Raw genomic sequence first — 57,671 nt, 5'->3', positions numbered from 1 at the left:
CCCGAGCTGAACTGCCAGCGGCCGTTGAAGATGTAGCCACCGTCGACGGGCTTGGCCACCCCCTGCGGTGCGTACGGCGAGGCCATCCACGTGTCGACGTCGTCGGCCCAGATTTCGGCCGCGACCTTCGGGTCGGCGTACGCCAACTGATAGGGGTGCACACCGACAACGCCGACGATCCAGCCGGCCGCCGGGTCCAGCGCCGCGGTCGCCATCGTCGTCTCGGCGAACTCGCGGGGGTGGACCTCGAACCCTTGGTACTGCTTGGTCTGCAGTAGCCGGATCAGGCCGGCGCCCTTCATCAGCTTGACCGTGTCGTCGGTGAGTCGGCCGATCCGCTCGGCCTCGGGGGCCTGGTCGCGCAACTGATCCGCCATCGCCACGACCCGGTCGAGTACCCGTTCGCTCATGTTGGTGTCCTTACGTCTGGAGGCTTAGTAATGGTCTACCGCAGTTCGTGCCGCAGCCGAAGCCGTTCCCGATGAGCGGAAGCAAAAGCGCTCAGAATTCAACTGACGATGCGCCGCTCACCGGCCGGGTCTGCACATGGGAACCGGGCCGTCCAGCCGGCTCCAGGTTGCCGTGCGCGCCGACGAGCGGCCGATGGCCGGGACAACGTCACCGCAGTGTCCGGTCACCGGGATCCGGCCCCGGCGGTCGAGGTGGCAGGACATACCGTCGGCGCCTGTGAATAGCGCGGAGCTGGTCGACGTTGTCGTGGTCGGCGCCGGGTTCGCCGGCCTCTACGCCCTGCACAAGCTCCGCAGTCAGGGATTGTCCGTGCGGGTCCTGGAGGCGGCGCCAGAGCTGGGAGGCACCTGGTACTACAACCGATACCCGGGGGCGCGCTGTGACGTCGAAAGCGTCGATTACTGCTATTCGTTCTCCGATGAACTGCAGCAAGAGTGGAACTGGACCGAGAAGTACGCCACCCAGGCGGAGATTCTCGCCTACCTGAACTGGGTGGCCGACAATCTCGACCTGCGCCGCGACATCACATTCCGCGCCCGCGTCGTGTCCGCGGCGCTCGACGAAACTACGCTGCGCTGGCTGGTCACCACCGACGGCGATGACGTGCTGTCCGCCCGGTTCTGCCTGATGGCGACCGGTCCGCTGTCAGCCGCGTTGACCCCGAACTTCCACGGCCTCGATTCGTTCGCGGGCGAGATCTATCACACCGCCGCGTGGCCACAGCATCCCGTCGATTTCACCGGAAAGCGGGTCGCCGTTATCGGCACCGGTTCGTCTGGCATTCAATCGATTCCGATCATCGCCGAACACGCCAAGCATCTCTTTGTCTTCCAGCGCACGCCCAACTACAGTGTCCCGGCCGGCAACAAGCCGTTGAGCGAACGGGAACTCGATGACATCAAGGCGAACTACGCAGAACGGCGGCGGCTCTCGTGGCGCAGCAGCGGCGGGTCACCACACATCACGGCGCCGAAGCCGACGATGGAATTCACGCCGGAGGAACGTCGGGTGGCGTTCGACAAGCGTTGGCAGCTGGGCGGTGTGCTGTTCTCGAAGACGTTCCCCGACCAGATGACCGACTTGACCGCCAACGACGAGGCCCGAAAGTTCTACGAGGAGAAGGTGCGCGCGGTCATCGACGACCCCGCGCTGGCGGACTTGCTTATCCCCAACGATCACCCGATCGGCACGAAACGGATCTGCACCGACAGCAACTACTTCAGCACCTTCAACCGGCCGAACGTGTCACTCATCAGTGTCCGCGACACACCGATCGAATGCGTGGACACCGCTGGGATCAGAACCGTCGACGCGCACTACGACGTCGACATGATCGTGCTGGCAACGGGTTTCGACGCTCTCACCGGTGCGCTGGCCAAGATCGACATCATCGGACGCGGCGGTCGTCGGTTGCGGGACGACTGGGCACAGGGGCCGCGCACCTACCTGGGGCTGAGCGTCGACGGATTTCCCAACCTGTTCCTGATCTCCGGTCCCGGGGCGCCCGCCGTGCTGGCGAACATGGTGCTGCACGCCGAGGCGCAGGTGAATTGGATCGCCGCAACCATTGTCTACCTCGATGGCCACGGGTTGGCCGCGATCGAGGCGACCCGCGATGCCGTCGACGGCTGGGGGGCCGAATGCGCCCGCCTCGCCGAGGCCACGCTGTTCACCAAGGCGGAGTCCTGGTACATGGGCGCCAACGTGCCCGGAAAGCCAAAGGGATTCATGTTGTTCGTCGGTGGCTTCGCAACATATAACGACATCTGCGACGAGGTGGCTAAGGCCGGTTACCCGGGCTTCGATCTGGTTAAGATGCCGCGATGAAGAGACTGCTTGGCAAGGTAGTGCTGGTCACCGGCGCGGCCAGGGGCACGGGACGGGTGCATTGTCAACGCTTCGCCGACGAGGGCGCAGATGTGATCGCGCTCGATGCCACCGCGGCGAGCGACGAGTTGCTTGACACCGCAAGGGATGTCGAAAACCGCGGGCGACGCTGCGTGACGGGTGTTGCCGACGTGAGTCATTTGGAGGCTGTAACGGGCGCCGTAGCCAACGGCGTCGCGGGACTGGGACGCCTCGACATCGTCGTCGCGAATGCCGGAATTCACCTTGCCGGTGGCCGGACATGGGAACTCGACCCCCGGGACTGGCAGCGCACGCTCGACATCAACCTGACCGGCGTATGGCACACGGTCAAGGCCGGTGTACCGCACATGGGCGAAGGCGGCGCCATCGTGATCATCAGTTCGACCAATGGTCTTCGCGGGACGCCCAATACCGCGCATTACACGGCGAGCAAACACGCGGTGGTGGGTTTGGCGCGCACCCTGGCGAACGAGCTCGGGCCGTCGAGCATCCGGGTCAACACTGTTCATCCCGGGCCGGTCGCGACTCCGATGGTGCTCAACGACAAGATGTTTCGGCGCTTACGCCCGGATCTCGAAAACCCGACCGCCGCGGACGCCGCGGAAGTGCTGCGGGCGCGCAACCTGCTGCCGGTGCCGTGGGTAGAGCCCGTCGACATCGCCAATGTGGCGGTGTTCCTGGCCTCCGAGGAGGCCCGCTACATCACGGGCACGCAGCTCGTCGTGGACGCCGGCCTCTCGCAGAAGGCGACATGAGCGGCGGACCGGATGAGCGGTCTCCATGCTCGTGGGGGTGGCGCGATCATCCGTGCTCGCCAAAACCGCACGCTTCGCGCAGCAAGGGCTGGCAGGGATGAAGGGCAACGATGACAGCGGCGCACCGGCGTATGAAGCGCTCACCCAGTCCGTTCGCCGGCTGATCGACGCGACCATCCGCACCGAGGCCGACACCGGTACCGTTGCGGCCGCGAAGACGCACATCGATTGCGCGATAGAGCAATTGAGCGAAAGCCTGATGCCGGGATCGTTCGGTGTTCGCCATCCGTTCGACGGCCAACCCGTGGCTTCCGGCAACGTCGTGATCGGCGTACGCAACCCGATCGCACCTCCGCTGGTGATTCACCGCGACGCCGGTGGCGCCGTGTGGACCGAGATCACCCTCGGCGCCGCCTACGAAGGACCTCCGGGACATGTCCATGGCGGAGTGTGCGCGTTGGTCCTCGACCACGTCCTGGGCGCGACCGCGCACGAACCCGGCCGACCGGCCTACACCGGCACGCTCACGCTGCGCTATGTGCGGGGGACCCCGTTGGGTCTGGTGCGGGCAGAAGCGTGGGTCGAGCGCGTCGAGGGCGTGAAGACCTTCGCGAAGGGGCAGATCACCGATAGCCAAGGGCTCACGGTCGGCGCGGAAGGTGTGTTCATCAAGCCGCGCGGTGCCCACGACTGATGGACTCACGGGCTATCGGTGACGGCCTCCGCCGAAATCCGATGCTGGTGTCGGTCCACCAACTTCAGTGCACGGGCGGCCTTGGCGGGAGCCGCGAGGACCGCGGTATGCGGCGCCCGGGATGCGTTGTGCCGCGGTGCTGGTGGGGCGGACTGGGCGGGCTCGGCGAGTTCCGGGTCATCGGTCAGTGGTGACTCCTCGTCCCCGCGACCCGGCCGCAACCGATTCGTGGCGGCGACGGCGAGCACGGCGGCCGCCGCGGTGCCCAGCCCCTGCGCCCAGCCCACCGGACCGACCGGTGTGCAGCCCAGCAGTTGGCTGATCCCCGGGGTGCTGATCATCGCGGTGAATGCGGCGAACGAGCCGGCTGCGGTGAGGAGCACCAGGGGCGCGTGCGAGTCGACCACGGTCTGACCAAGCTCGACGGCGACCAACGAGATCAGCGCGACGGTGGAGGCGCGCTGGGGCAGGCCGGTGACCGACGCCATCACCCAGGCCGTCGTGGCGGCGGTGGCGGTGAGCGTCCCCCGCGCGACAACGGTTCGCCGAAGCGCGCGTTCGTCGATGCCGCGGCCGACTCGTTGCACCGGCCCGGCGGGCGTGCTGACGGCGACCGCGGTCGCGGGCAACGCGTCGGTGAGCATGTTGATCAGCAGCAGCTGCCTGGTGTTCAGCGGCGAAGTGCCGGTGAGGGCCGTCCCGAGGACCGAGAAAATCACCTCGCCGGCGTTGCCGCCTAGCAGGCCGGCCACGGCCGCCTGGACGCCGCGCCACAGTCGGCGTCCCTCGTCGATGGCGGCCACCAGCGTCTCGATGCGCCCGTCGGTCAGGACGAGGTCGGCGGTCGTGTGGGCGGAGTCGCTGCCGCGGGCGACCACACCGACGCCGACGCTTGCGGCCCGGATCGCCGCGGCGTCGTTGGCGCCGTCGCCGACCATGGCGCACACCCGCCCGGCGCGCTCGAGCGTCTGGACGACCTGCACCTTGTTCTCCGGTGACATCCTGGCGAAGATCACCCGCTCGGAGACCGCGCGCTGCTGATCGTGGCGCGACAGCGCGTTCCATTCGGACCCCGTGATCGCCTGGTCGGCGCTCACCGCGACCCCCAGTTCGCGGGCGATGGCCGTGGCGGTGACGGGGTGGTCGCCGGTGATCAGCCGGATTGCCACGCCCCGCTTGGCCAGGTCCGCCAGCAACCGTGGCGCCTGGGGGCGAGGCGTGTCCGACAGGCCCAGGAATCCGGTGAGCGTCAATCCCGTCTCGCACAATCCGGTGATGCTGTCGGGGTCCTTCCGCAACGATCGCGCCTGCGCCGCGGTCAGGCGGCGTTGGGCCACCGCAATCGTTCGCAGCCCGGCCGTCGTCAGGGCCGTCACCGCGTCCTCCGCCTCCGGGCCCGCTTGCCGGCACGCCGCCAAGACCACTTCCGGTGCGCCCTTGATGGTCAACTGCGTGCCCGTCACCGAGGCCGAGAACGCCCTGCCGGACCGGAACGGCAGGTGCGCGTCGGGCTCGGGTCGTGAACCGGACCCCGCCACCGCCTCCGCCGCCTTGATGATGGCTTCGTCGGTGGCATGGACGTGGGGATTGCCATCGTCCGCCGGCGCGGCCTGGGCGGCGCACCGCAGGATGTCATCGTGGGAATGGCCCGCCACCGGGTGCACCTCGGCGACGCGAAGACGGTTCTCGCTCAGCGTTCCGGTCTTGTCGAAGCAGACCACCTCGACGCGACCGAGCGCCTCGGCCGCGCGCGGGACCCGCACCAGCGCCCCGCATTCGCCCAGCCGCTGGGCCGACGCGGATTGGGCGAGGGTGGCCATCAGTGGCATGCCCTCGGGGACGGCCGCCACGGCGACCGCGATGGCGCTGCCGAGGGCTTGGCGCAGACCGCCGGCGCGCAGCAGGCCGAGCGCGCCGACCAGGACGCCGCCGCCCGCGCTGAACGGGAACGCGCGGCTCATCAGGTGGCTGAGTTGATGGTGCAGGCCGACCGTCGGCAGTTCACCGGACGCCAGTTCGGCCGCGCGGCGGCTCTGGGTGTCGGCCCCGACGGCGGTGACCAGCGCGACCGCGGTGCCGGCCACCACGGTGGTTCCGGCGTAGATCATGCAGCGGCGCTCGGCCAGTTCGGCCCCGGGCGTGGGCTCGACCTGCTTCTGGACTGACAGGGATTCACCGGTCAGCGACGATTCGTCGACCTCGAGGTCGTGTGCCTCGATGACCCGTGCGTCGGCGGGCACCACCTCGTCGCTGCGTACCTCGATCACGTCGCCTGGCCGCAGCTGTTCGACGACGACTTCGCGGTAGCCGCGTGGGGCGTCGGGCCCCTGGGTGAGGACGCGGGCCGGCGGGGTCTGCTGAGCGAGCAGGCGGTTCAGCCGGTTCTCGGCGCGAAGCTGTTGGGCCGTCGAGAGCAGCGCGTTCCCGGTCAGCACGGTGCCGACCAGCACCGCGTCGGTCGGTGACCCCAGCACCGCGGTGGCCGCCGAACACAATCCGAGGATTGGCGTCAACGGGTCGCCGGTCAACTCGGCGACGGCGGCCCTGGCGAACTCCCACGCGGCGGCGGGCAACCCCGCGCCGTCTTGTGCGGAATCCGTTGCGGCCGAGGGTTCTCCGGGGTCGCGCAGCGCCGCCAGCACTTCGCGGGCCCGCTCGGCCGACATCGCGTGCCACTCGAACGCCGGCGCCGGCCTGGGTACGGGCGTGCGAATCGTGCCGAGCGCCAACAGGTATCCCGACAGCAGCCCCGCGACCGCGCCGACGGTCACCGGGCCGGGCCCGCGCAACCGGCGCACCCCGGGCACCATGAACAACGCGCCCAGCGCCGATGCGCCCACCGAGATCGCGATGCCCTGCTGGCTCGCCCTCCTGGCCGCCGGTAGCGCGTGCAGCACCCGCCACGCTCCGGCCAGGTCGTCGAGCATCAGGTCGGCAGTCCAGGGCGGAGCAGCATCCGCGTCCGGCCTGATCCCCAGCGCCACGTCGGCGCCCGAAAGGGCTTGCGCACCAGAACAGGACAGCACCGCGACGGTGTGGCCGTCGCGTTGCAGTGCGGACACCGCATCGGCGAGCGCGCCGTCGATGTCGCCGTCGCCGACAGGGTGGACGTCGTCGAACGCGGGACGCAGGTCACCGAGCAAGTCGGTGTCAACGGACACCAGGCGCGCGCCGGAGTCGCGCGCGCGGGTGATCAACGCCGACGCGAGAGGGTGTGGGGCCGGGGCGATGAGCGCCTCGACCGCGCCGCCGCCATCGTCGTCGTTGGGAGATGCGGGAATCCCGTGCCAGCCCGGGGCCGGGGCGTCGTCGAGCAGATCCTGCGCGCGGGTCCAGGCGGTCAGTAAGTCGTCGTCGCGGGCGCCGCGGACGCGAACCACCCGCATCGAAGCGTCACACAGCACGCGCGGATCGACCAGCAGAGCGTCGACCTTGTCGAGCCTGCGCAGGCTTTCCGGCCGCAGCGGAAGCACCGCGTGGTGGTCCGCCAAACCTCGCCCGAGTGTGGCCGCGAACGCCTCATGGGTGGTGCGCATCGCCTTCGGCGAGGCCGCGAGCGCGGCGTTCGACGCCATCGTGACGTTGCGCGTGAGGGCCCCGGTCAGACCGACGCCGATCATCTGCACCCACGCCACGCGCTGCCCATGACGGTCGATCGGACCGGCCGGTGGGGGAACCGGGCGCAGGGAGCGGTGCACTTCCGGCTCGTCGGCATGCCGGGCCAACTCCGGCTCATAACGGGCCCATGCCCGCGCCGCGGCCCGGCACTCGGCGGCCTTGAACGCCTGCATCGCCAAGTCGACCGAGAGCTTCGCCGGTGACAGCGTGACCACATGCGCGGCCGTGCCGAACACCGACAACGCGGTGTCCGTCGCGCCGGGGCCGATCCCGCCCTCGAGCACACGACGCAGCCACGGTTGGTAATTCGCGATCGCGGACGCCGCCTCGACGGCTATGGGGGCCGCCGGCAACCGCAACGCGCGGCCCGCAACGGCGACCGCGAACCCGGCGGCGTTGACGGCCACCATCGCGCTGCGATGGGCCAACAACAGCCCGTCGCCGGGCAAGCTTTCGGCACGCGTGGAATGGCTTACGCCGCCGGCATTTTCGGCGGAATCGAGCGCGGAGCAGAGTGCGTCGAGCGACGCCCCGGCGTCGATGTCGACAACCACCCTCGACAGCGGACGGTTCAGCCTGACCTGCGTGACGCCGGGTTGCGCCCGCAGCGCATCAACCGCAGCGCGGCCACGTGCCGCACCGCCCGTGCCGTCGAGGCCGCGCACCTCGATCCACACGCGACCGTCGCCGCGCCCGCACCGCCGCGTCAGCGTGGAGTGGGAGATCTCACCCGAGAGCACCCTCGCGCCCACCCGGACCGGCAGCGCGACAACGTCGAGGCCGGCGGTCGCCAGCCTGCCGACCGCTTCGCCAAGTCCCGCGGCGGCGCCGAGCCCTGTCGACATCACCCGCAGCGGCGAAAGCTGTCGCACGCGCAACCCCTTTCCCGCACATGACGAATGGTGGCTTCGCGGTTTTCCGCGACGAGGCCGCCGACCGACGCTGGCCGCGACTGCAAACCCGACCAACCTAACCCGAGGTCAAGGACCCAGCAACTTGAGATTGCCGCGCGTAAACAACATGTAAAAAGTGATCGCGCCTGTTAGGAGGCCTCGATCAAAATGTTCGGGTTGGCCGATTTATGGATTGAGCAAACCAAAATGGGCCGTTGTGGTTACGCGGGATCGAGACCGGTCGGCCCTTGAAGCGCATGCCGTCCGTCCTAACGTGTTGGGATCGATAGTGGTCCGCTGCCGCGATCCCGACGATGAGGAGCAATTATGAGCGACATCGACGAGTTGGCGACTCGGCTGCGCCGGCTCGAGGACGAACGCGATATCGCGCGGCTGATCGCCTCCTATGGCCCGGCGGTCGACGCGGGGGATCCCGATGCGGCCGCGCGGTTGTGGGCACACGACGGAATCTACGACGTCGACGGCTGGCGCATGGAGGGCCGGGCGGAGGTGCACGCCATGGTGAGCTCGTCGGCCCATCAGAACCTGGTGGCGAAGGGATGCGGGCATTTCCTTGGGCCCTGCGTCGTCACGGTCACCGGCGAATCGGCGGTGGCGGTGTGCGGGTCCTTGGTCCTGGTCCGCGACGGCGATGGATATCGCGTATGGCGTTGCGCCGCAAACCACTTCACACTGCGACGGATCGACGGCCAGTGGCGGATCGAGGTCCGTACCACCCGTGTCCTGGACGGCAATCCCGACGCGCACGACCTGTTGAGCAGAGGCCTGGCCGGGTCGGTTTAGCCTCGATGGCGGCGACCCGCTTCGCCCGGCTGCGCCGCGCTCGCGATCGCCGCTAGCGGGACAGGAACGCCAGCACCGTGCTCTCGAACGCCTCGCGGGCTTCGATCATCGCCCAGTGGCCGGAGTTGGGGAAGATGTGCAGCTCCGCGTTGGGGATGGTGCGCATCGGGATGAGCGCCATGTCCGGCGGGCTCACCCGATCGTCGCGTCCCCAGGTCAGCAGGGTGGGCGCGGTCAACTTGTGCATGACGGCCCACGGCAGCGGGCGGTCGGAGGCGGCCATCGCGGCGTTCATGGCACTGAAGGCCGCTTTCCCGTACATGCGGCGCGCGGCGGCCAGCGTGTCCGGGTCGGTGGCCAGCTCCCAGCGTTCCTCGATCAGTTCCTCGGTGATCAGCGCCTGGTCGTAGACCATCGACTTGAGCCAGTCGACCAGCCGCTGCCGGGTGGGGTCCTCGACGAACTCCTGCAGCAGCCGGATGCCCTCGCTGGGGCTCGGGCTGAAAATGTTGGTCCCGATGCCGCCGATGGTGACCAACCGGTGGACGCGGTCCGGGTTTCCGGTGGCGAAGTTGATGCCGACGCCGCCGCCCATCGAGTTTCCGACGACGTGCACCCGCTCGACGCCGAGCGCGTCCAGGAAGGGCGCCACGGTGCCGAACGCGGTCACCATCGGGTGACCGCCGAAGTCGTCGCTGACGCCGAACCCGGGGAACTCCAGGATCAGGCAACGGAACCGCTCGGCGAACGCGGGCAGTATGCCGCGGAAGTTCCGCCAGCCGGTGACACCCGGTCCCGAGCCGTGCAGGAACAGCAACACCGGAGCTGATTCCGGGCCGCAGTCGTAGTAGCGCAAAGCTCCCTTGGGAGTGCTGATTTCGCTCAGGTCCTGCTGCGTAACGGTGTCTGTCACGGGTGCCACCTTGCCATGCCGTGGCGGTCAGCTCCGCTGGTGGCTCGATTCGCTGCAATTCAGCAGCTCTTTGAGCGCCGCGGGAAACGCGTCGGCGAGGTCCCAGAGATCGGCAACCAGGTCGGGGCAGGAGATGAGGCCGACGCCGAGTCGGCCATTGAGCGACATGACGGTGATGTTGAGTCCGGCACCGGCGATGATCGGGCCGAGCGGATAAATCGCATCGACCCGGCAGCCCATGAAGTACAGCTGTTCCTGCGGCCCGGGCACGTTGGACAGCACCAGGTTGTGCGGCGGCTTCTCGGGCAGCGGGATACGGGGCAGCAGCTTCATCGCGGCGCCGAACATGGTCTGACCGGTCACCTGCGTCCAGTCCTGCAGCAGGCTGGAACCCATTGCGGCGGCGTGGTCCTTGGCCGCGGCGTTGCCCTGCGCGATGCCGCTCAGTCGTTCCGCCGGGTCGTCGATGTGGGTTTCGAGGCGGCAGAGCATCCAGGTGGTCTGGTTGCGGCCCGGCCGGTCGGATTTGCCCCGCACCGAGACCGGCACGCTGGCCACCATCGGGCTGTCCGAAAGTTCGTTGCGGTCCAAGAAGAACTGTCGCAGGGCGCCCGCGCACAGCGCCGTCACCACATCGTTGATGGTGACTCCGAACCTGTTCTTGACCTTCTTGACGTCCTCGAGGTCAAGCGACGTGAACGCGACGTTGCGGCGCCGGGTGAAGGGGCCGTTGAACGCCGTCGGCGGCGCAGCGAACGGGGCGGCCATCGTGGGTCTGCCGCCGCGGGCGCGCAACAGCGTCTGCGCGAGCGTCAGCGCGGTTGCCGGCACCACCTTGGCCAGGCGCCACGGCCGCAACGCGGCGCCGATGAGTCCGGACGCGGCGATCTGTAGGGGATTCGCCCCACCGGAGCGGGCGGCGGGCTCCGGGGCTGGGGCGTCCTGCGCGGTGCTGCACAACTGGGCCAGCAGGTTGGCCCCGCCGATCCCGTCGACCACCGCGTGGTGGGCCTTGAGGACGACCGACAGCGCGCGGCCGTGCAGGCCCTCGATCACCCACATTTCCCACAGCGGGCGATCGCGGTCCAGCGCCAGCCCGGCGATGTGCCCGCAGATCTCCGCTAATTCCCGGGATCCCCCGGGCGCCGGCAGGGCAACCCGGTGGAGATGCCGCGCGAGGTCGAAAAGTTCGTCGTCCACCCAGACCGGGTGGTCGAAGTTCAGCTGGTTGTCGGCCAGCTTGAGGCGGAATTCCGGCACCGCGTCCACTTGCGCCGACAGCGCCCCGCGAAATTGCTCGAAGGTGTAGCCCTCGGGCAACTCAGCGGGGTCCAACTCCAGCACGCAGCAAACATTCAACGGCTGCGTCGGGGATTCCAGGTACAGAAAGAACGCGTCTAATCCACTCAGTCGTTGCATTTTCGCTCGTCTCGATTGTGTGGCCATGACCGCTGGTCACGTGACCTGCGGTCAGCCCCGGGCCCCACCGGGGAACGCAATCACGGTTGACTGCAATCTCAAGGTCTGATCCCTATCTGTAGCCGTTGAACGGTCTGCGGCAAACATTTGAGCGAGAGATTCAACGAAATTGCCACCGACGTTCATCTCGGCGCAGGACTCAGTCGCCGCGCGACCGCCTTGCCATCGTCGACCCGCGCGCCGCCCAGTCGGTCGACACCTTGCGATGCTTGATCAGCCAGGCGTCACCGTCGGGCACCAGGGTGTCGCGATAACGGCCGAAATGGTCGAGGCCGATGTCGGTGAGCACGGTGAAGTAAGACGAGACCTGCGCCTGATCGGCATCCAGTGCGGTGAACACCACGTTGGTGACGTTGTGCCGGACGACGGGCTTCACGCGGGCGCCGGCGGCGACGGTCCCGGTGATGCCGCCGAGGAAGGTGACGATCGCGGATCGACCGCGCAGCGGCTCGAAGCCTCGTATCTCGAGGACACCGTCTGGGCAGAACGTCTCCGCGAGACCCTCGAGGCGGCCCGCGTCACCGGACCAGTTGTATCTCGCCAACGTCTCGCGGATTCGTTCACGGGCGACCAGTTCCCAAGTCTCCACCGTCGTGACTCCTCGCCAGGAGCGCTCTCGCGCTGCGTATCGCCGGGTCTTTGTGTTGGATGACTAGCGTAGGCAGGTGGCGAGCAAGCAGGGGGCAGTCATTACAACAGGCGATCTCAAACGTGTCGTCGGCACCGACATCGAAGTCGAGGTGACGGCGCCGACGACCCTGGAATTCCAGGTCACCGTTGCCCAGCAGCCGGGTGTCGACGTCAGCGAATCGCTGGCGATCACCTTGGACGGTAAGCCAATTGAGCCGCGTGAGATCGTCGGTGAGCACGGCACCCGGATCCATTCCATCGAGGCGGAAGCCGGGATCGTCACGCTTTCGTACTCGGCAACGGTGGCCGGACAAGCTGAGCCCCCGCCCGTGCGCGACATCGACTTGATCACTTATCTGCGCCCGAGCCGGTACGCGGAGGCCGACAAATTCTTCGGCTTCGCCGCCACGGAGTTCCAGCAGTATGCGACCTCGGAGAGGCTGCTCGAGAGGGTCTCGTCGTGGGTGGGCACGCGGCTGAATTACGTTCCCGGCTCCAGTGATCCGATCGACGGCGCCACCGACACGTTGCTGGCGGGCGCCGGTGTGTGCCGTGACTACGCCCACCTGGTGATCGCATTGCTGCGCGCTTTGAACGTCCCCGCCCGGCTGGTGGCGGTCTACGCGCCGGGATGCCAGCCGATGGATTTCCACGCGGTGGCCGAGGCATTCGTCGACGGCGTCTGGCGTGTGGTCGACGCGACGTGCCTGTCGCCGCGGCAGTCGATGGTGCGGATCGCCACCGGTCGTGATGCCGCCGACACGGCGTTCCTGGACAACCACAAAGGCTCCGTCACGCTGAACAACGCGACGGTCACCGCGGTGGTGGACGGGGAGCTACCCAAGGATTCGGTCGATCAACTGGTGAGCCTGTGGTAGCGGCTCTGCGAAGTCACCGCACGATGTGAGGCCGGAAGCCTCGTGGGGCGGCCGGCGTCACGCCGTTCAGATCGAAGACGGCGATCAGGGCGCGCAGCAGGGCGGGGGACCAGTCCTCGAACGGTTGCGCGTCCAGTCGGCTGAGGACTTCATCTCGCAGATAATCGATGCCCGACGGGTGCCGTGGTTCGCTCAACGCGCCAGCTCCCTTCCCGAAGATCTACTGCGTCGAAGCTAGGGCCGGGGCGTCGCGCTTGTACAGCCGACTGGTCGAACTCAAATGTGTTTCAAAAGCCGCCCTGCCCACCATCAACCCGCCATCCGTCCATGCTTATTCCGGACACGGGAATGAATCCCGGCCCCCGGCAGTCACATCAGGCATGAAGCTGAACGACGCCGCCCGCGACCTGATCGGCAAGGGCGCCGATGCCACCCTGGTCACCCTCAACCCCGACGGCAGCCCCCAGGTCAGCCTGGTCTGGGTCGCTCTGCAGTCGACGCCCGACGGAGACGAACTCGTCACCGCGCACCTCGCCGCCCACAAGAAGGTTCGCAATGTCCGTAACGACCCGCGGGTGGCCGTCACCGTCGTGTCGCTCGACGAGCCGAGCACGGGGATGCGGCCGTACCTCTCCATCACCGGCACGGCGCGAATCGTCGAGGGCGGCGCTCCCGAGCTTCTCGAGGAGCTCAACCCGATCCTCGGGGACCCGAACACGAAATTCCCGCCGGACGGCGCGCCGCCCGGATTCCTGACCCGGATTCGCATCGAAAAGGCCGGCGGCATCGGCCCCTGGGCGTCCTGACCCGGATTGCCACTTCCGCGACGGTGAGTAGCGGAATACAGTGAGTGGGTGACGACGTGCCAAGACGGCAGGCATCTGCGCACCTGCCCCCTGTGTGAAGCCATGTGCGGCTTGGAGATTCAGGTCGACGGCGGCAGGGTCACCAGCATCCGGGGAAACCGCGACGACGTGTGGAGCCGCGGACACATCTGCCCCAAGGGCGTCTCACTTGCGGCGCTCCACGACGACCCGGACCGCATCCGCCGGCCCATGATCAAGGTAGACGGCCAGTGGCAGGAGGTCAGCTGGGACGCGGCCTTCCGCCGCTGCACCGAATTGCTGACGCCGGTGATCGAGAAGTATGGAATCGGGGCGGTCACCGCCTACACCGGTAACCCGCTGGCGCACTCGTTTTCACTGGCCCGGTACGCGGGTGTGCTGATGGGCATGTCCGGCATGCCGATCACGTATTCACCGGGGACGGTCGACCAGTGGCCCAAAAACCTGTCGTCGCACCTGATGTACGGCCTTTGGTGGAACTTCCCGGTGCCCGACATCGAACGCACCGACCTGATGGTGATCATGGGCGCCAACCCCGCCGCGTCGCAGGGGTCCTTGCTGGCGGCGCCCGATGTGATGGGTCTGATCGACCGGATCCGCCAGCGCGGCAAGGTGATCGTGATCGACCCGGTGCGCACGCAGACCGCGGCGCGCGCCGACGAGTGGCTTCCCATCGTGCCCGGGACGGACGCCGCGCTGCTGCTGGCCGTGGCGCACACGCTGTTTGACGAGGGCCTGATCGATCCCGGACCACACGTCGACGGGGTTGACACGATGCGCCGGGTCGCCGCGGAGTGGCCGCCGGAACGGGTCAGCGCCGTTACCGGCATCGACGAGGACCGCATCCGGCTCTTGGCCCGCGAGCTCGCCGGCACCGAAAAGTCGGTGGTGTACGGCCGAATCGGTCTGTGCAATCAGGAGTTTGGCAGCCTCGCCAGCTGGCTGGTCGACGTCATCAACATCTTGACCGGCCATTTCGACGTTCCCGGGGGAGCGATGTTCCCCAAGCCGGCGGCCTGGTCGATCACCACGCAACCGCTGCCCGGCCTGGAAGGTGGCCTCCCGGAATTCGGCCGCTGGCGCACCCGCGTGCGCGGGGCGAAGGAAGTGCTCGGCCAGGCGCCGGTGTCCTGCATGGCCGAAGAGATCGCCACCCCGGGCGAGGGACAGCTCAAGGCCCTCATCACGGTCGCCGGCAACCCGGTGTTGTCCACTCCCGGCGGCGACAAGCTCGACGAAGTCCTGCCGATGCTGGAAGCGATGATCTCCGTTGATCTTTGGCTCAACGAGACGACGCGGCACGCCGATGTGATCCTGCCCGGCCTATCCCCGCTCGAACAACCCCACCACGATGACCTGATCCTGCTCTTTGCGATCCACAGCATCGCGAATTACTCGGCGCCGGTGTTCGATCCGGGGGACCGCCCGCACGAATGGGAGATCCTGATCCGGCTGACCGGCCTGTGCACGGGCACGCCGGCCGAAGATGTCGACGTCACGGCGATCGACGACGGCTTCTTCGATTACCTGGCCTTCACCCGCCGCGTCGACGGCGCTCAGATCCGCAAGCTCTACGATCAGGGCGGTCCCGAGCGCATGCTTGACCTCACGCTGCGAACCGGGCCCTTCGGGGATCAGTACGGGAAAAACCCGGGCGGGCTGACGCTGGACCTATTGAAGGCCAACCCGAACGGCATCGACTTCGGCCCGATGGTCCCGCAGCTGCCGGACATCCTCGGCACCCCCGACAAGAAGATCCGGCTCGCCCCGCAATACCTGCTCGACGACCTGCCCAGGCTGGCCGCCCGGATGGAACGACCGGCCGAGCCGCTCGTTCTGGTGAGCCGCCGACACCTGCGCTCGAACAACACCTGGCTGCACAACGTGCCGGCGCTGATGAAGGGAAAGGACCGGTGCACGTTGCTGATTCACCCCGACGACGCGGCCCGCTGCGGCATCGAGGACGGCGATGTCGTCACCGTGAAATCGGACGCCGGGGAAATCAAAGTGCCGGCCGAGGTCACCGACGCGATCAAAACCGGCGTGGTGTCGATGCCGCACGGCTGGGGGCATGGCAAGCCGGGCACCCGCATGGCGGTGGCCAACAGCTCGCCGGGCGCAAACACGAATGTGCTCTCCCTGCCGACGTTTATCGACGAGCCGTCCGGCAACGGCGCGCTCAACGGCATCCCGGTGACGATCATCGACGATCAAGCCCGATTCCGGTCCGCGCAAACAATCTGATCGCGTTGGCCCGCTGCCCCCGGCATACCCCCTCGCTTGGTTAACGCTTAGCGCAGGACTGTGGTTCATCTCACCAGGATGACCCTCCGATGAACCGTTGAGCGGAACCCGTCGTCGGCTTAGGCATGACTGCAACATCGCATCTCACATCCACATCGCGGGCCGTCCAGCGTGGCAGCGGCGCGCCGCACATCGTCGGCGCCGCGGTGGCCTTCACTACGCACCGCTACAACCAGGACGAAGTCGCCCGCGAGCTAACCGAATTCACCGACCCGCGGTTTCTGCGCTTCGCGCAGACGACGGGGGTGGACCAGCGCAGCCTCGCGCTGCCGCTGTCGCGTTACCCGCGGTTGAGCGGCTTCACCGAAGCGAACGACGCCTATCTCGAGGTCGCCGTCGACCTCGGCGAGCGGGCGATACGGTCGGCGCTGGCCGACGCGGGCATAGAACCACACGAGGTGGACACCATCGTGATGGTATCCAGCACCGGGATCGCGGTGCCCACCATCGACGCACGGCTGATGGCCCGAATCGGATTGCGGCCCAATATCAAACGTGTCCCGCTGTTCGGTCTGGGCTGTGTCGCCGGCGCCGCCGGGATGGCGCGCGTGCACGACTACCTGCATGGCTACCCGGGGGATGTGGCCGTGCTCCTGTCGGTCGAGTTGTGTTCCCTCACGCTGCAGCGCGACGACACCTCGGTTCCCGCCCTCATCGGTGTGTCGCTGTTCGGTGACGGCGCCGCCGCGGTGGTAGCCACGGGCGCCGATCGAATCCCTCGGGGCCGCAGGGATCGTCGGGCGCCCCGAATCCTCGGGACCCGCAGCTGCGTCGTGCCCGAGACCGTCGACGTCATGGGCTGGAACGTCGGTTCCAGCGGTTTTCAACTCGTGATGTCGCGCGACGTGCCGAAGATGGCCGACGCCCATCTGCGCAAAGAGGTTGACGGATTCCTGGCCGACCACGGCCTGTCCCTGCCGGACGTCTCGACGTGGGTGTGTCACCCCGGCGGACCCAAAGTCCTCGACTCGATTGAGGACGCACTCGGACTACCGGCGGAGGCGTTGATCCACAGCCGGAACTCCATGCGCGACAACGGCAATATCTCTTCGGCATCCGTGCTCGACGTGCTGCGCCGAACGGTGGCGGAGCCGCCGGCCGAAGGGAGCTTCGGGGTCATGCTGGCGATGGGTCCGGGCTTCAGCTTCGAGCTGCTGCTGCTGCAGTGGTGAGGGGCGAGGCCGTGTACTACTACCTGTTGATTCTGGCGATCGGCGGCGAACGCCTGGTCGAGCTGGCGGTCGCGCAGCGAAACACCAAATGGTCATTCGCGCACGGGGGCAAGGAGTTCGGCCGCGACCATTACCCGGCGATGGTCAGCATGCATGCTTTGCTGCTGGTTTCGTGCGTCGTGGAAACCTGGGCGCTTCACCGGCCGTTCATTCCGTGGCTGGGCTGGCCCATGCTCGCGGTCGTGGTGCTCAGCACGATCGTGCGGTGGCGCTGCGTGAGCGTCCTCGGCAGGCGCTGGAACCCAAGGCTAATCGTGATCCCGGATGCTCCGCTGGTTAGCGACGGGCTGTATCGGTGGGTGCGCCACCCCAATTACACGGCGGTCGCGGCGGAGGTGGCGGCGTTGCCGCTGGTTCACTCGGCGTGGCTGACGGCGACCGTGTTCACCATCGCGAACGCGCTCGTGCTCAGGGTGCGCATCCGCGCGGAGAACGCCGCGTTGGGCCTGGCCTGAGGGCTGTCCGCGTGATCAGGGCGCGATGGGGCGATTCGTCCACTCGCGGTCGGGCCGGCGCGACGAGCGGAACCAACCGCCCGCCGCGCCGGTACCGCCGTCGGTCGGGATGGTGTGGCCGGTGACGAAGGCCGAAAAGTCGGAAGCCAGAAACAGGATGACGTGGGCCTGATCCTCGGGCACGCCCATCCGGCCGAGCGGCACCCACTGCGGCCACTGGGTCTGCTCGTCGGCCGACAGCCACTGCGAGTAGGGCACCTGGAGGGATTCGGTGACGTCGGGGGCGATCGCGTTGACTCGCACCCCATGCACGCCCACCTGCACCGCAAGGCTGCGGGTGAACTGGATGACGGCGGCCTTGAATGCGGCATAGACCGGGTCCTCCGGGTAGCCGCGCAGGCCCTCGACGGAGGAGACGTTGACGATCGCGCCGGCCCGCCGGGCCACCATCTCCGGCAGGAACGCGTGGGTGACCAGGAAGACGTGGTGCAGGTTGATCCGGTACAGCTCGTCCCAGAACTGGGTGTCGGTGTCGACGAAATCTCCCGGATGGCGCAGCCAGTGGCCCACGTTGTTGACCAGAACGTCCACCCGGCCGTAGCGGTCCAACACCGATCGCGCCAGGTCGTCCACCGCATCCGCATCACGGACGTCGGTAACCACCGCCACGGCCGATCCACCCGAGGCCGCGATGTCATCGACGGTGCCCGCGGCAAGTCCGCCGTCGATATCGACGATGACCACGTGTGCGCCGTGCTGAGCGAAGACCCGGGCGGTGGCCGCGCCGATGCCGCCGCCACCGCCCGTCACCACCGCCACCCGGCCGCCGAGCAGCGGCTCAGCGCGCGTTTCGTCGCTCATCGCTCATATCTTGGCGTAGTGGGCGGATATCGGCCGGAAATCGGCCAAGGCCAAGGCGCGGCAAGCCGCGGAAAGTTCCCTTGTACCCATCCGCCCGCGCCGATAAACCGTGATGTAGCCAACATTCATGCGACCTTAACTCGCAGTTTTTCCCAGCCGTTGCGGGGTATTCCCTGCCCACTTAGGAGGGATTGCATGGTTAGCACCACCGATCCGCGTCGCGTATTGCCAAGTCTCGCAATGAAGCGGCGAATCCACCATCGCCACAGCCCGCAATCGGTCGCGGTCTCGTTGGCCAGCCGCCTGATTGTGAAGAACACCGTGCGCGCGTGGGCATTCAGCCCGAACCTGCACTGGCCATTCGAATACGTCGACGGGCTCGCGGGATTGGCGCCGCGCCTCGGCATTCCGGCGGATATCGAACCGGTGCAGCTGGAAAACTGTGCCGCCGAGTGGGTTTGCGCCCCCGGCGCGTCGACCGATCGGGCCATCCTCTATCTGCACGGCGGTGCCTTCCTGACCTGCGGGCTGAACACCCATCGCTCGGTGGTGACGCGTCTTTCGAAAGCCGCGGACGCCGCCGTGCTCACGGTCGGATACCGAAAGCTGCCCACGCATCAGATAACCGACGCGATCGACGATGGGCTGAGCGGCCTACGCTGGCTGCAGGATCGCGGCTTCGACGGCGACCAGGTAGTAGTGGCCGGCGATTCCGCCGGCGGATATCTCGCGTTCATGACCACGCTGCTGGCCATCAGCAGTGAGCTGATGAGGCCCGCGGGGATTGCGGCGATCTCACCGTTCACCGACGCCGACCCGGCACGAAAGCTGAAGCACCGCAACGCGCGCAAATGCTCGATGTTCACCCGTGGGGCTTTGTCGATGTTCGCCCAATACCTCAGCAGGGCACAGCTTTTGGAGGGGCGCGGCGATTCCACCGTCGCCTCACCCGTCGACGCCGATCTCTCGTCGTTGCCGCCGGTGACCATCCATGCCAGCTCCGACGAGTTGCTGCTTCCGGATGCCGAATTCATGGCAAAGCGCTTGGAAGCCAGCGGAATCCCGTGCGATCTGCACCTATGGGACGGACAGATCCACGACTTCCCGCTGGCGGCGGACATCCTGCCCGAGGGCCGACGGGCCATTCGCTACATCGGGGATTTCATCAAGGACGTCACCGCAGCGCGCGAGTCGTGGCGCTATAGTTTGCACGCCACCGCAGCCGCGGGGTAGCAGAACCCCCGGAAGTGCCTGCAGCCCGAGCTGATTCGACAATGACGAGCCGGGTCACCTACTGGTCGACATCCTCGGATTCGTGGTCCATCAGACTGCTCCTGCCAGTCGGGCGGGGCGTCTGGAGCGACCCGGCACTCGCGGGGCCGTCGCCGGGCGGAACGTCGGCGGTGGCGCGCAGGGAGACGTCGGCGACGGAACGCTCCTCCCATGCACGGCGGGTTCCCCACCCATACGGCAAACCCGGGGCCCAACGCGTCGCGTCCTAGCTGGTGGCGAGGTCCGGCCGAAATTCGGCGTCCCGATTCTTGCGGCTGCCGATACAGTTGGTCCTGATGAGCCGACCAGCCCCGCCCGTGTTGACCGTGCGGTACGAGGGATCCGAGCGCACGTTCGCCGCAGGCAATGATGTTGCGATCGGGCGTGACCTGCGGGCCGACGTACGCGTGGCGCATCCCCTGATCTCCCGCACCCACCTCATCGTCCGATTCGACCAGGGCCGATGGATCGCCGTCGACAACGGCAGCCTGAACGGGCTGTTCGTCAACCATCATCGCGTGCCCATGGTCGACATCCAGGACGGCACGCGCGTCAACATCGGCAATCCGGACGGCCCGGCGCTTACCTTCGAGGTCGGCCGCCACCAGGGCTCGGCCGGGCGCCCCCCGCTGACGACCTCGATACCGATCGTCAACCCGGCCAGCATGGCGAACCCTCAGGTGCCCCAGACCCAGCCGCCCGGCGCGCACTGGCCCGGCCAGCCCCAGCAGTCACCGTCGGCCGCTTTCCGGCAGCCCAGCGGACCGCAGCCCGTCCACCCGCCGAGCGGATCGATGCCGAGCTACCCGTCGGCCCCCCAGCCCCGATACCCGACCGGTGGCCATCCCGCGGCACCGCCCAGCGGACCACAACAGGCACCGCACATCTACCGCTCGTCGCCGGTGAATGTTCCCCCGACCCACGCCCAGCCCCCGACGGGGCTGGAGACCGGCCGCGTCGGCGCTGATGCGTCGAACCTCGCGACATCGATGCTGAAGATCCTGCGGCCCGGCAAAGCCGCGGCGGAGTCCGCGCCTGGCGCGATCAAAATCGGCCGGGCCAACGACAACGACATCGTCATTCCCGAAGTGCTGGCGTCCCGCCACCACGCCACCCTGATTCCGACGCCACACGGCACCGAGATCCACGACAACCGCAGCATCAACGGCACCTTCGTCAACGGCGCCCGGGTCGACTCGGCGGTGCTGCACGACGGCGACGTCGTCACGATCGGCAACATCGACCTCGTCTTCGCCGGCGGCACGCTGGCCCGCCGCGACGAGAGCGCGACCGCCACCCCCACGGGCGGCCTGGACGTGCGCGGGGTGACCTGGACGATCGAGAACAACAAGACGCTGCTGGACGACATCTCGCTGGGAGCGCAGCCCGGAACGCTGACGGCCGTCATCGGCCCCTCGGGTGCGGGCAAGTCGACGTTCGCCCGGTTGGTCGCGGGATACACGCACCCGACCAGGGGCACGGTCGCGTTCGAGGGCCACAACGTGCACGCCGAGTACGCCTCGCTGCGCAGCAGGATCGGCATGGTCCCCCAGGACGACGTGGTGCACGGACAGCTGACGGTGCAGCAGGCGTTGATGTACGCCGCCGAGCTGAGGCTGCCCCCGGACACCACGAAGGACGACCGGGCTCAGGTGGTGGCCCGGGTCCTCGAGGAACTTGAGATGACCCAGCACCTGCACACCCGGGTCGACAAGCTCTCCGGCGGCCAGCGCAAGCGCGCCTCGGTCGCCCTCGAGCTGCTGACCGGGCCGTCGCTGCTGATCCTGGACGAGCCGACCTCGGGGCTGGACCCGGCGCTGGACCGCCAGGTGATGACGATGCTGCGGCAGCTGGCGGACGCCGGACGTGTCGTGCTCGTGGTCACCCACTCGCTGACGTACCTGGACGTCTGCGATCAGGTCCTACTGCTGGCGCCCGGAGGCAAGACCGCCTTCTGCGGGCCGCCTGGCCAGATCGGGCCGGCCATGGGCACGACGAATTGGGCCGACATCTTCAGCTCGGTCGCGGGCGACCCGGATGGGGCGAAGGCGCGGTACCTGGCGCGCACGGGTCCGCCGCCGCCACCACCCCCGGCGCAGCAGCCCGCCGACCTGGGCGACCCGTCGCACACGAGCCTGTTCCGGCAGTTCTCCACGATCGCCAGGCGGCAGGTCCGGTTGATCTTCTCCGACCGCGGCTACTTCGTCTTCCTGGCGGTGCTGCCGTTCATCATGGGTTCGCTGTCCATGTCGGTGCCCGGCGACGTCGGGTTCGGCATCCCCAATCCCATGGGCGCCGCACCCAACGAGCCCGGCCAGATCCTGGTGTTGCTCAACGTGGGCGCGGTGTTCATGGGGACCGCGCTGACCATCCGCGACCTGATCGGTGAACGCCCGATCTTCCTGCGCGAACAGGCGGTCGGCCTGTCGACCAGTGCCTATCTGATGGCGAAGGTCTGCGTCTACACGATTTTCGCGGTCATCCAATCGGCGATCGTGACCATCATCGTGCTGCTCGGCAAGGGCGGTCCGTCTCAGGGGGCGGTGGCGCTGGGCCGGCCGGGTCTCGAGCTGTTCGTCGACGTCGCGTTGACGTGCGTGGCCTCGGCGATGCTCGGGCTCGCGCTGTCGGCCATCGCCAAGTCGAACGAACAGATCATGCCGCTCCTGGTGGTGGCGGTCATGTCGCAGCTGGTGTTCTCCGGCGGCATGATCCCGGTAACCGGGCGGCTCGGACTGGACCAGATGTCCTGGGCGACGCCGGCGCGCTGGGGGTTCGCGGCGTCGGCCTCCACCGCCGACCTGACCAAATTGGTGCCCGGTCCGCTCAGCCCGAAGGATGCCCACTGGCATCACACGCCGGGCGCATGGTGGTTCGACATCGCCATGCTGGTGGTTATCAGCGTGTTCTACCTGAGCTTCGTCCGCTGGAAGATCCGGCTCAAGGGCGGCTGAGCTCGCGCCGGGTCAGGCCCCCTTGCGGATTACCTGCTCCGCGGCCGTCCGCATGCGGTCGGACAATTCCAGGAGCGCATGCTCGCCAACGCCCAGCGGCAGGGTGTACGCCAGCTGGCGCAACTCGACGGCATAGTTGCGCATGTCTTCGCGGAGGCGGGTCTCAAGAGTGGGCATGACTTCTCCCTCAGGCTGCGGCTGGGCAGAGTGCCTGGTCAGCATCGACCGGCCGATGTAAAAAGCTTGGCAGCCCGACCGCGCATCTGCGAGAGCGCCGACGCGAATTAACGGGAGTTTGACAGCGCCTTTACAGTCGGAGCGATCAGATGGCGCCCCGCGCCGAGGGTGACGTCACGACGAAATCCCTGGCGTGATCTCACCGTGGCGTTACGCTGGCGCTGCTTGGTGATAAGCCTTTCAGAAAGGCTGCAGAAAGGCAGAGCCACCCCAATGGATTTCGAACTCGACGCCGGGCAGCGCGCCTGGCTCACCGAGATCCGCGAGTTCCTCCACGACAACGTCACCGCGGAGCTGCGGGCCGAACTCGCCGAGCACGATCTGGAGTTTCCCGACGGCGAGGTCGCCCGGTTCCGTCGCAGGATCGGGGAGAAGGGCTGGTTCGGCCTGAACTGGCCATCCGAGTACGGCGGACTGGGCCTGGGTGCCATCCACCTGCATCTGCTCATGAGCGAGTTCGAGTACTGGGGCGTCCCCGGGCCCGACCTGACCGTCACGTCCGTGGCGCCGATGATCATGCGGCACGGCACCGAACGGAACAAATCCGAATGGCTGCCGCTGATCGCCAAGGGCGAAATGATCTGCGCCGTAGGCTATTCCGAACCCGACGCCGGCACCGACCTGGCCAGTCTGCGCACCAGTGCTGTCCGCCACGGCGACGAATGGGTGATCAACGGCACCAAGACCTGGAACAGCGGCGCACAGCGCGCCACCCACGAGTGGCTTTGCGTGCGTACCGACCCCAACGGCGTCCGGCATCGGGGCATTTCGGTCATCATCGTGCCGATCGACAGTCCCGGCGTGACGATCCGCCCCCTCTACGCGTGGTCGGGGTATCGCACCAACGAGGTGCACTTCCGCGACGTCCGGGTGCCGGTCACCAACCTGGTGGGCGAGGTCAACCGCGGCTGGACGTACATCACCGGCGCGCTGGACCTGGAACGCGGCGCGCTGACCAACGCCGGCGACCTACGCCGCGCCGTCGATGAGCTGCGCGAGCTGGCGCGAACGCCGCGCCGTGACGGCACGGTGCCCGCCGACACCCCGTCGCTGCGGCACCGGCTCGCGCAGGCGGAAGCCGACGTGGCGGTGGCCACCCTGATGGGCTACGAGGCCGCGTCGATCCTCGACAGCGGCGTCATCCCTTCGGTGGAGGTCAGCATCGAGAAAATCTTCACCAGTGAACTGCGCCAACGCATCGCGGTGCTCGCGCTCGACCTGCTCGGCCCGGACGGTTTGTTGGCGCACCGCAGCCAAGAGGCGCCGCTGGGCGGCAAGTTCGAGCGGCTCTATCGGGCTGCGCCCCTGATGCGTTTCGGCGGCGGCACCAACGAGGTGCTCCGCGACATCATCGCCCAGCGCGGGCACAAGATGCCCAGCTATGGGCGCTGACGCATGAAAGCGATACCCACCGCTGAGCGGCGCGAGTTCGCCGCGACGCTGCGCGCACTGTTGGCGGCCGAGAGCCCCGTGCCGTTGGTGCGCGCGCTGAACGAACCGGACGCGGACCGTCGCACCCCGGCGCTGTGGAAGGCGCTGACCGACGCGGGCATCCTAGGGCTGGCCATCGCCGAGGAATACGGTGGCTCCGGCGGCTCGCTCGACGATCTCGCCGTCTTCTACACCGAGGCGGGGCGCGCGCTATGCCCGACGACGATTCACAGCAGCATTCAAGCCGCGCTCGCGGTCGACCAGCTCGGCTCCCCGAATGCCAAGGGCACCTGGCTGCCGCCGCTGGCCCGCGGCACCGTTCGCGGCACCACGGCGCTGTGCAGCGCACGCGACGCCGCCGTGGTGTCGGCGGCACTCCGCGCCGACCCGGTGTCGGGGCAATGGCGGCTGAACGGCATCGCGGACTACGTCGCCGACGCCGACGTCGCCGACATCATCGTGATTTCGGCTGCGGCGCAAGAACATACGTTCGCTTTCGTCGTCGAGACCAAAGCAACCGGGGTAGCCACGGAACCGCTCGCGATGGCCGGCGGGAACCGGGCGTTCACCGTGCGCTTCGACGACGTTGTGGTCCCCGCCGACGCGCTGCTCGGTGACGTCTCCGCCTTGCAATTGCGCCGAGTGGCCAATTCGGCGGTGGCATTGGGATCGCTGGACCTGGCGGGAGTCGGGCAGGCGGTCCTCGACCGCACCGTCGACTACACCACGCTGCGTCACCAATTCGGCCGGCCCATCGCGTCGTTCCAGGCCGCCCAGCACCTGGTCGCCGACATGCACATCGCCGTGGCGGCGGCGCGGCTGGCCGCCCACGCGGCGGTCTTCTGGATCGCACGCGGCCGCACGGCGACCCGGGAAACCGCCATCGCGCGGATGCACGCGGCCGGCGCGGCCAGGCTGGTCACGCTAAATGCCCACCAATTGCACGGCGGCATGGGGTATGTCACCGAAACCGACCTGCATTTGTGGACGGAGCGGGCACGGCTGGGCTCGACGTGGGGTGGCGGGGCGGACGTAGCCGCATCGTGGCTGGAGGAGACGCTGGACTCGGAGGAGCCTGGATGAGCTCGAATGAACATGACAGCTTGATCGATGCCGAATCCGCGTCGCGCGTCGGCACCGTCGCCGCCACGGCGACAGGCGAAATGAACCGGCGCGACTGGCAACGCTGGGCGGCGGCGATCGGTGACCACAACCCGTTGTGGTTCGACCCGGACTACGCCAGGGCCAGCGGCTTTCGTGACATCATCTGCCCTCCGCTTTACCTGCAGTACGCGGTGCTCGGTGTTACGCACCTCGAGGCACTGCGGCCCGACGGTTCCTCCGGCGCGATCTCGGGCAGCCTCGCGTTCCCGCGCGCGCCGAAGCGGATGGCCGGCGGCGAGAGTTTCACCTTCCACCTGCCGGCCTATCACCGCGACGACATCGAAATGGTGCGCAGCGTCGAGTCCATCGTCGAAAAGCAGGGCCGCTCCGGCAGATTCGTGTTGGTCACCTGGCGCACGGTGTACCGCAACCAGCACCGAGAGCTGCTCGCCGAAGCATCGACTTCGATGATCGCCCGTCCCTAGGAGCGTCATGGCCGACCAAGTCTTTTATGAGGACGTCGAGGTGGGTGACGCGATGCCCGACCTCACCGTCACCGTCGACGAGACGCAGTTGTTCTTTTTCAGCGCCGCCACCTACAACGGCCACCGCATCCATTACGACAAGGACTGGGCGCGCACGGTCGAGGGCTACGATGACGTGCTGGTGCACGGCCCGCTGCAGGCCGCGCTGCTCGGCCGGGCCATCGGGGACTGGATCGGCGCCCGTGGCCGGCTGGTGTCCTTCTCCGTCCAGAACCGCGCGGTCGCTCACCCCGGCCAGCCGTTGAGCTTCGGCGGCACGGTCACCGGCAAACGCCTCTCCGACCGGGGCGCCGGGCTGGTGGACCTCGACATCGCCGGTCGCCGCGAGGCGACGGTGCTGATGCCCGGCACGGCGACGATCGAACTACCCCGCCGCCGAACGCCTCGGGGAGCCGATCGGTGACCGGCCTGCGGGGTGAGGCCGCGATCGTCGGCATCGCCGAGTTGCCGGCGCAGCGGCGTCCCACCCGCCCGCCGCTGTTCACCCTCGACCAGTACGCGCTGCTGGCCAAGATGGTGATCGAGGACGCCGGCGTCGATGCCGCGTGCGTCAACGGCCTGCTGACCCACGGCATCGCCGAGTCGGCGATGTTCGCACCTGCCACCCTGTGCGAATACCTCGGCCTGCCACTCGATTTCGGTGAGCGCGTCGACCTGGGCGGCGCCACGGCGGCGGGCATGATCTGGCGGGCCGCGGCCGCCGTGGAGCTCGGCATCTGCGACGCGGCCCTCGCCGTGGTTCCGGGATCGGCTTCGCAGCCGCAGTCCGAGAAGCGGCCACCGCCGGCCGCCAATTGGTATGGGGCGTCGTCGAACAACTATGGGTCGCCGCAAGCGGAATTCGAGATCCCATATGGCAACGTCGGCCAGAACGCACCCTACGCGCAGATCGCGCAGCGCTATGCGGCCGAGTTCGGCTACGACCCTGCGGCGGTGGCCAAGATCGCCGTCGACCAGCGCACCAACGCGTGCGCCCATCCGGGCGCGGTCTTCCACGGGACCCCGATCACGGTCGACGACGTTCTCGCCAGCCCGATGATCGCCGACCCCATCCACATGCTGGAGACCGTGATGCGGGTGCACGGGGGAGCGGGCGTGCTGATCGCCAACGCCGACATCGCCCGGCGCGGCCGCCACCGCCCGGTGTGGATCAAGGGCTTTGGCGAACACATCGCCTTCAAGACCCCGACGTACGCCGAGGACTTGCTGCGCACCCCGATCGCCCGCGCCGCCGACCGGGCGTTCGCGATGGCCGGCCTGAACCGGTCCGAGGTGGACATGGCGTCGATCTACGACTGCTACACCATCACCGTGCTGATGAGCCTCGAGGACGCCGGGTTCTCCGGGAAGGGCGAGGGGATGTCCTGGATCGCCGGCCACGACCTGACCTACCGCGGTGACTTTCCACTCAACACCGCCGGCGGACAACTGTCCTTCGGCCAGGCCGGCATGGCCGGTGGCATGCACCACGTCGTCGACGGTGCCCGGCAGGTGATGGGCCGGGCCGGCGATGCGCAGGTGCGCGACTGCCACACCGCTTTCGTCACCGGCAACGGCGGCATCATGAGCGAGCAGGTCGCGCTGCTGATGCGGGGGGACTAGCGGTGAGCATCCCGGTTCCCGAGCCGACGCCGGTGTCGCGGCCCTTCTGGGACGCCCTGGCCCAGCACCGCATCCTGGTGCAGTACTCACCCTCGCTGGGGCGCTACGTGTTCTACCCGCGCACCCTTGCCCCGGGAACATTGGCCGACGATCTGGAATGGCGCGAAATCGACGGCGCGGGAACGCTGTACACGTTCACGATCGCCCGCAGGCCCACCGGCCCGCCCTGGGCCGGCTCGCTACCGCAGCTGCCGGCCGTCGTGCAGTGGGACGCGGGACCGAAATTCAGCACCGAGCTGGTGGACGTCGACCCTGGCGACGTCGGAATCGGCATGCGGGTCGAGCCGGTATTCTACGATCTGCCCGAAGACGAAATCACCCTATTGAAGTACCGGCCGGCGTGACCGACTCAACGAGGAGTTCGGGAGGTGTACATGGACGATCCGTTTGACGGCGTCCAGGCGATGCTGCGCGAGTTGGACGCGGGATTCCCGCGCGTCGAGGCCATGACCGCCGCGCAGGCCCGCGCCGCCGTCGCCCAGCGGCGCCAGCCCGTCGACAACATCGACGACGTCCACCGCACCGAAGACCGGTCGATCCCGAGGCCCGGCGGCACCATCCCCGCGCGGGTCTATTACCCGCACGGCGAGCCGCAGGACGACCGCGCCGCGGTCGTGTTCTGCCACGGTGGCGGATTCGTGTTGTGCGACATCGACTCCCACGATGGCTTCTGCCGCGCCCTGGCCCGCGGCACCCAGGCCGTCGTCGTGTCGGTCGGCTACCGTCTCGCGCCCGAACACCCGGCCCCCGCGGCCGCCATGGACGCCTTTGCGGCGTTCTCCTGGGTTGTCGGCCACGCGTCCGAACTCGGCATCGACCCGGCGCGGACCGCCATCGCCGGCGACAGCGCCGGCGGCAACCTCGCCGCGGTCACCGCCATCCTGTGCCGTGAACGTGCCGTCGCCGGGCCGGCCGCGCAGCTCCTGATCTATCCGGCCATCGATCCGTCTTTTGACACCGAAAGCTATCAACGCTGCGCCACCGGCCACTTCCTCACCAGCGCTGCCATGCAGTGGTACTGGCGGCAATATCTCGGCGCCCAAACGCTTCCGGAGCAGGCCCACCTGGTGGCACCGGCGCGCGCGGGGTCGCACGCCGACCTGCCGCCCGCGGTGATCGTCACCGCCGGCCTCGATCCGTTGCACAGCGAGGGCTGCGGCTATGCGCGCCGGTTGCGCGAGGCGGGCGTGCGCGTGGTGCACCGCGACTTTCCGGACCTGTTCCACGGCTTCCTGACCATTCCGTCGTTTCCACCGGCGGCCTCGGCGCGTGACCTGATCTGTTCCGACCTGCGGGAGTTACTGCAGCCCACCCTCTGCGAGTCGGCATGACGCAAGCCGACGTGATCGTCATCGGCGCGGGGTTCGCCGGGCTCTACGCCGTGCACCGGGCGGCGGCGGCGGGCCTGTCGGTGCTCGGCCTCGAGGCGGCGCCCGACGTGGGCGGCACGTGGTACTGGAACCGGTACCCGGGCGCCCGGTGCGACGTCGAAAGTGTCGACTACTCCTACTCATTCGACGAGGAACTGCAGCAGAGCTGGACGTGGACCGAACGCTTCGCCGCCCAGCCGGAGATCCTGGCCTACCTGCGCCACGTCGCCGACCGGTTCGATCTGCGCCGCCACTACCGATTCGGCGTCGACGTCGACGGCGCCGCGTTCGAGCAAGGCCAATGGCGGGTCCGTGCGCGCGATGGTCAGGCCTACGCCGCGCAGTTCCTGATCTGCGCGACGGGCTGCCTGTCGGCGGTCAACCGCCCTGACATTCCCGGCGTAGACGATTTCGCGGGCGAGGTGTACTTCACCGCCGCGTGGCCGCGCGAAGATCCCGACTTCCGCGGCAAGCGCGTGGGCCTGATCGGCACGGGATCGTCTGGCATCCAAGCGGTTCCGATCGTCGCCGCGCAGGCGGATCGGCTGGTGGTATTCCAGCGGTCCGCGAACTACAGCATCCCGATGCCCAACCGCCCCTGGACTCCGGAGGAGCAGCAACAGATCCGGGAGCAGTATCCCGAGCGCCGCCGCGCCTCGGCCTACGCGGCCGCGGGCACCCCGCACGGCACGTACCACAAGAACGCGGTCGACACCGAACCGCAGGAACGCGCCGAGGCACTCTGGCGGCGCTGGCGCGAGGGTGGGGTGCTGTTCGCGAAGACGTTCCCCGATCAGAACTCCGACCTCGCCGCCAACCACATCGCCCGGGAGTTCGCCGAAGAGCGGATCCGCGAAATCGTCGCGGATCCGGTCGTGGCCACCGACCTCATACCCGTCGACCACCCGATAGGGACGAAGCGAATCTGCACCGACGGCGGTTATTACGCCGCGTTCAACCGCGACAACGTGTCGCTGGTGAACCTGCGCCGCGAGCCGATCGAGGCGGTCACCGCCGGCGGCGTGCGAACCAGCGCGGCGACCTATCCCTGCGACGTGCTGATCTTCGCCACCGGCTTCGACGCGCTGACCGGCGCGCTGACCGGCATCGACCCGGTGGGGCCCGGGGGAGTGCGACTGCGCGACGTCTGGGCCGACGGCCCCCTGACCTTCCTCGGGCTGATGGTGCCCGGCCTGCCGAACCTGTTCACCATCAGCGGACCCGGCAGCCCGTCGGTGCTCGCCAACATGGTGCTGCACGCCGAGGTGCAGGTCGACTGGGTCATCGGGCTGGTGTTGACCACCCGCCGCCTCGGGGTGACGGAGGTGGAGCCGCGCCGCGACGCCGCCGAGGCCTGGACCGACCACGTCGCGCAGGCGGCCGAGCGGACACTCTTCCCCAAAGCGGCCTCGTCGTGGTACCTGGGCGCCAATATCGAAGGCAAGAAACGGATTTTCATGCCGTACGCCGGTGGGTTCGGCACCTATCGTCACCACTGCGACGATGTGGCGCGTCGCCACTACGCCGGGCTGGTGCTGACCACCCGATGATCGAGACGGTTCAGCAGCTGCTGCGGCAACGCCGCGACGACGACGCCCCGGCCCTCGCCTCCGGCGAGCGCACCTGGACGTGGCGCGAACACCTCGCCGAGGCGGAGGCGGAGGCCGCCGCGCTGATCGGGATCGCCGACCCGGCGCGTCCGCTGCACGTCGGGGCCCTGCTGCCCAACTCCCCGGCGATGCTGCGCGCCATGGCCGCCGCCGCGCTGGGCGGCTACGTGCTGTGCGGGATCAACACCACGCGGCGCGGGGCGGGGCTGCTGGCCGACATCCGGCGGTCCGACTGCCAGCTGCTACTCGTCGACCCGGAACACCGCGAACTGTTGGATCACCTGGACCTCAACGGGATTCAGGTGCTGGACGTGACGGGTCGGCGCTACGCCGAACTGGTGGCCGCCGCGCCGCCCCTGGTTCCGCACCGCGAGGTCACCGGCGGGGACACGCTGATGATGATCTTCACCTCGGGGACCAGTGGTGATCCGAAGGTCGTCCGGCTCGCCCACGCGATGGCGGTCATGTGCGGTGCCAGCCTGATCTTCCAGTACGACGTCACCGCCGACGATGTCTGCTACCTGTCGATGCCGCTCTTTCACTCCAACGGCATTGCCGCCGGATGGGCGGTCGCGATCGGTGCCGGCGCCACCATGGTCCCGGCCCGGTTCTCGCCGTCACGCTTCCTCGACGACGTGCGCCGCCACCGCGTGACGTACCTCAACTACGTCGGCAAGCCCCTCGCATTGGTCCTGTCCACTCCCGAGCGGCCGGACGACGCCGACAACACGCTGCGGGTGGCTTTCGGCAACGAGGCGACCGACCGCGACATCGCCGAATTCGCAAGGCGTTTCGGTTGCCGCGTGGTGGACAGCTTCGGTTCCAGCGAGTTCGCGGTGATCGTCGTCCGCGAGGACGGCACCCCGCCCGGATCGATCGGCAAACCATACGCGGGAGTCGGCATCTACAACCCGTCGACGCTCACCGAGTGCGCCGTCGCGGAATTCGACGAACACGGGGCGCTGACGAACTTCGACGACGCGGTCGGCGAGCTCGTGAACACCCAGGGCGCGGGCCCGTTCGTCGGCTACTACAACGATCCGGCCGCTACCGCGCAGCGGATGCGGCACGGCATGTACTGGTCGGGCGATCTGGCCTACCGCGACTCCGACGGCTGGATCTACCTGGCCGGCCGCACCGCGGATTGGATGCGGGTGGACGGCGAGAACCTGGCGGCGGGGCCGATCGAGCGGATCCTGGAACGCCTGCCGGAGGTGAGCCAGGTCGCGGTCTACGCGGTGCCCGACGAGCGGGTCGGCGACCAGGTGATGGCCGCCCTGGTATTGCGAGACGGGGCGCGGCTGGGGCCCGACGACTTCGCGAGCTTCCTCGCCGCGCAACCGGACCTGTCGCCCAAGGCCTGGCCGCGGTATGTGCGCATCAATGCCGAGCTGCCGACGACGGCGACCAACAAGATCCTCAAGCGCGCGCTGACGGCCGCCGGCGTCAGCGCCGAGGGTGGCGTGTTGTGGACCCGGCCGGCCCGCGGGACGGCCTACCGTCAGCTGACGGCTTCGTCGGCCTGAGCCGATTCGGCAACCTCCTGCGGCGCTTCCCCGAACCGCGCCAGCACGAGTGTCGCCGACACCGCCACCACAAAGCCCGCGATGACCAGCCAGCCAAGCCCGTCGCGTGCGCTGTCGCCCAGCCACACCACTCCGACGAACGCGGGCGCGATGGTTTCACCGACGACCATCCCGGCGACGGCCGTGGTCACGGACCCACGGTGCAGGGCGGAGGTCAGCAGCAGGAAACCCGCGGCCCCGCCGGCGGCCGCCGCGTACAGCGCCGGATTGGTGTAGAAGGCGCGTTTGGTCGGATCGATCACCTCGATCAACCGCACGCCGACCTCGATGACCCCGAAGCCCGTCCCCGCCGCCAGCCCCAGCGCCAGCGCGCGCGGCCGGTCGGGGAGTCGGCCCGTCACCGCACCGGCGATGAATATCGCGGCCACCACGCCCAGCAGAGCCCACCCGAGACCGGCCGGGGCGTGCCGGAAGTGCCCGGGCCCGGCCGCGAGCGCGAGGATCACCAGGCTCGCGCAGACCACACCCACCGCGGTCCATTCGGACGGAGACAGCCGCGCCGACAGCAGCCAGGCGGATGCGATGCCGGTGACGGCGATCGAGGCGGCCAACGCCGCGGCGACCACGTAGATCGGCACCATGCGCAGCGCCGCCACTTGAAGGAGGAAGCCGACGCCGTCCAGGCCGACGCCGACGAGGTACCGCCACTGCCGGGCGGCGCGCATCAACAGCACGGTATCCACGCCCGAGCCGCTGCCCGCTTCCACCGATCGCGTCGCCGCCGCCTGCAGCACCGACGCGGTGCCGTAACAAACCGAGCAACCCAAAGCGAGGAGGAAGCCGATCAGCACACCTCGAACAATAGGCGTCGGCGCGGAGCGGCGCGGGCGAGCGGCCGGCTGAGAATTCTCTGAACAAATGTTTGGGCGGGGTGCCCTCCGGGCACGTCTCACCTACGCATGGCGTCGACTCCACCCAGGTCCCGATCGCGAGTAGTGAACAGCCATGCGTAATTTCTATGGCCGTTGAGTGTCTGTTGAACAATGCACCACAAGGCAATTCAAAACGGACGTTTAAAGTGAGTGCACAACTGTGTACTCTGACGGCATGGCTGAACGAGGCGCCCAGCCCGAGGTCCCACGGGGACGACGGTTGTTCCTGCGCGCGGTACGGCGCTTGTTCAGCCCGCTGCAGCCGGACGACTACCTCGAGATGATCAACCCGCTGTGGACCACCAAGGAGCTGCGCGGGAAGGTCGAAGCCATCGAGCAGCAGGGCTCGGAAGCGGCCAGCGTTCTGATCCGCCCCGGATACGAATGGCCGGGCCACAAGCCCGGTCAATATGTGCGCCTCGGCGTGGTCATCGACGGCGTCTACCACTGGCGCGCGTACTCGCTGACGTCGGATCCCACGCCCGAAGACGGACTCATCAGCGTCACGCCCAAGAGGGTCGACGGCGGCGCCGTGTCGCCGTATCTCGTCCACAAAATTCAGCCCGGGGATCTGGTGCGGCTCGGCGAGATCGAGGGCGTCTTCACCCTGCCCGAGCCCGTGCCGGACAAGATGTTGTTCATCAGCGCCGGCAGCGGCATCACGCCGATCATCAGCATGCTGCGCAGCCTCGATAGCCGCGACGAGATGGGCGACGTGCTGGTCATTCACTCCGCGCGCACCCGCGAGCAGGTCATGTTCGCCGAGGCGCTCGAAGAGCTCGCCGGCCGCCACGACGGGATGCGGCTGGACCTGCGCCTCACCTCCGAACAGGGGCGACTGACACCCGAGGACCTCGATGAGGTGTGCCCCGACTGGCGCGAGCGCGAGGCGTTCTGTTCGGGACCCGGCGAGATGCTCGACGCCCTGATCGAGCACTGGGAAGAAAACGGGGATCGCGAACGCCTGCACTTCGAGCGGTTCCAACCGAAGATAGGCGGCGACGCCAACGCCGGCGAGGGGGGCACGGTCTGCTTCCTCGACAGCGACAAGGAAGTCGAATGTGACGGCGGCACATCGATTCTCGAGGCGGGCGAGAAGGCCGGCCTCAACCTCGCATTCGGCTGCCGGATCGGCATCTGCCACACCTGTGTCGGCACGCTGAAGTCAGGCAAGCTGCGCGACCTGCGCTCGGGTGACGTGATCGAACCGACCGAACAGGACGTCCGAATCTGCATCAACACCGCCGAGGGCGACGTCGAACTCGAACTCTGATCGAAAGGAGCGGCTTGTGACAACTGCCGTGAAGAGGGCCGGGGAGAGCCCGCTGTCCCGACTGGGGGAGCAAGAACTCGAAAAGCTCGCAAAGGAATTCGACGCGATCCACGACGACGTGTTCGCCGATCTCGGCGACCGCGACCGGCGCTACATCAAGAACGTCATCTCGGCACAACGTCAGATCGTCGTGGCCGGCCGGGTGCTGTTGCTGGCATCGCGCTCGAAGACCGCGTGGCTGCTGGGCACCGCCTGTCTCTCCATGGCCAAGATCCTGGAGAACATGGAGATCGGCCACAACGTGATGCACGGCCAATGGGATTGGATGAACGATCCCGACATCCACTCGTCGGTGTGGGACTGGGACACCGCGTCGACCGCCGAGTCGTGGAAGCACTCCCACAACTACATCCATCACACCTTCACGAACATCCTCGGCAAGGACAAGGATCTCGGCTACGAGATCATGCGCATCGACCCCAACCAGAAGTGGGCTCCGCGCTATCTGGGCCAACCGATCTACAACCTGCTGCTGACGCTTCTGTTCGAGTGGGGCGTTGCCGTCCACGACATGGACATCGACGCGATACGCAAACGCGAGAAGCCGTGGTCGGAGGTGCGCAAGGACCTCAGAGGCATCGGCGTGAAGGCCCGCGCGCAGATCTACAAGGACTACCTCGGGTGGCCGGCCATCAGCGCCGGGGCCTTCGCCCTGACCCAGCTGGCGTTGCGCGGCCGGCTCGAGCAGCCGGCGCGGTCCCGCATCGGCAGGCGGATCCGTCGGGTGTCCAACAAGGGCAGGGCCGCCAAGGCGGCGAACTTCCTCGACAAGGTCGCGCCCGGCGTCGAAAGCACCTACCTGCGCACCCTGACCGCCGCCGCGCTGGCCAACGTCATCCGCAATGTGTGGGCGCACGCGATCATCTTCTGCGGCCATTTCCCCGACCAGACGTACACGTTCACGCAGGAAGAAGTCGAGAACGAAAGCCGCGGTGGCTGGTATGTACGCCAATTGCTGGGCGCCGCGAACATCGATGGCGGCCCGCTGTTCCACATCATCAGCGGCAATCTCGGTTATCAGGTCGAGCACCACCTCTACCCGGACATGCCGAGCAGTCGATACTCGGAGATCGCGCCGCAGGTCAAGGAAATCTGCGAGCGCTACGAGTTGCCGTACAACTCCGGCCGTTTCTCGAAGCAGTGGTGGATGGTGCACCGCAGCATATTCCGCCTGGCCTTTCCGGGCGGAAAGCCACGGCCGAAGCCGGGCCCCTACCACGGCAACGTGCATCGACCCGATCCCGATCGGCCCAGCGAGGGCACGCGGTTCCGTGAGCGTGTCCCCGCCGAACACCCGGCCGCGGGGCCCGAACACGATTCCACGGGCGTCGAGGTGGAGCCCCCGCCGCGGGGCAAGGACTGACGCGCGGCGCTGATCCGCGAATCTGAACCATTTCCGTCGGCCGGTCGTGGATGATCATCGATGGTGCAGGGCATCCGCGGGTCCGACAGCGAAGAGACCGAGCCGACGGCCGATTCCGGCGGCTTCGGGTTTCCGGCGCGGCTGTGGAGCTTGCTGGACAAGCACCCGCCGCCGGGTGTCCGCCAAGCGCAACGGTGGCGCAGCCCGCTGCGGGGTCCGTGGCTGACATCCGTGTTCGGTTCGGTGCTACTGGTCACGCTGCCGGTCGTCATCGTCACCGGCCTGCTTTCGTACATCGCCTACGGACCTCGGTTCGGCCAAGCCATCCCGGGCGACGTCGGCTGGCTCAAGCTGCCCACGTTCGATTGGCCCACCAACCCGTCATGGCTGTATCGGCTGACCCAAGGACTGCACGTCGGGCTCGGGCTGGTCCTGATCCCGGTGGTGCTCGCCAAGCTCTGGTCGGTGATACCGAGGCTGTTCGCATGGCCGCCGGCCCGATCGATAGCCCAACTGCTGGAACGGGTTTCGCTGCTGATGCTGGTCGGGGGCGTCCTGTTCGAGATCGTGACGGGTGTGCTGAACATCCAGTACGACTACATCTTCGGATTCAGCTTCTACACCGCGCATTACTTCGGCGCGTGGGTGTTCATCGCCGGATTCGTCGTGCATATCGCGATCAAGATCCCGACCATGTGGTCGGGCCTGCGCTCGATCGCACCGCGCGACGTCCTGCGCACCCGGCGTGCGGACACTGCAGCCCAGGCGTGGGAGCCGGACGGGCTGGTCGCCGCGGACCCGCACCCCGCGACGATGAGCCGCCGCGGGGCGCTCGCGCTGGTGGGTGGCGGCGCGCTGTTCATGGCCGTCATCACCGCGGGCCAGACGCTGGGTGGTTTCGCGCGACCCGCCGCGCTGCTGCTGCCGCGTGGGCGCACCCGTGGCGACGGGCCCAGCGACTTCGAGATCAACCGAACCGCGGTAGTCGCCGGCATTTCCGCCGAGAACACCGGCGAGCGCTGGCGGCTCACCCTGACCGGCGGTCCCCGCCGCGTGGTGCTGGACCGCGTGGCGCTGCTGGCCATGCCGCAGCACACCGCCGTCCTGCCGATCGCCTGCGTGGAAGGCTGGTCGACCACCCAGACCTGGACCGGGGTGCGGCTGGCGGACCTGACCCGGCTCGCCGGCGTTCCCACGCCGGAGTCGGCGCTCGTCTCATCGCTGGAGCGCTCCGGCGCATTCGGCCGAGCGACACTGCAGCGGAACCAGGTGCTGCACCCCGACGCGCTGCTGGCATTGCGCGTCAACGGCGCCGACCTGTCCCCGGATCACGGCTTCCCGGCGCGCATCATCGTGCCGGCGCTGCCCGGGGTGCACAACACCAAGTGGGTGGAGTCGATAGCCTTCCGGGCGGCCGCAAATGTCTAGCGCCCGAGCGGGTTTCGCAAAGCTCTACGGGTCTCGCCCGGTGCATCTGCTGACCCTGATCGCCGGGTTTGCGCTCTTGGGCTACGTCGTGGTCATGATAAAACCGGTCGCACTGTGGAACCCACAAGTGTGGTGGCAGTCGATCATCGTGTGGTTCGCCGCCGCCATCGTCGCCCACGACCTGGTGTTGTTCCCGATCTATGCGTTTTTCGACGGGCTGCTCTCGCGGACCGTTGTCCGGCCCGCAACGCCGCCCGTGCCGGTCAACTACATCCGGGTGCCCGCGCTGGGTGCGGGGCTGACGCTGCTGGTGTTCCTTCCGGGCATCATCAAGCAGGGCGGCGCCACCTATTCGGCTGCCACCGGTCAGACGCAGGACCCCTTTCTGGGGCGCTGGCTCCTGCTGACTGCGGCGCTGTTCGGGGTCAGCGCCACGATCTACGCGATCCGCGTGGCGACGGCGCGCCGGCGGACTGGCGCGGCCGACCTAGATGTCGGCGATGATGTGTAGCCGCCGGGCGCTGTACTCGGTGTCGGAGATCGCGCCTCTGGCGTGCAGTTCGTCCAGCTGCCTGAGGCGCTCGGAAAGCGGCGGCTCGGAGAGCGGGAGCGCGGCCGGGTGGGCGTGGGCGCCGCCGTTGTGCTGCAGGGTCGCGCCCTTCGTGCTCCACCCCGAGCCCAGTTCGATGAGCCGCAGGGCGAACAGCACGCCGGCGCCGGTGACGGGCAGGCCGAGGTAGAGCATCCACCCCAACGGCACGCCGGCTCGGCTCAGCGCGAAATAGCGTGTCAGCAGCACTAGCGCAAGCATCCCGCCGGCCAGTAGCACGACGACCTTGCTTCTCATTGGCGATGTACCTCCGGGTAGGTCGCTGCGGGGTCACAGCGGTGGTGGGGCAAGTGCAAACGACCCTTGGCGCTACCGATCCCAAAGCGCGCTGGGCGACTTCACCGTGGGGGGCCGCCCTTGGAGGATTCTTGGCGATTTCTATGAGTGTTCTTTCAAGTCCGCGCGCGCTCTGCGCATCGCGCGGCGAGTAACTAAAGTGGGGAGGCGTGGGAAACGGACAGGCCAGGACTGCGGCGGCGCTGTGTGCCTGCGGGGCCGCGCTGGTCCTGGCCTTCGGTTGGTCGGCCGGCGACGCGGCCATTTCCGTCGCATCTTCATCGAGCGTGACGCCGGCGCCGCCGATCCCTGGTGGGGCCTTGCCGGTGCAGCCCGTCGGCGGGGGCGGTTGCATCATCGGCCTCAACTGCGGCTGCACTCAGCACTGCCACCAGCCGCCGCGCCCGCGTCCACCTGCGATTGCCGGTGACCCGCAGCACGCCGCTCCGGCTCCGGCGCCGCAGAACCCCTAGCGGGCGTCACCGGGCGGGGCCGCCCGTGGGCTTCCCTATCATCTGCTCATGCAGACCGTGGGCCCGCCGGCATTCACCGACGAGGATCCGGCCCGGTTCCGGGCCGCGGGCTATTGGTCTGACACGACGCTGTCGGACGCGGTGCGTAGCAACGCCGAAGGGTCACCGGACCGCTTCGCCTACGTCGACCATCCGGGGACGGCGCTGACGTGGCGTGAATTCGACCGGGCGGCAAGCGATCTGGCCGAACAGCTGGCCGGGGCGGGGATATCGCCCGGCGGCCGGGTGGCGGTGTGGCACGGTGACTCCGCCGCCCTGCACGTGCTGTTCGTGGCGATCGAGCGGTGCGGGGCCGTCGTCGTCGGTGTCGGGGCGCGCGCCGGCACCCGTGAGGTCACGGCGATACTGCGCGGCGCGCAGCCGGACATCCTGATCAGCGATCAGCGGCGCGGCGGGGAAGCGGCGACTGTCGCCCACGGGCTTTCGCTGCCCACCCTGGTCTTGAGCGGTGACACCGGCGCGCCGCGACTGAACATCCGGGTGGCGCCCAGGGCGCTTACCGGCGAGTCCCGACTCGGGCCAGACGATGTCTTCCTCATCAACTCCACGTCCGGGACCACCGGCGTGCCCAAGTGTGTGGTGCACACCCAGAATCGTTGGTACTACTTCCACCAGAAGGCCGTCGCCAACGGGCGGCTGACGCCGGAGGACACGTTCCTGCCCGTCATACCGACGCCATTCGGCTTCGGACTGTGGACCAGCCACACCACGCCGATCTATCTCGGCGCCACCGCGGTGATCCTGGAACGGTTCAGCACGAGGGCGACCTGCGAGGCGATATCCCGGCACAAGGTCAGCGTGTTGTGTTGTGTCAGCACACAATTGACCATGCTTATGGCCGACCCCGCCACCCGCGGGTACGACCTGAGTTCGCTGCGCGTCGTGTTCACCGGCGGCGAGGCGCTGCCATACCGGCCGGCGGTCGAGTTCGAGGAGCTCACCGGTGCGACGATTCTGCAGTTCTACGGCTCGAACGAAACCGGGATGCTGAGCGCGACCACGATCGATGACCCACGCGAACGCCGGCTGCGCACCGGTGGCCGGATCGTCCCCGAGATGGCCGTCCGGCTCTTCGACGGGGAACGGGACGTCACCGCGACGGGACGGGGCCAGCCCGCATGCCGCGGCCCCGCGACCAGCCTCGGCTACCTCGGCGGGACCGACCACGACAAGCTGTTCACCCGCGACGGGTGGATGCGCATGGGCGACATCTGCGAAATCGACGCGGACGGCTATCTGACCGTCACCGGGCGAACCTCCGACTTCATCCTGCGCGGCGGCAAGAACATCAGCGCGACCCAGGTCGAAGATGCCGTCACAACCCACCCCGCCGTCGCGGTGGCGGCCGCCGTGGCGATGCCCGATCCGGTGTTCGGCGAAAAGGTCTGCCTCTACGCCGAACTCGTCGACGCGGCCACCCTGGACCTGCCCGAGCTGGTCGAACACCTGCTGTCGCTGGGAGTGTCGAAGGAGCTACTTCCCGAGCGACTGATCGTCGTCGATGAGCTGCCACGATCTTCCGGCGGGAAGGTTGCCAAAGGCCGGCTGCGCGAGGATATTCGAGCCAGAACGGAGGCCCCATGACGAATGCCCCTAACCCGCGCCGGGGCGGCCTGGAAGTGTGGGCGCCTTCGGTGGTCCCGCCGATCGGCGTCGAGCTGTCCGAGGAGCAGGCGCTCGCGGTGGCTTTCCGCCACCTGGCCGGCATCGGATTCGCCGAGAACATGGCGGGACACATCACCTGGCAGCCGGACGGACAGACGCAGATGTTCGTCAATCCGTGGGGGCTGTGGTGGCAGGAAATCACCGCGTCCGATATCTGCGTCGTCGACGCCGACGCCCAAGTGTTGCGCGGGCGTTGGGATGTCACTCCGGCCATCCACATCCACACCGAGCTGCACCGCGTCCGCGACGACGCCCGGGTAGTCATCCACAATCACCCGTACTACGTCTGCGTGCTCGCGGCGCTGGGCAGGCTGCCCGAATTGGTGCACCAGACCGGTTCGTTGTTCCTCGATGACCTGTGCCTGGTGGACACCTACGACGGCGAGATCGACAGCCCCGGCCGCGCGGCCGAACTGGCGGCCCGCATCGGGCCCGCGAACCTGACCATCCTGGCCAACCACGGCGTCATCGCCACCGGCCGCAATCTGCCCGAAGCCGTCTACCGGGCGGCGTCGATCGAACGGGTATGCAAGCTGGCCTACGACGTGCTGCTCACCGGCATCCAGCCGGTGGCCATGAAGTGGTCCGACATGGCGGGCATGCAGCGGTCGCTCGTCGAACGCGCCGCAGACGTGTACTGGGCGGGGGCGGCCAGGATGACCATCAAGGCCGACCCCGATGTGCTGAAGTGATGAGCGTGCATCCTGGGCGGCGACACGCCGACAGGCGTCGCCGTCGCCGCACACTGAACTCCGTCACCACACACTCAACGACGCTATCCCGCAAGGAGATTGACGAGTGAAATCGATCGACGAGCTGGCCGCCGACCTGAGCTTCACCACCGCGAAGACGGGCGAACAGCGCTCGGTCACCTTCCTGCCGGACCCGCCCCGCGCACCCCGGCGCTACACGGTGATCTCGGTCGACGACCACATCGTCGAGCCGCCGGACACCTTCACCGGGCGGCTGCCGCGCAAGTTCACCGACCGCGCGCCCAGAGTCGTGGAGACCGACAGCGGGGGCCAGACCTGGGTCTACGACGGCCGGGAACTACCCAACGTCGGGTTCAACGCGGTCGTCGGCCGGCCGGTGGCGGAGTACGGCTTCGAGCCGGTCCGGTTCGACGAAATGCGCAGGGGCGCCTGGGATATCCACGAGCGCGTCAAGGACATGGACCTCAACGGCATCTACGCCTCGCTCAATTTCCCGTCCTTCCTGCCCGGGTTCGCCGGCCAGCGGTTGCAGCAGGTGACCAATGACCGCGACCTGGCGCTGGCCTCGGTGCGCGCATGGAACGATTGGCACCTCGAGGTCTGGGCGGGCTCATATCCCGAGCGCATCATTCCCTGCCAGCTGCCGTGGTTGCTTGACCCCGAGCTCGGCGCGAAGATGATCTACGAGAATGCCGAGCGTGGATTCCACGCCGTCACCTTCAGCGAGAACCCGGCGATGTTGGGACTGCCGAGCATCCACTCCAAACATTGGGACCCGATGATGGCGGCGTGCGCCGAGACGGACACCGTCGTGAACCTGCACATCGGCTCGTCGGGGTCCTCGCCGTCCACCACCGAGGACGCGCCGCCGGACGTGCAGGGCGTCTTGTTCTTCGCCTACGCGATCTCGGCGGCGGTCGACTGGCTGTATTCCGGCTTGCCCAGCAGGTTCCCCGACCTGAAGATCTGTCTGTCGGAAGGCGGAATAGGCTGGGTCGCCGGCCTGCTAGATCGCCTCGACCACATGCTCAGCTACCACGCGATGTACGGCACCTGGCAGACGCTGGGCGAAAGCCTCACTCCGGCAGAGGTTTTCACGCGAAATTTCTGGTTCTGCGCGGTGGAGGATAAGTCGTCGTTCGTGCAGCGCGACCGGATCGGCGTGGACAACATCATGCTGGAAGCCGACTACCCGCATTGCGACTCCACCTGGCCACACACCCAGCGGACGGTCCACGAACAGATCGGTGACCTGCCCGAGGACGTCATTCGCAAGTTCAGTTGGGAGAACGCCTCTCGCCTGTACCGCCACCCCGTTCCGGAAGAAGTGCAGCGCGATCCCGAGGCGTTCTGAACGCGGGCGAATCCGCGCGGGGGAGTCGCCTGCGCGAAATTTGAGCGACGTTCCATCGACGCCGCCTCTGGCGTACGCTACGTTAAGTACGTACTGAACGTACGTGGGGGAGGGTCCGTGTCGCCGGAAGAGTCCGAGTTCGTCGATCGCCTCGGCCTGTTCTTCGAGTTGCTCGGCGCAACCCGCACCATGGGCCGGGTTTATGGCTGGCTCCTGATCTCTCATCCGCCCCAGCAGTCGTTGACCCAGCTGGCCGACGCGTTATCGGTCAGCAAGGCCTCCATCAGTACGGTTGCCCGCCAGCTGCTGGAGGGCGGCATGGTGGAGCGGTTGCCGAGCCCGGACCGTCAACACCTCTACCGGGTCACGCCCGGCGGCTTCACCAGTGTCCTGGAAACGCAGCTGTCTCTCATGCGGCTGGGGATCGAGCCCGCCGAGTTCGCGCTTTCCGTGCTCGGCGAGGACCGTGCCGAACAGCGGCAGCGCGTCGAGGATTTCCGCGATTTCTGCGAATTCTGCACCCATGCCTACCGCGACCAGCTCATGCAGATGTGGACCGAATATCGGGCGGCAAGGAGAAAGCCATGACTACGGCCAAAGTCGATTTCAGTTCCGTCCGCTGGGGCTCGGTGGAGTGGACGAACCTTGTCACACTGTACCTGCGCGCTCATGAAAGCCGTTCCCGCCGACCAATTTTGGGTGACACGGCGGCCGCGGAGGCGGTCGACCGGATCGACTACGACTTCAAGAGGATCCATCGCAGCTCGCTGCCGGTGTCGAACCAGTACCTGGTCGCGTTGCGGGCGAAAGCGCTCGACGATTGGTGCGCGGACTTTTTGCGGCGTCACCCCGACGCGGTGGTCCTGCACCTGGGTTGCGGCCTCGACGGCCGCGCTTTCCGGCTCGACGTACCGCATTCGGTTTCGTGGTTCGACATCGACCAACCAGGTGTCATCGAGCTGCGGCGGCGACTCTACGACGATACGGAGTGCTACCGGATGATCGGCTCGTCGGTGACCGATCCGAAGTGGCTGGAGCAGATCCCGACCGGCCGGCCCACGTTGGTGGTCGCCGAGGGCCTGCTGATGTATTTGACCGAGCCGCAGGTGCGGCAGCTGCTGCAGCGGCTGACCGATCGATTCGATTGCGGCGAAATGCATTTCGACACGCTCTCGGCCCTGGCGCCGCTGATGTCGAAGCTTTTCACCAGGGGGATCATCAAGTGGGGCATCCGCGACGCGCGGGTACTACAGACGTGGAACCCGAGGCTGCGGTTGGTCGAACAGGCGCCCGCGCTGGCGGGCTACCGAAAAATCGAATCGACGGCGGTGCGGTGGATATACAAGCTGACGTGCGCATCGCCCGGCGGCAAGTACGACATGCTGAACCGCTTCGATTTCTGACGGCGTCACAACCCGGAAGCCAGCCGCCGCAGGATGTCGGACGTCGGTTCGGCGGTGGCGCTGCGGTATCCGGTGCCGGCCCACAGGTGGACATAGTCGGGCTTTCCCGCCGCGGCCGCGGCTTTGCGCAGCGGGCTGGTGAGGTAGTGGATGGCGGGATAGCCCAGCGGCGCCTGCGCCTCGTGGGCATCGATGAATGCGTTGCGCAGCCCGCGGGCGGGGCGCCCGGTGAAGGCGTGCGTGAGCACCGTCTCGCTGTAGGCGGGATCGGTCAGGGCTGCCTGATGCGTGGCCGAGGCGCCGCTTTCGTCGGCGCGCAGCAGGATCGTCCCGACCGCGGCCGCCGCGGCCCCCCGCGCGGATCACCTCGGCAACGGCGCCGGGGGAGGCGAGCCCGCCGGCGGCGATCACCGGCAGCGGCACCGTCGCGACGATCCGTTCGACCAGCTCGGCGGTCGGCACCGGCGTCAACGGCTTGCGCGGCGAGAGCGTGCCCGAGTGACCGCCGGCGGCCGCCCCCTGAACGGCGAGCATGTCCACCCCGGCGTCGCGCGCCTGCACCGCCTCCTGGGGCGCGGTCACCGTCTGCACGACGACGGAGCCCGCCTTGCGCAGCGCCGCGATCACGCCGTCCGACGGGATGCCGAAGGTGAACGACACCATCGGAACCGGGTTGTCGAGCAGCAGCGCGATCTTCTCGTCGAACTTGTCGGTGTCCTCGACGGGCCCCGGGGGCAGCGTCACACCGAACTGGTCGGCGTCGCGCTGAACGATAGCGGCATACGCCCGATACGCCTCGGGGTCAACCGGTAGCGGATTGGGTGCAAAGAGGTTGATACCGAATGGGATTCCCTCGGAGCGAATTTGTTTGAGCTCCGCCTCGACGGCCTCCACGGTCTTGTAACCGGCGGCGAGCATGCCCAGGCCGCCCGCACGATTGGCGGCCGACACCATCGCGGGGGTGGTCGGGCCGCCCGCCATCGGGGCGGCGACCAGCGGAATGGACATCCCGAACTGTGCCAGCATCTCAAAGCCCTTCCGGTGTAGCAGTGTCGCAGGCGCGGAGATCGCCGCCTCGACAATAACGACGTGCCGTTGCGGCAGCATTCCGCCCGGGGGCGGGACCTGGCAGGATGCTTGAGCGTGAAGAGGCCTAACTTCCTCGTGATCGTGGCGGACGACCTCGGGTTTTCCGATATCGGCGCGTTCGGCGGCGAAATCGAGACGCCCAATCTCGATCGGCTCGCCCACGCGGGGATCCGGTTCACCGATTTCCACTCCGCGCCCGCGTGCTCGCCCACCCGGGCGATGCTGCTGACGGGAACGGACCACCACATCGCCGGGATCGGCACCATGCTGGAGGTCGCGGGGCCGGCGTTCCGCGGCGCACCCGGCTATGAGGGTTATCTGAACGACCGGGTCGTGGCGTTGCCCGAGCTGCTCCGCGACGCCGGATACCTGACGCTCATGTCGGGCAAGTGGCACCTGGGCGCGACCATCGAGACATCGCCGTGGGCGCGCGGCTTCGAGCGCTCGTTTGCCTTGCTGCCGGCGGGGGCCAGCCATTACGGGGGCCGGGCGGCCGGCGGCTTCTCGCCCATTCCAACGCTTTACACCGAGGACGACCGGTTCGTCACGGTCGGGGACGACTTCTACTCGTCGGACTTCTACACCGACAAGTTGTTGCAGTACCTGCGCGAGCGCGCACCTGGCGAGGACCGGCCCTTCTTCGCTTATCTGCCGTTCCAGGCGCCGCACTGGCCGCTGCAGGCGCCGGACGAATCCATCGCGAAATACCGTGGCCGCTACGACGCCGGTCCGGATGCGCTCCGCGAGGAGCGACTGGCGGCCCTCAAGCGGCTGGGCCTGTGCCCGCCGGACGTCGAGGCGCATCCGGTCGTCGCCGACGACGCCCCCGAGTGGGCGGACATGACCGACGAACAGCGCGCGGTATCTGCCCGCAGCATGGAGGTCTACGCCGGGATGGTCGACCGGATGGACTGGAATATCGGCAGGGTGATCGAATACCTTTCGGACAGCGGCGAACTCGACGACACCGTCGTTATCTTCCTGTCTGACAACGGTGCCGAAGGTGCCATTGTCGAAGCGATGCCGCTGCACGGTGCGCGTATCGCAGCGCAGATCGAAAAGCATTGCGACAACAGCGTCGACAACCTCGGCCGGCCCTCCTCGTTTATCTGGTACGGACCGCGATGGGCACAAGCCGCCACCGCGCCGTCGCGGCTGCACAAGGCGTTCACCACCGAGGGCGGGATCCGGGTGGTCGGCTTCGTCACCTGGCCCGGCTTTGACCGGCAACGAGACGTCGGGACCGCGTTCAGCACCGTCATGGACATCGCCCCGACGGTGCTGGAACTGGCGGGGGCCGCGCATCCCGGCGCGGCCTATCGCGGACGCGAGGTGGCACCGATGCGCGGCCGCTCCATGGTGCCGTATCTGTCGGGAGGCGCGGAGACCGTGCATGACGCCGAGACCGGCACGGGCTGGGAGTTGTTCGGCCGCCGTGCGATTCGCCAGGGGGACTGGAAGGCGCTGCACCTGCCCGCACCATACGGTCCGGGCAGCTGGCAGCTCTACGACCTCGCCACCGATCCGGGCGAGATCCACGACCTCGCCGGCTCGCACCCAGACAAACTGGCCGAACTGCTGACGTTGTGGGACCGCTACGTCGAGGAAAATGGCGTCATCCTCGATCCCGTCTCGGTGTTCGACGTCGAGTTTGACCTCTGATGGCTGAGACAACCTCGTGTGCGATCGTCGGTGGCGGCCCGGCCGGAATGGTCCTAGGGCTGCTACTGGCGCGGGCGGGTGTCCAAGTCACGCTGATGGAGAAGCACGGTGACTTCCTGCGGGACTTCCGCGGCGACACGGTCCACCCGACCACCATGCGGTTGCTCGACGAACTGGGTCTGTGGGAACCGTTCGCGGCCTTGCCCTTTACCGAGGTCCGCACCGCGAAACTCGAATCCAACGGGCAGGCGGTGACATACGTCGACTTCGAGCGGTTGCGCCAGCCCCACCCCTTCGTCGCGATGGTGCCGCAGTGGGACTTGCTCAAGCTCCTCGCCGGTGCGGCACAGGAGGAGCCGAGCTTCTCACTGCGGATGAACACCGAAGTCACCGGGCTCCTGTGGGAGGGCGGCAGGGTTGCCGGTGTGCGCTACCGCGGGCCCGAGGGGCCGGGCGAATTGCGGGCCGAGTTGACCGTCGCCTGCGACGGCCGCTGGTCGGTCGTTCGGCACGAGGCCGGACTGAAGGCGCGCGAATACCCGGTGAGGTTCGACGTGTGGTGGTTTCGGTTGCCGCACAAGGAAGACACCGAATACTCCTTTTTGCCCCGCCTTGGTCCGGGCAAGGGGCTCGCGGTGATCCCACGGGAGGGTTACTTCCAGATCGCCTACCTCGGGCCGAAGGGCACCGACGCCCAGCTGCGGGCGCGCGGCATAGACGCGTTCCGGCGCGACGTCGAAGAGTTGTTACCGGATATGCCGGAGTCGGTCGCGGCGCTGCAATCCATGGACGACGTCAAACATCTGGACGTGCACGTGAATCGGTTGCGGCGCTGGCACACCGACGGGCTGCTGTGCATCGGGGATGCGGCGCACGCGATGTCGCCGCTGGGCGGGGTCGGGATCAACCTGGCCATCCAGGATGCCGTCGCGGCCGCGACCGTACTGGCCGAACCGCTGCGACGACACCGCGTCGGTGATCGCGAACTCGCCGCGGTCCACCGCCGCCGCGTGTTCCCCACGGTGGTGACCCAACTCGTGCAGCAAGTGTTGCACCACATGTTGCTCGGGCCGTTGTTGCGCGGCGCGGACCCCACGCCGCCCGCGGCGCTGCTGGGCCTGATGAAGCGGCTGCCGTGGCTGTCGGCCGTGCCGGCCTACTTCGTCGGCGTCGGCGTGCGGCCCGAGCATGCGCCGGGATTCGCGCGCCGCGCGCCCGGGCCCCGTGCGGGCTGAGTCAGCGTCCCGGACGCGTCCGCCGCCCACCGAATCCGGATCCCCTTGCTGGCCGCGGGGGCGGTTTGACTTTTCGTGAGCGGGGGTAACCATCTTGTGACATTTTCGAGGTCGCGAAAATTGGTTCTGTCTCCGCGGTTCGGACGCCGCCAATGGCGAGCCATAGACCGAGAGGAGGCCAGCAATGAATCTCAAGAACTTCGCAGGTAAGGCCATCGTCGCCGGCGCATTGAGCGCGGCGGCACTGAACCTCGGAAGCGGTATGGCGCAGGCCCACCCGGGACCGTGGCCGCCGCCGGTTCCGCCGGGTCCGCACGTCGTCGACAATGGTCATTGGAATCCGCTGCCGCCTGGGCAGGTCAAGCAGATTTGTCCCTGGCAGGCGCCGCCCGGTCAGTGGGTTGGCGGGCCGCACGGCGTTCCGTGCACCTGATCTCCGCAGAATTCATGCACGATTGCCGCGCGGCGTCGCCGTCCATGCCGATGCCGAGTCCAGCCCCTCTCGTGCTGACGTCATGAGGGCCGGCTGGCCAATTGGGCTAATTGCGCTGCGCCCTCGGCGGTTTGGGTGGTCAACGCGATCCGCCCGGAGGCGACCTGGTCTTCGATGATCGGGGCCTCCAGAACGAGATTGTCGCGGATAAAGGCCACGTGGTCCTTGAGATGCGCGGCGGTGTAGGACGCCCACGCGGTCGCCGACGGTGGGTCCAGGGTCAGGGTCACGTCGTAGAAACCCGCGGTCAGCGACTTCGGTGGGTCCACGTGTAGCAGCCCGAGCTGCATGCTCTCCGGGCCGAGCATGTACAACGTGGTCCGGGCGATATCACAGGTGGTGAGCGCATCCGTCGGTGCCGCCACCCGATTCGCGTCCGGGCACTTCTCGGGGCTGGTCGGTTGAGACTTGTTCACCGGCCGGACGGGCAACGGTGCAATCTTCACAATCGGAGTGGGCGATGCGGTTGTGGTGGCCGACGGGGTGGTGGTGGTCGTGGTCGACGTGGTGGGCGCGCCCTGATGGCGCGTCGGGCTGCAGCCGCATATCAGCACCGCGAGCAGGCCGGTGCACGCCAACGAAACGGCCGTGACGCGCCCTCGGCGGCGCGCGCAGCGATGCCTCCCCACGCCCTCTGTCTCTTCACTCCGACGTCCAATCATCGGACCATTGTTCCAGTCGAACACACGCCGTCCCGCCGATGCCTGATAGTCGTTGCATCGCAGACGTTTTCGTGCGGGGCGGGGAAAGCCCGCCTGGTGGCCCACCGGCCCGCCGTCATAGGCGATCAGACCGGCCCTTTACCGACACTACGAATATAGAGTAAGGTCTCGGTCCGAGACGGATTGCCATGGACAAACGCCGAAAACCTAATCCCGGGGAGCGCCGCCGCGACTTGTGCGACGTGGCGATTCAATTGTTGGCCGACGACGGGGCCAAGGGATTGAGCCACCTCAAAGTCGACCGCAAAGCCGGCGTGCCCGACGGCACCACGTCGTTCTACTTTCGCACCCGCTCGGCGCTGCTGCGCGCCGTGGCCGAGCGGTTGGCCGAGCTCGACCTCGCCGACCTACAGTCCGTGGCCGACGACTCCGACGGCCGGGGCGACAACCCCTCGCCCTCGCGACTGTCCCAGGTGGTCATTCGATCCGGTAGCGAGCCGCAATTGTTCCGGACCAAGGCGCGCTACGAGCTGACCATGCAGGCCGCCCGCGACCCGTCGCTGGCCGCGATCCTGCAGCGGGCCACGGACGAATTCACCAAACTGCACCGCGAAATACTGGTCCAGCTGATGCCGCACGGCGCGGACCTGGACCCCGCCGTGGTCGAGGATCTGAGCAATGTGACGTTGACGTTCATCAACGGGCTGCTGGTGCGGTTCGCGCACGGCGACCGGATCGTCGACAGTCCCGAGCAGCTCGACGGCATCTTGTCGGCCATCGCCGCCGGCATTCTGCGGAGCCCGCAGCAGGGCCGGCTGACCGAAACGGCCGGCCGGCGCACCACGGGCCGGGACCGGGCGACGGCGTTCGGCTGAGCGGGCCGAACACGCGTGAATCGGTGGCGGGTGATGCGGCATGGGGTCTTGCCAGACCATTCGCCGTATGGTTCTCTACGAGAATAGAGTTAGGCCGTGCTGACGGGCCGATTTCAGCCCAGCCCATGCGAATGTCACAGCAACGCAATTAAGCGGAGTGTATAAATTGCCCCGAACCGGATCCAGGGCTGCCAGGCCCTCGGCATGCCGGTAAAAGGCAGCGGTAGGAGGGATTTCGTGACGACGAGCACCGATAGCCATGTGCGATTCGACCCGTACGACGTCGAGCTGATTGCCGACCCATATCCCATGTTCAAGCGCCTGCGTGACGAGGCGCCGCTTTACTACAACTCCGAATACGACTTCTACGCGCTGAGCCGATTCGCCGATGTAAACAAGGCCATCATCGACTACAACACTTACAGCTCCGCTCGGGGCGTGATCATGGAACTGATCAAGGCCAACCTCGAGATCCCGTCCGGCATGTTGATCTTCGAAGACCCGCCGATCCACGACGTGCACCGCAAGCTGCTGTCGCGCATGTTCACCCCCCGCAAGATCGCGGCGTTGGAGCCGATGATCCGCGAGTTCTGCGCGCAATCGCTGGACCCACTGGTGGGGACGGGGCGGTTCGACTTCGTCACCGACCTTGGCGCGATCATGCCGATGAAGGTCATCAGCGCACTGCTCGGGATTCCCGAAGAAGATCAGGAGTACATCCGCGATCGCGGCAACGCCCAACTACGCACCGAGCCGGGCAAGCCGATGAGTGCCGCCGAGCACGGCTTGTCAGTGGGCGAGCAGTTCGAGGCCTATATCGACTGGCGTGCCGACAATCCGTCCGACGACATCATGACCGAGCTGCTGAACGTCGAGTTCGTCGACGAAACCGGCACCACGCGGCGGCTGAGGCGTGAAGAGATCTTGGTCTACCTCAACGTGGTGGCCGGAGCGGGAAACGAAACGACAACGCGGCTTATCGGTTGGGCGGGCAAAGTGCTCGCGGAGCACCCCGACCAGCGTCGCGAGCTCGCCGAGAACCCCGGACTCATCCCGCAGGCCATCGAGGAGCTGCTGCGCTTCGAGCCCCCCGCGCCGCACATGGCACGCTATGTAACTCGCGACGTCAGCCTCTATGGCCAGACGGTGCCGGAAGGTAGCGTCATGCTGATGCTTCTCGGGTCGGCCTGCCGCGACGAGCGGCAGTTCGGTCCCGACGCAGGCGAATTCAACATTCATCGCGCCGCCCGGCCGCACCTCACGTTCAGCGTCGGCGCCCACTTCTGCTTGGGTTCGGCGCTGGCCCGGCTGGAAGGCCGGGTCGCCCTCGAGGAGATCCTCAAGCGCTTCCCGGAGTGGGAGCCCGATCTGGCCAACGCAAAGCTGAGCCCGACGTCGTCGGTGCGAGGCTGGGAAACCCTGCCCACCGTGGTGCCCTGATGACCGGGAGCGTTGAGGGCCGGGTAGCGGGAAAGGTCGCGTTCGTCAGCGGCGCGGCCCGCGGCCAGGGCCGCAGCCACGCGGTGCGCTTGGCGCAGGAGGGTGCCGACATCATCGCGATCGACGTCTGCGGGCCGATCGAGAACCTGGCGTACCCGCACTCGACGCCGGAGGACCTGGCCGAGACGGCCGATTTGGTGAAGGCCCAGGACCGTCGGATCGTCACCGCGCAGGTGGACGTCCGCGACTACGACGCGCTGAAATCCGCCGTGGACGCCGGTGTGGAACAACTCGGGCGGCTCGACATCATCGTCGCGAACGCGGGTGTGGGTACCGACGGCAGGAAGCTGCACAAGATCCGCGAGAACGTCTGGCAGGACATGATCGACATCAACCTGAGCGGCGTCTGGCATACGGTCAAAGCGGGCGTCCCACACCTACTTTCGGGTGGTCGCGGCGGATCGATCGTGCTCACCAGCTCGGTCGGCGGACACAAGGCCTACCCGAACACCGGCCACTACGTCGCCGCCAAGCACGGCGTCATCGGCCTGATGCGTGCGTTCGCCGTCGAGCTGGGCCAGCACATGATCCGCGTCAACGCCGTGCTACCCACCCAGGTGAGCACCACGATGGTGATGAACGACAACACGTTCCGCTTGTTTCGCCCAGACCTGGAAAATCCGGGCCCCGACGACTTCGCCCCCATATCCCAGATGATGCACACCCTGCCGGTGCCCTGGGTGGACGCCGCGGACATCAGCAACGCGGTCCTGTTCCTCGCCTCTGACGAATCTCGTTATGTCACCGGCGTTTCGCTTCCCGTCGACGCGGGCAGCTTGCTCAAATAAACGCTAATTCAAGAGAAGTTGGAGAAGACGATGCCCGAATACGATTACGAAGAAATGAAAAAGGAAGCCGAGCAGTACATCAAGTTCGAGAAGGACAAGAAGAACCGGATCGCTTACATCACCTTCAACCGCCCCGAGGAGCTCAACTCCACCACGTTGGGTATGCGGCAGAACTACGCCGACCTGATCCACAAGTGCAACGTGGACGACGACGTCAAGGTCGTCGTGATCCGTGGCGAGGGAGATGATTTCGGAAGCGGCGGCGACCTGCCCGAGCAGCGGGGGATGCTCGAGAACCCTGGCATGCCGCTACTGCACGAGGTGGCCATCAACGATGACGACGTCAAGTACCCGCCCGGCGGATCGTACCGCTACCTGTCGACCGTCACCGACTTCTACGCCAAGGCCCGCGCGGGAAACCGCCCGCTGCAGGAGCTGCGCAAGATCAGCATCATCGAGGCCAAGGGCTACTGCTACGGCTGGCACTTCTACCAGGCCGGCGACGCCGACCTGGTGGTCTCGTCCGACGACGCCCTCTTCGGCCACCCGGCGTTTCGCTACGTGGGTTGGGGACCGCGGCTGTGGTGGTGGGCCGAGACGATGGGTCTGCGCAAGTTCTCCGAAATGCTCTTCACCGGAAGGCCGTTCAGCGCCAAGGAGATGTACGAGTGCGGCTTCGTCAACAGCGTGGTGCCGCGGGAGAAGCTGGAAGAAGAGACGCTGAAATACGCGATGGCCTGCTCACGTTCCCGCCCGACCGACACCGTAGCGGTGCAGAAGACCTTCCTGGAGCTCTACAAGCAGCACAAGGGTGAATACTTCGGCAGCCTGCTCACCGGAATGGTCGAGGGCATGCTGCCGATGATCCAAAACGACGCGGAGGAAGTGGACCTGACCGCGGGCACCTTCGAGAAGGGCCTCAACAACGTGGTGAAGGACAACGACCTGAACTTCCCGCCCGAGTGGCGGCTGAGCCGCTCGGGACGCGCGAAGCCCTGACCGTCAGAGCTCGCATGTCGGCGCTGACCGGTTTCCGGGTCGTCGAGCTGGCCGGGTCCGTCGCGGGGGAGTACTGCGGAAAGTTGTTGGCCGACTTCGGTGCCGACGTCCTCAAGGTCGAGGCGCCGGAGTGCGGCAGCCCGACGCGCGCGATGGCGCCCATCGTCGCCGACGGTCCCGAGGGCAGCGGGCTGTTCGCGTATCTCAACACCAACAAGCAGTCCGTCGTGCTGGATCTCCGTTCCGCCGCCGATGTCGACACGCTGCACCGGCTCGTCGGCAGCGCGGACGCGGTCATCGACGACGGGGCCTTCGATTGGGCCACCGGCTGGGCGCGGCTGCACCCGGACGTGGTGTTCTGTTCGATTACCCCGTTCGGGCGGGACGCGCCCACCGAGTTCGGCAATGCCAAGAGCATCAACGTGTTCCACGCCAGCGGTTGGGGATACCACACGCCCAGCCACCCCGACCCGGCCAAGCCGCCACTGCAGGGGCCGGGTCGATTCCTGGCCGACTACGAAGCCGGACTGGACGCCGCGCTGTGCGTGACGGCGGCGCTCTTCGGGCGCCTGCACAGCGGACACGGCGATTCCATCGACGTCTCCGAACAGGCGGTGCTGGCCTCCCGCGCCGACTGCATCATCGGCCGGTTCGTCACCGGTGAGGTGACCGCCGAAGGCCACCGCGGCGACTACGACCAGGCGGGCCCGGCTGCGTTTTTCGCATGCGCCGACGGTTTCGTCTTCCTGTACATGACCAGCCGCGCCCACTGGCTCGGCCTGAAAGAACTCATGGGGCACCCGGAGTGGCTGGACGCTTTTCACGACGACTGGCTGGAGTTTTCCGTTACCCCGGAGAAGGTGGCCGCATTCCAGCGGGGCTTTGCCGCGTGGATCCGGCACCTTGCCAAGGACGACGCGTCCGATCGAGCCCAGCGCCTGGGCGTGCCGCTGGTGCCGGTGAACGGCGCCGCGGACCTGCATGATTCGCCGCAGTACCGGCACCGGGGATTCTTCCAGCAGGTTCGGCACCCCGTGTTGGGCGACGCGGCGTATCCGACGGTGCCATACGCGTTCAGTGCGTCACCGGCTCGAATCACCTCCGCCGCACCGGCCCTCGGCGAGCACACCGGGCAGATTCTGGGCCTCATCGATACCCCGCGCCCGCGTCCGCGGGTCAAGTCGGCGCAACTCAAGCCGCCGAGGGATCCGCGCGGTGGGCCGCTGCAAGGGGTTCGGGTCGTCGAGCTCACCAAGGTGTGGGCCGGGCCCTACGCGGGCAAGCTGCTGGCGATGCTGGGCGCCGAGGTCATCAAGGTTGAAACCGCGGGCAGCCCCGAGGAGATGCGCGCCTACGGCGGCACCGACGTCAACCACGCGCCGTACTTCCTCAGCATCAATCCCGAAATCCTCAGTGTCGACCTCGATATCAAGTCCACCGAGGGCATGAGGCAGCTGCGTGAGCTGGTCGCCCGCAGCGACATCGTGATCAACAACCTGCGCCCGGGCGCGATGGAACGCCAGGGCCTGGGCCATGCGCAGCTGATCGAGATCAAGGCGGACATCATCTCCGTGTCGATCAAGATGTGGGGCAACGACGGGCCGCTCGGCCATCAAACCGGTTACGCGCCATGCTTCGCCGCCCTGGCCGGGCTCGCCCCGCTGGTCGGCTATCGCGGCGGACCGCCCCTCGGGACGAGCATGCGCTACGGCGACTCGACCGTCGGCGCGGCGGCCGCGTACGCCGCGGTGGTCGCATTACTGCACCGCGAACTCACCGGCGCCGGGCAGTTCGTCGACCTGTCGGCAGTGGAAACCCTGTCATCGATGATCGGCGACCGTCTGCTCGAACACGCCCTCACCGGACAAGCCTTCGCGCCCGGCGGCAATGACCATCCGGACCTGTGCCCGCATGGCTGCTACCCGTGCGCGGACGGTGGCTGGATCACGGTGGCCGTCGCCGACGACTTGCAGTGGCGCGGGTTGTGCGACGTGCTCGGCGCGGGATCGCTGGCCCGAGAACGCCGCTACGCCACCATGGCGGGGCGACGGTGCGACACCGAGACGCTCGATGCCTGCCTCGCGCAACTCACCCGGTGCCATCGCGCCGAGCAACTGGCGGACCGATTGCGCGCGGCGGGTGTGCCGGCCGGCAAGAGCGCCACCTCTCTCGACGTGATCGGCGATCAACGACTGTGGGACCGCGAGCTGTTCAGGTTCGTCAGCGACCATCGAGAGGGCCAGCGCCCGATCGTCGGGCCATCCTGGCGGATGGCCGGCGGCCAGGCGCGCATCGCCCGCGGCGCGCCGGACTTGGGCGAGCACACCGAGTACCTGCTACACGAGATACTGGGCGCATGACGGGGACACTCGCACATACCGCGGCCCTGGTCACCGGCGCGAGTAGCGGCATCGGGGCCGCGACGGCCAAAGCGCTCGCCGCGGAAGGCGCGGCGGTGGCCCTGCTCGCGCGTCGCGCGGACCGGCTCGCCGAGTTGCAAGCCGATATCGAATCCGCCGGTGGCACAGCGCTGTCCGTGGCGGCCGACGTCACCGACGCCGAACAGGTGTCGGCGGCCGTGCAGCGCGCCGTCGCGCAGTTCGGCCGGCTCGACACCGTGGTGAACAACGCCGGACTGATGCAATCCGGCCCGGCGGCCGAGGCGTCGCTGCAGGATTGGGACGCCATGGTGACGGTCAACGTGCAAGGCGTCCTGTACGTCACCCGCGCGGCGCTCCCGCACCTGATCGATGCCGCCGCTAACTCGCCGCGCGGTGTCGCCGATCTGGTCACCATCAGTTCGACCGCCGGATGGGTGGCCCGGCCGAACACCGCGGTCTATTCGCTGACGAAGTTCGGGGTGAACGCGTTCAGCGAGGGCATTCGGCAGGAGGTGCTCGGGCAGCGGGTCCGGGTTGGCGTGGTGGGCCCGGGAACGGTCGATACCGAAATCTTCGACCATCTCGCCGAATCGTCGCGGGAGGCGTTCGAGCGCCAGACCGCCGGCATGGTCAAGTTGCGCCCCGAAGACATCGCCGACGCGGTGCTGTTCATGGTGACCCGGGACCGCCGGGTGGCCGTCAACCACATGCTGGTGCGCGCCGCCGAACAAACGTGGTAAGCAATTGACTCCACATTGGGCCGCGGGCGACCGGTACGGGTTGACGTTCCCGGCCGACCCTGCGGCGCTGGAAAGCGGCGCGGCGCCGTTCCTTACCGCGGCGTTTCTCGCCTCGGGCGCGTTGCGGGACAACGGCATCGCGCGGGTTACCGAGTTTGCCGAAGTGGCAGGCGGCAGCACGGGGCGCAAGGCGATCCTCTCCGTCGAATACGCCGGGCCCGCCCCGGAACTGCCCGCCGACTTGTTCGTCAAGTTCTCGCGCGACTTCGACGACCGGACGCGCGATCGCGGCAAGACCCAAATGGAACCCGAAGTGCGATTCGCCGCGCTGTCCTGTGCGCCCGAATTTCCGATCGCCGTACCCCGGGTGCTGTTCGCCGACTATCACCGCCAGACGGGCACGGGAATACTGGTCACCGAACGGATCCGATTCGGCGGCAACGGGATCGAACCGCAGTATCACAAGTGCCTCGACTACGAGATGCCCGAACCGCTCGAGCACTACCGGGCGCTGCTCACCGCGCTGGCCCGGCTCGCCGGCACCCATCGATCCGGCAGGCTGCCGACCGAGTTGACCGCACCCTTCCCGCTGGACGTCGCCGCCGCGACGGTAGGGGATCGTGCGCCGCTCTCCCCGGACAAGCGGGAGCGCCGGGTGGACCAACTGGCGGAATTCGCCGATCTCCGCCCAGGGCTGCTGCCCGCTTGTTCACCGGAGTTGGTCGCGCGGCTGCGCGCGGATGTGCCACGGTTCGCGCATTGCGAGCAGACTGTCGCGGGGCTGCTGGCCGATGATTCCGACTATGTCGCGCTGTGCCATTGGAACGCCAATATCGACAACGCATGGTTTTGGCGTGACGGCGACGGCGTTCTGCGTTGCGGCCTGATGGACTGGGGATGCGTCAGCCAAATGAACCTCGGCATGGCGATCTGGGGAGCCATGTCCGGCGCCGAAACCGACCTGTGGGACTCCCATCTCGACGAGCTGCTACGGCTGTTCGTCACCGAGTTCCATCGTTGCGGCGGCCCGCAACTCGATCCGGTTCGATTGCGCCGACACACGCTGTTGTACGCGGCGGCGATGGGCGTCGCCTGGCTGCTGGGCGTGCCGGCGTTGATCCGCAAGCGATTCGAAGCCATACCGGACAGTCGACGCCATCCATTGATCAGGAACGACGAGAGCGTGCGCGCCCCGTTGCAGATGCTCTCGAACCTGCTGTTCCTG

Annotated in this window: 51 protein-coding genes and 1 pseudogene (2 of these 52 only partly in view); 40 read left to right on the top strand and 12 right to left on the bottom strand. The window is 67.8% G+C overall.

The genetic code is table 11. From position 1 onward, the window contains the following. Positions 1 to 410, bottom strand: the beginning of a protein-coding gene (locus tag A5773_RS12565; RefSeq protein WP_066953695.1) for an acyl-CoA dehydrogenase family protein. Its footprint begins 775 nt before the window's first position; only the first 410 of its 1,185 coding nucleotides appear in the window; it begins with the start codon at positions 408 to 410; its stop codon lies off the left edge, out of view. Between the two features lie 193 nt (positions 411 to 603). Here A5773_RS12565 and A5773_RS12560 point away from each other — a divergent pair, with 193 nt between their 5' ends. The 3 genes from A5773_RS12560 to A5773_RS12550 all read left to right on the top strand — a co-directional run bounded on the left by A5773_RS12560 (position 604) and on the right by A5773_RS12550 (position 3,789). After that, positions 604 to 2,298 carry a flavin-containing monooxygenase gene (locus tag A5773_RS12560; protein WP_369817358.1) on the top strand — a complete coding sequence of 565 codons (1,695 nt, stop codon included), beginning with the start codon at positions 604 to 606 and terminating at the stop codon, positions 2,296 to 2,298. Beyond that, positions 2,295 to 3,095 (top strand): mycofactocin-coupled SDR family oxidoreductase, encoded by an 801-nt coding sequence (locus A5773_RS12555; RefSeq protein ID WP_066953702.1) that lies wholly within the window; start codon positions 2,295 to 2,297, stop codon positions 3,093 to 3,095. The genes A5773_RS12560 and A5773_RS12555 overlap by 4 nt, the downstream gene beginning before the upstream one ends. A 97-nt stretch (positions 3,096 to 3,192) precedes the next feature. Next, positions 3,193 to 3,789, top strand: a complete 597-nt coding sequence (locus A5773_RS12550) for a PaaI family thioesterase (protein ID WP_066953947.1) — start codon at positions 3,193 to 3,195, stop codon at positions 3,787 to 3,789. 5 nt (positions 3,790 to 3,794) lie between these two features. Here the strand turns inward: A5773_RS12550 and A5773_RS12545 are convergent, their stop codons facing one another. Continuing rightward, positions 3,795 to 8,252: a cation-translocating P-type ATPase gene (locus A5773_RS12545; protein WP_232001844.1), complete on the bottom strand. Its 4,458-nt coding sequence runs from the start codon at positions 8,250 to 8,252 to the stop codon at positions 3,795 to 3,797. Between the two features lie 375 nt (positions 8,253 to 8,627). Between A5773_RS12545 and A5773_RS12540 the strand changes: the two genes are divergently transcribed. Next, positions 8,628 to 9,104 carry a nuclear transport factor 2 family protein gene (locus A5773_RS12540; RefSeq protein WP_067791132.1) on the top strand — a complete coding sequence of 159 codons (477 nt, stop codon included), beginning with the start codon at positions 8,628 to 8,630 and terminating at the stop codon, positions 9,102 to 9,104. 52 nt (positions 9,105 to 9,156) lie between these two features. Here the strand turns inward: A5773_RS12540 and A5773_RS12535 are convergent, their stop codons facing one another. The 3 genes from A5773_RS12535 to A5773_RS12525 all read right to left on the bottom strand — a co-directional run bounded on the left by A5773_RS12535 (position 9,157) and on the right by A5773_RS12525 (position 12,085). Further along, a complete protein-coding gene (locus A5773_RS12535) occupies positions 9,157 to 10,017 on the bottom strand; it encodes an alpha/beta fold hydrolase (RefSeq protein WP_197507876.1) in 861 nt (286 codons plus the stop codon). A 27-nt stretch (positions 10,018 to 10,044) separates the two neighbouring features. Further along, positions 10,045 to 11,436, bottom strand: coding sequence for a wax ester/triacylglycerol synthase family O-acyltransferase (locus A5773_RS12530; protein WP_067791131.1), 1,392 nt, complete (start codon positions 11,434 to 11,436; stop codon positions 10,045 to 10,047). A gap of 199 nt (positions 11,437 to 11,635) precedes the next feature. Beyond that, on the bottom strand, positions 11,636 to 12,085 hold the full coding sequence (locus A5773_RS12525) for a nuclear transport factor 2 family protein (protein WP_066953713.1): 450 nt from the start codon (positions 12,083 to 12,085) through the stop codon (positions 11,636 to 11,638). A gap of 76 nt (positions 12,086 to 12,161) precedes the next feature. Between A5773_RS12525 and A5773_RS12520 the strand changes: the two genes are divergently transcribed. Further along, positions 12,162 to 13,004 (top strand): transglutaminase family protein, encoded by an 843-nt coding sequence (locus tag A5773_RS12520; RefSeq protein ID WP_066953716.1) that lies wholly within the window; start codon positions 12,162 to 12,164, stop codon positions 13,002 to 13,004. Positions 13,005 to 13,017: 13 nt separating this feature from the next. On the opposite strand, the gene A5773_RS12515 is transcribed toward A5773_RS12520, so the two are convergent. After that, positions 13,018 to 13,200: a hypothetical protein gene (locus A5773_RS12515; RefSeq protein WP_066953717.1), complete on the bottom strand. Its 183-nt coding sequence runs from the start codon at positions 13,198 to 13,200 to the stop codon at positions 13,018 to 13,020. 184 nt (positions 13,201 to 13,384) lie between these two features. Between A5773_RS12515 and A5773_RS12510 the strand changes: the two genes are divergently transcribed. From A5773_RS12510 to A5773_RS12495, 4 genes are all read left to right on the top strand, one after another. Beyond that, positions 13,385 to 13,810, top strand: a complete 426-nt coding sequence (locus A5773_RS12510; RefSeq protein WP_067791130.1) for a PPOX class F420-dependent oxidoreductase — start codon at positions 13,385 to 13,387, stop codon at positions 13,808 to 13,810. 48 nt (positions 13,811 to 13,858) lie between these two features. Then, complete coding sequence (locus A5773_RS12505; protein ID WP_082948209.1) at positions 13,859 to 16,093, top strand: molybdopterin-dependent oxidoreductase; 2,235 nt, start codon at positions 13,859 to 13,861, stop codon at positions 16,091 to 16,093. Positions 16,094 to 16,218: 125 nt separating this feature from the next. After that, entirely contained in the window at positions 16,219 to 17,325 is a 1,107-nt protein-coding gene (locus tag A5773_RS12500; RefSeq protein ID WP_082948208.1) for a type III polyketide synthase, read from the top strand. An 11-nt stretch (positions 17,326 to 17,336) separates the two neighbouring features. Continuing rightward, on the top strand, positions 17,337 to 17,840 hold the full coding sequence (locus A5773_RS12495; RefSeq protein ID WP_067791152.1) for an isoprenylcysteine carboxyl methyltransferase family protein: 504 nt from the start codon (positions 17,337 to 17,339) through the stop codon (positions 17,838 to 17,840). A gap of 15 nt (positions 17,841 to 17,855) precedes the next feature. Here the strand turns inward: A5773_RS12495 and A5773_RS12490 are convergent, their stop codons facing one another. Then, the gene (locus A5773_RS12490; RefSeq protein ID WP_067791126.1) at positions 17,856 to 18,701 is read right to left on the bottom strand and encodes an SDR family NAD(P)-dependent oxidoreductase; all 846 of its coding nucleotides are present in this window, start codon (positions 18,699 to 18,701) and stop codon (positions 17,856 to 17,858) included. A gap of 195 nt (positions 18,702 to 18,896) precedes the next feature. Here A5773_RS12490 and A5773_RS12485 point away from each other — a divergent pair, with 195 nt between their 5' ends. Together A5773_RS12485 and A5773_RS12480 are read left to right on the top strand one after the other, a co-directional pair. Continuing rightward, entirely contained in the window at positions 18,897 to 19,934 is a 1,038-nt protein-coding gene (locus A5773_RS12485; RefSeq protein WP_067791124.1) for an alpha/beta hydrolase, read from the top strand. A gap of 335 nt (positions 19,935 to 20,269) precedes the next feature. Further along, positions 20,270 to 22,927: an FHA domain-containing protein gene (locus tag A5773_RS12480; protein ID WP_197505380.1), complete on the top strand. Its 2,658-nt coding sequence runs from the start codon at positions 20,270 to 20,272 to the stop codon at positions 22,925 to 22,927. 12 nt (positions 22,928 to 22,939) lie between these two features. Here A5773_RS12480 and A5773_RS26290 read toward each other — a convergent pair whose 3' ends face one another. Then, positions 22,940 to 23,104: a hypothetical protein gene (locus A5773_RS26290; protein WP_197507875.1), complete on the bottom strand. Its 165-nt coding sequence runs from the start codon at positions 23,102 to 23,104 to the stop codon at positions 22,940 to 22,942. Positions 23,105 to 23,377: 273 nt separating this feature from the next. Here A5773_RS26290 and A5773_RS12470 point away from each other — a divergent pair, with 273 nt between their 5' ends. From A5773_RS12470 to fadD1, 9 genes are read left to right on the top strand one after another with little or no spacing between them, the layout of a single operon-like run. Beyond that, entirely contained in the window at positions 23,378 to 24,556 is a 1,179-nt protein-coding gene (locus A5773_RS12470) for an acyl-CoA dehydrogenase family protein (RefSeq protein ID WP_067791122.1), read from the top strand. 3 nt (positions 24,557 to 24,559) lie between these two features. Beyond that, positions 24,560 to 25,678: an acyl-CoA dehydrogenase family protein gene (locus A5773_RS12465; RefSeq protein ID WP_067791117.1), complete on the top strand. Its 1,119-nt coding sequence runs from the start codon at positions 24,560 to 24,562 to the stop codon at positions 25,676 to 25,678. Beyond that, positions 25,675 to 26,184, top strand: coding sequence for a MaoC family dehydratase N-terminal domain-containing protein (locus tag A5773_RS12460; RefSeq protein ID WP_066953738.1), 510 nt, complete (start codon positions 25,675 to 25,677; stop codon positions 26,182 to 26,184). The genes A5773_RS12465 and A5773_RS12460 overlap by 4 nt, the downstream gene beginning before the upstream one ends. Before the next feature lie 7 nt (positions 26,185 to 26,191). Further along, positions 26,192 to 26,647, top strand: coding sequence for a MaoC/PaaZ C-terminal domain-containing protein (locus tag A5773_RS12455; RefSeq protein WP_066953741.1), 456 nt, complete (start codon positions 26,192 to 26,194; stop codon positions 26,645 to 26,647). After that, positions 26,644 to 27,846, top strand: a complete 1,203-nt coding sequence (locus A5773_RS12450; RefSeq protein WP_067791115.1) for a thiolase family protein — start codon at positions 26,644 to 26,646, stop codon at positions 27,844 to 27,846. The genes A5773_RS12455 and A5773_RS12450 overlap by 4 nt, the downstream gene beginning before the upstream one ends. A 2-nt stretch (positions 27,847 to 27,848) precedes the next feature. Further along, on the top strand, positions 27,849 to 28,250 hold the full coding sequence (locus A5773_RS12445) for a Zn-ribbon domain-containing OB-fold protein (RefSeq protein ID WP_067791113.1): 402 nt from the start codon (positions 27,849 to 27,851) through the stop codon (positions 28,248 to 28,250). Positions 28,251 to 28,280: 30 nt separating this feature from the next. After that, entirely contained in the window at positions 28,281 to 29,237 is a 957-nt protein-coding gene (locus tag A5773_RS12440; RefSeq protein WP_067791111.1) for an alpha/beta hydrolase, read from the top strand. Next, a complete protein-coding gene (locus tag A5773_RS12435) occupies positions 29,234 to 30,826 on the top strand; it encodes an NAD(P)/FAD-dependent oxidoreductase (protein WP_067791110.1) in 1,593 nt (530 codons plus the stop codon). The genes A5773_RS12440 and A5773_RS12435 overlap by 4 nt, the downstream gene beginning before the upstream one ends. Further along, on the top strand, positions 30,823 to 32,412 hold the full coding sequence (fadD1, locus tag A5773_RS12430; RefSeq protein WP_067791109.1) for a fatty-acid--CoA ligase FadD1: 1,590 nt from the start codon (positions 30,823 to 30,825) through the stop codon (positions 32,410 to 32,412). The genes A5773_RS12435 and fadD1 overlap by 4 nt, the downstream gene beginning before the upstream one ends. Here the strand turns inward: fadD1 and A5773_RS12425 are convergent. Further along, positions 32,388 to 33,263, bottom strand: a complete 876-nt coding sequence (locus A5773_RS12425; RefSeq protein ID WP_232001842.1) for a DMT family transporter — start codon at positions 33,261 to 33,263, stop codon at positions 32,388 to 32,390. The genes fadD1 and A5773_RS12425 overlap by 25 nt on opposite strands. A 256-nt stretch (positions 33,264 to 33,519) precedes the next feature. On the opposite strand from A5773_RS12425, the gene A5773_RS12420 reads away from it, so the two are divergent. Genes A5773_RS12420 through A5773_RS12405 form a run of 4 tightly spaced genes read left to right on the top strand, consistent with a single transcriptional unit; the run spans position 33,520 to position 37,979 of the window. Next, positions 33,520 to 34,617, top strand: coding sequence for a ferredoxin reductase (locus A5773_RS12420; protein WP_067791107.1), 1,098 nt, complete (start codon positions 33,520 to 33,522; stop codon positions 34,615 to 34,617). 28 nt (positions 34,618 to 34,645) lie between these two features. Then, positions 34,646 to 36,040: a fatty acid desaturase gene (locus tag A5773_RS12415; protein ID WP_369817357.1), complete on the top strand. Its 1,395-nt coding sequence runs from the start codon at positions 34,646 to 34,648 to the stop codon at positions 36,038 to 36,040. 60 nt (positions 36,041 to 36,100) lie between these two features. Next, positions 36,101 to 37,468 carry a molybdopterin-dependent oxidoreductase gene (locus A5773_RS12410; RefSeq protein WP_082948207.1) on the top strand — a complete coding sequence of 456 codons (1,368 nt, stop codon included), beginning with the start codon at positions 36,101 to 36,103 and terminating at the stop codon, positions 37,466 to 37,468. Beyond that, positions 37,461 to 37,979 carry a hypothetical protein gene (locus A5773_RS12405; protein ID WP_067791103.1) on the top strand — a complete coding sequence of 173 codons (519 nt, stop codon included), beginning with the start codon at positions 37,461 to 37,463 and terminating at the stop codon, positions 37,977 to 37,979. Before A5773_RS12410 ends, A5773_RS12405 begins: the two co-directional genes overlap by 8 nt. Here the strand turns inward: A5773_RS12405 and A5773_RS12400 are convergent. After that, positions 37,956 to 38,315 (bottom strand): SHOCT domain-containing protein, encoded by a 360-nt coding sequence (locus A5773_RS12400; protein ID WP_067791101.1) that lies wholly within the window; start codon positions 38,313 to 38,315, stop codon positions 37,956 to 37,958. The two genes, A5773_RS12405 and A5773_RS12400, sit on opposite strands and share 24 nt — an antisense overlap. A gap of 209 nt (positions 38,316 to 38,524) precedes the next feature. Between A5773_RS12400 and A5773_RS26285 the strand changes: the two genes are divergently transcribed. The 6 genes from A5773_RS26285 to A5773_RS12375 all read left to right on the top strand — a co-directional run bounded on the left by A5773_RS26285 (position 38,525) and on the right by A5773_RS12375 (position 44,022). Then, complete coding sequence (locus tag A5773_RS26285) at positions 38,525 to 38,827, top strand: hypothetical protein (RefSeq protein ID WP_197507874.1); 303 nt, start codon at positions 38,525 to 38,527, stop codon at positions 38,825 to 38,827. A 48-nt stretch (positions 38,828 to 38,875) separates the two neighbouring features. Continuing rightward, on the top strand, positions 38,876 to 40,471 hold the full coding sequence (locus A5773_RS12395) for a class I adenylate-forming enzyme family protein (RefSeq protein WP_067791099.1): 1,596 nt from the start codon (positions 38,876 to 38,878) through the stop codon (positions 40,469 to 40,471). Next, entirely contained in the window at positions 40,468 to 41,244 is a 777-nt protein-coding gene (locus A5773_RS12390) for a class II aldolase/adducin family protein (RefSeq protein ID WP_197505378.1), read from the top strand. Before A5773_RS12395 ends, A5773_RS12390 begins: the two co-directional genes overlap by 4 nt. A gap of 106 nt (positions 41,245 to 41,350) precedes the next feature. Then, on the top strand, positions 41,351 to 42,619 hold the full coding sequence (locus A5773_RS12385; RefSeq protein WP_067791097.1) for an amidohydrolase family protein: 1,269 nt from the start codon (positions 41,351 to 41,353) through the stop codon (positions 42,617 to 42,619). 117 nt (positions 42,620 to 42,736) lie between these two features. Next, the gene (locus A5773_RS12380) at positions 42,737 to 43,207 is read left to right on the top strand and encodes a GbsR/MarR family transcriptional regulator (RefSeq protein WP_066953775.1); all 471 of its coding nucleotides are present in this window, start codon (positions 42,737 to 42,739) and stop codon (positions 43,205 to 43,207) included. Continuing rightward, positions 43,204 to 44,022, top strand: coding sequence for a class I SAM-dependent methyltransferase (locus tag A5773_RS12375; protein WP_067261843.1), 819 nt, complete (start codon positions 43,204 to 43,206; stop codon positions 44,020 to 44,022). The genes A5773_RS12380 and A5773_RS12375 overlap by 4 nt, the downstream gene beginning before the upstream one ends. Positions 44,023 to 44,027: 5 nt before the next feature. Here A5773_RS12375 and A5773_RS12370 read toward each other — a convergent pair. Beyond that, a pseudogene (locus tag A5773_RS12370) lies at positions 44,028 to 45,048 on the bottom strand (NAD(P)H-dependent flavin oxidoreductase). 117 nt (positions 45,049 to 45,165) lie between these two features. Here A5773_RS12370 and A5773_RS12365 point away from each other — a divergent pair. The 3 genes from A5773_RS12365 to A5773_RS25600 all read left to right on the top strand — a co-directional run bounded on the left by A5773_RS12365 (position 45,166) and on the right by A5773_RS25600 (position 48,441). Further along, positions 45,166 to 46,773 carry an arylsulfatase gene (locus A5773_RS12365; protein WP_067261838.1) on the top strand — a complete coding sequence of 536 codons (1,608 nt, stop codon included), beginning with the start codon at positions 45,166 to 45,168 and terminating at the stop codon, positions 46,771 to 46,773. After that, positions 46,773 to 48,008, top strand: coding sequence for an FAD-dependent oxidoreductase (locus A5773_RS12360; RefSeq protein WP_067791095.1), 1,236 nt, complete (start codon positions 46,773 to 46,775; stop codon positions 48,006 to 48,008). The genes A5773_RS12365 and A5773_RS12360 overlap by 1 nt, the downstream gene beginning before the upstream one ends. A 184-nt stretch (positions 48,009 to 48,192) precedes the next feature. Continuing rightward, positions 48,193 to 48,441, top strand: coding sequence for a hypothetical protein (locus A5773_RS25600; RefSeq protein WP_082948206.1), 249 nt, complete (start codon positions 48,193 to 48,195; stop codon positions 48,439 to 48,441). An 80-nt stretch (positions 48,442 to 48,521) separates the two neighbouring features. Here the strand turns inward: A5773_RS25600 and A5773_RS12355 are convergent, their stop codons facing one another. Beyond that, complete coding sequence (locus tag A5773_RS12355; protein ID WP_232001841.1) at positions 48,522 to 48,917, bottom strand: preprotein translocase subunit SecD; 396 nt, start codon at positions 48,915 to 48,917, stop codon at positions 48,522 to 48,524. Positions 48,918 to 49,351: 434 nt separating this feature from the next. Between A5773_RS12355 and A5773_RS12350 the strand changes: the two genes are divergently transcribed. From A5773_RS12350 to A5773_RS12320, 7 genes are all read left to right on the top strand, one after another. Continuing rightward, complete coding sequence (locus tag A5773_RS12350; RefSeq protein ID WP_067791093.1) at positions 49,352 to 50,038, top strand: TetR/AcrR family transcriptional regulator; 687 nt, start codon at positions 49,352 to 49,354, stop codon at positions 50,036 to 50,038. 237 nt (positions 50,039 to 50,275) lie between these two features. Beyond that, complete coding sequence (locus A5773_RS12345) at positions 50,276 to 51,478, top strand: cytochrome P450 (RefSeq protein WP_067791091.1); 1,203 nt, start codon at positions 50,276 to 50,278, stop codon at positions 51,476 to 51,478. Then, positions 51,478 to 52,326, top strand: coding sequence for a mycofactocin-coupled SDR family oxidoreductase (locus A5773_RS12340; protein ID WP_067261834.1), 849 nt, complete (start codon positions 51,478 to 51,480; stop codon positions 52,324 to 52,326). Before A5773_RS12345 ends, A5773_RS12340 begins: the two co-directional genes overlap by 1 nt. 30 nt (positions 52,327 to 52,356) lie before the next feature. Next, positions 52,357 to 53,325 (top strand): enoyl-CoA hydratase/isomerase family protein, encoded by a 969-nt coding sequence (locus A5773_RS12335; RefSeq protein WP_066953798.1) that lies wholly within the window; start codon positions 52,357 to 52,359, stop codon positions 53,323 to 53,325. Positions 53,326 to 53,339: 14 nt separating this feature from the next. Continuing rightward, on the top strand, positions 53,340 to 55,685 hold the full coding sequence (locus tag A5773_RS12330; protein WP_067261870.1) for a CaiB/BaiF CoA-transferase family protein: 2,346 nt from the start codon (positions 53,340 to 53,342) through the stop codon (positions 55,683 to 55,685). Then, complete coding sequence (locus A5773_RS12325; RefSeq protein WP_066953801.1) at positions 55,682 to 56,446, top strand: SDR family NAD(P)-dependent oxidoreductase; 765 nt, start codon at positions 55,682 to 55,684, stop codon at positions 56,444 to 56,446. Before A5773_RS12330 ends, A5773_RS12325 begins: the two co-directional genes overlap by 4 nt. Before the next feature lie 4 nt (positions 56,447 to 56,450). Then, positions 56,451 to 57,671, top strand: partial view of a hypothetical protein gene (locus A5773_RS12320; protein ID WP_067261833.1) — the 5' portion only. It continues 60 nt past the right edge of the window; 1,221 of the gene's 1,281 nt are visible here — the first part of the coding sequence; the start codon lies at positions 56,451 to 56,453; the stop codon falls past the right edge of the window.

Origin of the sequence: Mycobacterium sp. 852014-52450_SCH5900713, from assembly GCF_001667075.1 — a bacterium.
Lineage (GTDB): Bacteria > Actinomycetota > Actinomycetes > Mycobacteriales > Mycobacteriaceae > Mycobacterium.
Note: the sequence above shows the minus strand (reverse complement) of the source record. Positions and strands in the feature narration are given on the sequence as shown.

Bases quoted from the DNA above. Each gene is read 5' to 3' on its own strand.
- fadD1 (WP_067791109.1), top strand. From the start codon at position 30,823: ATGATCGAGACGGTTCAGCAGCTGCTGCGGCAACGCCGCGACGACGAC.
- A5773_RS26290 (WP_197507875.1), bottom strand. From the start codon at position 23,104: ATGCCCACTCTTGAGACCCGCCTCCGCGAAGACATGCGCAACTATGCC.
- A5773_RS12390 (WP_197505378.1), top strand. From the start codon at position 40,468: ATGACGAATGCCCCTAACCCGCGCCGGGGCGGCCTGGAAGTGTGGGCG.
- A5773_RS12330 (WP_067261870.1), top strand. From the start codon at position 53,340: ATGTCGGCGCTGACCGGTTTCCGGGTCGTCGAGCTGGCCGGGTCCGTC.
- A5773_RS12555 (WP_066953702.1), top strand. From the start codon at position 2,295: ATGAAGAGACTGCTTGGCAAGGTAGTGCTGGTCACCGGCGCGGCCAGG.
- A5773_RS12335 (WP_066953798.1), top strand. From the start codon at position 52,357: ATGCCCGAATACGATTACGAAGAAATGAAAAAGGAAGCCGAGCAGTAC.
- A5773_RS12490 (WP_067791126.1), bottom strand. From the start codon at position 18,701: ATGAGCGACGAAACGCGCGCTGAGCCGCTGCTCGGCGGCCGGGTGGCG.
- A5773_RS12360 (WP_067791095.1), top strand. From the start codon at position 46,773: ATGGCTGAGACAACCTCGTGTGCGATCGTCGGTGGCGGCCCGGCCGGA.
- A5773_RS12440 (WP_067791111.1), top strand. From the start codon at position 28,281: ATGGACGATCCGTTTGACGGCGTCCAGGCGATGCTGCGCGAGTTGGAC.
- A5773_RS12455 (WP_066953741.1), top strand. From the start codon at position 26,192: ATGGCCGACCAAGTCTTTTATGAGGACGTCGAGGTGGGTGACGCGATG.
- A5773_RS12395 (WP_067791099.1), top strand. From the start codon at position 38,876: ATGCAGACCGTGGGCCCGCCGGCATTCACCGACGAGGATCCGGCCCGG.
- A5773_RS12530 (WP_067791131.1), bottom strand. From the start codon at position 11,436: ATGCAACGACTGAGTGGATTAGACGCGTTCTTTCTGTACCTGGAATCC.
- A5773_RS12485 (WP_067791124.1), top strand. From the start codon at position 18,897: ATGGTTAGCACCACCGATCCGCGTCGCGTATTGCCAAGTCTCGCAATG.
- A5773_RS12420 (WP_067791107.1), top strand. From the start codon at position 33,520: ATGGCTGAACGAGGCGCCCAGCCCGAGGTCCCACGGGGACGACGGTTG.
- A5773_RS12460 (WP_066953738.1), top strand. From the start codon at position 25,675: ATGAGCTCGAATGAACATGACAGCTTGATCGATGCCGAATCCGCGTCG.
- A5773_RS12470 (WP_067791122.1), top strand. From the start codon at position 23,378: ATGGATTTCGAACTCGACGCCGGGCAGCGCGCCTGGCTCACCGAGATC.
- A5773_RS12435 (WP_067791110.1), top strand. From the start codon at position 29,234: ATGACGCAAGCCGACGTGATCGTCATCGGCGCGGGGTTCGCCGGGCTC.
- A5773_RS12340 (WP_067261834.1), top strand. From the start codon at position 51,478: ATGACCGGGAGCGTTGAGGGCCGGGTAGCGGGAAAGGTCGCGTTCGTC.
- A5773_RS12560 (WP_369817358.1), top strand. From the start codon at position 604: ATGGCCGGGACAACGTCACCGCAGTGTCCGGTCACCGGGATCCGGCCC.
- A5773_RS12465 (WP_067791117.1), top strand. From the start codon at position 24,560: ATGAAAGCGATACCCACCGCTGAGCGGCGCGAGTTCGCCGCGACGCTG.
- A5773_RS12550 (WP_066953947.1), top strand. From the start codon at position 3,193: ATGAAGGGCAACGATGACAGCGGCGCACCGGCGTATGAAGCGCTCACC.
- A5773_RS12480 (WP_197505380.1), top strand. From the start codon at position 20,270: ATGAGCCGACCAGCCCCGCCCGTGTTGACCGTGCGGTACGAGGGATCC.
- A5773_RS12405 (WP_067791103.1), top strand. From the start codon at position 37,461: ATGTCTAGCGCCCGAGCGGGTTTCGCAAAGCTCTACGGGTCTCGCCCG.
- A5773_RS12350 (WP_067791093.1), top strand. From the start codon at position 49,352: ATGGACAAACGCCGAAAACCTAATCCCGGGGAGCGCCGCCGCGACTTG.
- A5773_RS12375 (WP_067261843.1), top strand. From the start codon at position 43,204: ATGACTACGGCCAAAGTCGATTTCAGTTCCGTCCGCTGGGGCTCGGTG.
- A5773_RS12325 (WP_066953801.1), top strand. From the start codon at position 55,682: ATGACGGGGACACTCGCACATACCGCGGCCCTGGTCACCGGCGCGAGT.
- A5773_RS12545 (WP_232001844.1), bottom strand. From the start codon at position 8,252: ATGTCGACAGGGCTCGGCGCCGCCGCGGGACTTGGCGAAGCGGTCGGC.
- A5773_RS12500 (WP_082948208.1), top strand. From the start codon at position 16,219: ATGACTGCAACATCGCATCTCACATCCACATCGCGGGCCGTCCAGCGT.
- A5773_RS12410 (WP_082948207.1), top strand. From the start codon at position 36,101: ATGGTGCAGGGCATCCGCGGGTCCGACAGCGAAGAGACCGAGCCGACG.
- A5773_RS12540 (WP_067791132.1), top strand. From the start codon at position 8,628: ATGAGCGACATCGACGAGTTGGCGACTCGGCTGCGCCGGCTCGAGGAC.
- A5773_RS25600 (WP_082948206.1), top strand. From the start codon at position 48,193: ATGAATCTCAAGAACTTCGCAGGTAAGGCCATCGTCGCCGGCGCATTG.
- A5773_RS12400 (WP_067791101.1), bottom strand. From the start codon at position 38,315: ATGAGAAGCAAGGTCGTCGTGCTACTGGCCGGCGGGATGCTTGCGCTA.
- A5773_RS12510 (WP_067791130.1), top strand. From the start codon at position 13,385: ATGAAGCTGAACGACGCCGCCCGCGACCTGATCGGCAAGGGCGCCGAT.